36 protein-coding genes, 6 tRNA genes and 2 pseudogenes (1 of these 44 only partly in view) are annotated in these 43,606 nt (G+C 45.2%); 34 read left to right on the forward strand and 10 right to left on the reverse strand.

What is annotated here, in order from left to right; translation table 11 throughout:
- From QME20_RS05045 to QME20_RS05085, 9 genes are all read left to right on the forward strand, one after another.
- A protein-coding gene (locus QME20_RS05045) for a chemotaxis protein CheW (protein WP_281715545.1) crosses the window boundary here: on the forward strand, positions 1 to 27 show its 3' portion. Its footprint begins 780 nt before the window's first position; only the last 27 of its 807 coding nucleotides appear in the window; the start codon falls outside the window, past its left edge; it ends in the stop codon at positions 25 to 27.
- A 17-nt stretch (positions 28 to 44) separates the two neighbouring features.
- Positions 45 to 536 carry a chemotaxis protein CheW gene (locus QME20_RS05050; protein WP_014948654.1) on the forward strand — a complete coding sequence of 164 codons (492 nt, stop codon included), beginning with the start codon at positions 45 to 47 and terminating at the stop codon, positions 534 to 536.
- A gap of 59 nt (positions 537 to 595) precedes the next feature.
- Positions 596 to 1,030: a DUF2802 domain-containing protein gene (locus tag QME20_RS05055; protein ID WP_014948655.1), complete on the forward strand. Its 435-nt coding sequence runs from the start codon at positions 596 to 598 to the stop codon at positions 1,028 to 1,030.
- Positions 1,031 to 1,141: 111 nt separating this feature from the next.
- Complete coding sequence (gene metA, locus QME20_RS05060; RefSeq protein WP_039224879.1) at positions 1,142 to 2,080, forward strand: homoserine O-succinyltransferase; 939 nt, start codon at positions 1,142 to 1,144, stop codon at positions 2,078 to 2,080.
- A gap of 3 nt (positions 2,081 to 2,083) precedes the next feature.
- On the forward strand, positions 2,084 to 3,151 hold the full coding sequence (locus QME20_RS05065; protein WP_061094485.1) for a homocysteine S-methyltransferase family protein: 1,068 nt from the start codon (positions 2,084 to 2,086) through the stop codon (positions 3,149 to 3,151).
- A 9-nt stretch (positions 3,152 to 3,160) separates the two neighbouring features.
- A complete protein-coding gene (metH, locus tag QME20_RS05070) occupies positions 3,161 to 5,785 on the forward strand; it encodes a methionine synthase (RefSeq protein WP_239218570.1) in 2,625 nt (874 codons plus the stop codon).
- A gap of 23 nt (positions 5,786 to 5,808) precedes the next feature.
- Positions 5,809 to 6,399 carry a DUF938 domain-containing protein gene (locus QME20_RS05075; RefSeq protein ID WP_061485050.1) on the forward strand — a complete coding sequence of 197 codons (591 nt, stop codon included), beginning with the start codon at positions 5,809 to 5,811 and terminating at the stop codon, positions 6,397 to 6,399.
- A gap of 79 nt (positions 6,400 to 6,478) precedes the next feature.
- Positions 6,479 to 6,763: a pyrimidine/purine nucleoside phosphorylase gene (locus QME20_RS05080; protein ID WP_039224887.1), complete on the forward strand. Its 285-nt coding sequence runs from the start codon at positions 6,479 to 6,481 to the stop codon at positions 6,761 to 6,763.
- A 488-nt stretch (positions 6,764 to 7,251) separates the two neighbouring features.
- Positions 7,252 to 9,273 carry a methyl-accepting chemotaxis protein gene (locus QME20_RS05085; protein ID WP_168463525.1) on the forward strand — a complete coding sequence of 674 codons (2,022 nt, stop codon included), beginning with the start codon at positions 7,252 to 7,254 and terminating at the stop codon, positions 9,271 to 9,273.
- A gap of 135 nt (positions 9,274 to 9,408) precedes the next feature.
- Here QME20_RS05085 and QME20_RS05090 read toward each other — a convergent pair whose 3' ends face one another.
- On the reverse strand, positions 9,409 to 10,296 hold the full coding sequence (locus QME20_RS05090) for a LysR family transcriptional regulator (RefSeq protein WP_039223024.1): 888 nt from the start codon (positions 10,294 to 10,296) through the stop codon (positions 9,409 to 9,411).
- 17 nt (positions 10,297 to 10,313) lie between these two features.
- Entirely contained in the window at positions 10,314 to 11,282 is a 969-nt protein-coding gene (locus tag QME20_RS05095; RefSeq protein ID WP_014978617.1) for a hydrogen peroxide-inducible genes activator, read from the reverse strand.
- A 158-nt stretch (positions 11,283 to 11,440) separates the two neighbouring features.
- Here QME20_RS05095 and QME20_RS05100 point away from each other — a divergent pair, with 158 nt between their 5' ends.
- The 4 genes from QME20_RS05100 (at position 11,441) to betI (ending at position 17,068) form a co-directional block, all read left to right on the forward strand.
- On the forward strand, positions 11,441 to 12,094 hold the full coding sequence (locus QME20_RS05100; RefSeq protein ID WP_014948664.1) for a carbonic anhydrase: 654 nt from the start codon (positions 11,441 to 11,443) through the stop codon (positions 12,092 to 12,094).
- An 11-nt stretch (positions 12,095 to 12,105) separates the two neighbouring features.
- Complete coding sequence (locus tag QME20_RS05105) at positions 12,106 to 13,743, forward strand: SulP family inorganic anion transporter (protein WP_049587661.1); 1,638 nt, start codon at positions 12,106 to 12,108, stop codon at positions 13,741 to 13,743.
- Positions 13,744 to 13,995: 252 nt separating this feature from the next.
- Positions 13,996 to 16,419, forward strand: a complete 2,424-nt coding sequence (locus QME20_RS05110) for a TonB-dependent receptor (protein WP_014948666.1) — start codon at positions 13,996 to 13,998, stop codon at positions 16,417 to 16,419.
- A 73-nt stretch (positions 16,420 to 16,492) separates the two neighbouring features.
- Positions 16,493 to 17,068 (forward strand): transcriptional regulator BetI, encoded by a 576-nt coding sequence (betI, locus tag QME20_RS05115; RefSeq protein WP_269719572.1) that lies wholly within the window; start codon positions 16,493 to 16,495, stop codon positions 17,066 to 17,068.
- A gap of 228 nt (positions 17,069 to 17,296) precedes the next feature.
- On the opposite strand, the gene QME20_RS05120 is transcribed toward betI, so the two are convergent.
- Positions 17,297 to 19,372 (reverse strand): M13 family metallopeptidase, encoded by a 2,076-nt coding sequence (locus tag QME20_RS05120; protein WP_168532398.1) that lies wholly within the window; start codon positions 19,370 to 19,372, stop codon positions 17,297 to 17,299.
- Entirely contained in the window at positions 19,362 to 20,687 is a 1,326-nt protein-coding gene (locus QME20_RS05125) for a GNAT family N-acetyltransferase (protein WP_168532396.1), read from the reverse strand. Before QME20_RS05125 ends, QME20_RS05120 begins: the two co-directional genes overlap by 11 nt.
- Positions 20,688 to 20,805: 118 nt before the next feature.
- On the opposite strand from QME20_RS05125, the gene QME20_RS05130 reads away from it, so the two are divergent.
- The 13 genes and pseudogenes from QME20_RS05130 (at position 20,806) to QME20_RS05190 (ending at position 29,832) form a co-directional block, all read left to right on the forward strand.
- Entirely contained in the window at positions 20,806 to 21,264 is a 459-nt protein-coding gene (locus tag QME20_RS05130) for a regulatory protein RecX (RefSeq protein WP_168532394.1), read from the forward strand.
- A gap of 297 nt (positions 21,265 to 21,561) precedes the next feature.
- Positions 21,562 to 24,159 (forward strand): alanine--tRNA ligase, encoded by a 2,598-nt coding sequence (alaS, locus tag QME20_RS05135; protein ID WP_014948671.1) that lies wholly within the window; start codon positions 21,562 to 21,564, stop codon positions 24,157 to 24,159.
- A 134-nt stretch (positions 24,160 to 24,293) separates the two neighbouring features.
- Positions 24,294 to 24,485 carry a carbon storage regulator CsrA gene (gene csrA, locus QME20_RS05140; protein WP_012517705.1) on the forward strand — a complete coding sequence of 64 codons (192 nt, stop codon included), beginning with the start codon at positions 24,294 to 24,296 and terminating at the stop codon, positions 24,483 to 24,485.
- A 565-nt stretch (positions 24,486 to 25,050) separates the two neighbouring features.
- Positions 25,051 to 25,142 (forward strand) — tRNA-Ser (locus tag QME20_RS05145).
- A 37-nt stretch (positions 25,143 to 25,179) separates the two neighbouring features.
- Positions 25,180 to 25,256, forward strand: a tRNA-Arg gene (locus QME20_RS05150).
- Between the two features lie 53 nt (positions 25,257 to 25,309).
- Positions 25,310 to 25,386: transfer RNA gene (locus QME20_RS05155), tRNA-Arg, on the forward strand.
- 53 nt (positions 25,387 to 25,439) lie between these two features.
- Positions 25,440 to 25,516: transfer RNA gene (locus QME20_RS05160), tRNA-Arg, on the forward strand.
- A gap of 53 nt (positions 25,517 to 25,569) precedes the next feature.
- Positions 25,570 to 25,646, forward strand: a tRNA-Arg gene (locus QME20_RS05165).
- A gap of 53 nt (positions 25,647 to 25,699) precedes the next feature.
- Positions 25,700 to 25,776: transfer RNA gene (locus QME20_RS05170), tRNA-Arg, on the forward strand.
- A 141-nt stretch (positions 25,777 to 25,917) separates the two neighbouring features.
- A pseudogene (locus tag QME20_RS05175) lies at positions 25,918 to 26,327 on the forward strand (acyl-CoA thioesterase).
- 219 nt (positions 26,328 to 26,546) lie between these two features.
- Positions 26,547 to 26,855, forward strand: coding sequence for an OadG family transporter subunit (locus tag QME20_RS05180; RefSeq protein WP_168532392.1), 309 nt, complete (start codon positions 26,547 to 26,549; stop codon positions 26,853 to 26,855).
- Positions 26,856 to 26,874: 19 nt separating this feature from the next.
- Positions 26,875 to 28,698, forward strand: coding sequence for a sodium-extruding oxaloacetate decarboxylase subunit alpha (gene oadA / locus QME20_RS05185; RefSeq protein WP_168463663.1), 1,824 nt, complete (start codon positions 26,875 to 26,877; stop codon positions 28,696 to 28,698).
- 3 nt (positions 28,699 to 28,701) lie between these two features.
- Positions 28,702 to 29,832: a sodium ion-translocating decarboxylase subunit beta gene (locus tag QME20_RS05190; RefSeq protein ID WP_014948675.1), complete on the forward strand. Its 1,131-nt coding sequence runs from the start codon at positions 28,702 to 28,704 to the stop codon at positions 29,830 to 29,832.
- A gap of 171 nt (positions 29,833 to 30,003) precedes the next feature.
- Here QME20_RS05190 and QME20_RS05195 read toward each other — a convergent pair whose 3' ends face one another.
- The 6 genes from QME20_RS05195 to pspF are packed head-to-tail and all read right to left on the reverse strand — an operon-like array spanning position 30,004 to position 36,600.
- Positions 30,004 to 30,810, reverse strand: coding sequence for an ATP-binding cassette domain-containing protein (locus QME20_RS05195; RefSeq protein ID WP_014948676.1), 807 nt, complete (start codon positions 30,808 to 30,810; stop codon positions 30,004 to 30,006).
- On the reverse strand, positions 30,810 to 31,805 hold the full coding sequence (locus QME20_RS05200; protein ID WP_014978627.1) for an oligopeptide/dipeptide ABC transporter ATP-binding protein: 996 nt from the start codon (positions 31,803 to 31,805) through the stop codon (positions 30,810 to 30,812). Before QME20_RS05200 ends, QME20_RS05195 begins: the two co-directional genes overlap by 1 nt.
- 1 nt (position 31,806) lies before the next feature.
- Positions 31,807 to 32,700: an ABC transporter permease subunit gene (locus QME20_RS05205; RefSeq protein WP_014948678.1), complete on the reverse strand. Its 894-nt coding sequence runs from the start codon at positions 32,698 to 32,700 to the stop codon at positions 31,807 to 31,809.
- On the reverse strand, positions 32,687 to 33,655 hold the full coding sequence (locus QME20_RS05210; protein WP_080752378.1) for an ABC transporter permease: 969 nt from the start codon (positions 33,653 to 33,655) through the stop codon (positions 32,687 to 32,689). The genes QME20_RS05205 and QME20_RS05210 overlap by 14 nt, the downstream gene beginning before the upstream one ends.
- 59 nt (positions 33,656 to 33,714) lie before the next feature.
- Entirely contained in the window at positions 33,715 to 35,475 is a 1,761-nt protein-coding gene (locus QME20_RS05215; RefSeq protein ID WP_168532388.1) for an ABC transporter substrate-binding protein, read from the reverse strand.
- Between the two features lie 3 nt (positions 35,476 to 35,478).
- Complete coding sequence (gene pspF, locus QME20_RS05220; protein ID WP_039226406.1) at positions 35,479 to 36,600, reverse strand: phage shock protein operon transcriptional activator; 1,122 nt, start codon at positions 36,598 to 36,600, stop codon at positions 35,479 to 35,481.
- A 222-nt stretch (positions 36,601 to 36,822) separates the two neighbouring features.
- On the opposite strand from pspF, the gene pspA reads away from it, so the two are divergent.
- The 8 genes and pseudogenes from pspA to QME20_RS05260 form a co-directional block, all read left to right on the forward strand.
- A complete protein-coding gene (gene pspA, locus QME20_RS05225; RefSeq protein ID WP_014948682.1) occupies positions 36,823 to 37,506 on the forward strand; it encodes a phage shock protein PspA in 684 nt (227 codons plus the stop codon).
- A 75-nt stretch (positions 37,507 to 37,581) separates the two neighbouring features.
- Positions 37,582 to 37,821 (forward strand): envelope stress response membrane protein PspB, encoded by a 240-nt coding sequence (gene pspB / locus QME20_RS05230; protein ID WP_014948683.1) that lies wholly within the window; start codon positions 37,582 to 37,584, stop codon positions 37,819 to 37,821.
- Positions 37,818 to 38,264 (forward strand): envelope stress response membrane protein PspC, encoded by a 447-nt coding sequence (gene pspC / locus QME20_RS05235; protein ID WP_014948684.1) that lies wholly within the window; start codon positions 37,818 to 37,820, stop codon positions 38,262 to 38,264. Before pspB ends, pspC begins: the two co-directional genes overlap by 4 nt.
- A 203-nt stretch (positions 38,265 to 38,467) precedes the next feature.
- Positions 38,468 to 39,268, forward strand: coding sequence for a phenylalanine 4-monooxygenase (gene phhA, locus QME20_RS05240; protein ID WP_014948685.1), 801 nt, complete (start codon positions 38,468 to 38,470; stop codon positions 39,266 to 39,268).
- Positions 39,269 to 39,483: 215 nt separating this feature from the next.
- Complete coding sequence (gene tyrR / locus QME20_RS05245) at positions 39,484 to 41,040, forward strand: transcriptional regulator TyrR (protein ID WP_014948686.1); 1,557 nt, start codon at positions 39,484 to 39,486, stop codon at positions 41,038 to 41,040.
- A gap of 416 nt (positions 41,041 to 41,456) precedes the next feature.
- On the forward strand, positions 41,457 to 42,467 hold the full coding sequence (locus QME20_RS05250) for a fumarylacetoacetate hydrolase family protein (protein WP_014948687.1): 1,011 nt from the start codon (positions 41,457 to 41,459) through the stop codon (positions 42,465 to 42,467).
- Positions 42,468 to 42,622: 155 nt separating this feature from the next.
- Complete coding sequence (gene maiA / locus QME20_RS05255; protein WP_014975930.1) at positions 42,623 to 43,276, forward strand: maleylacetoacetate isomerase; 654 nt, start codon at positions 42,623 to 42,625, stop codon at positions 43,274 to 43,276.
- Positions 43,277 to 43,421: 145 nt separating this feature from the next.
- A pseudogene (locus tag QME20_RS05260) lies at positions 43,422 to 43,606 on the forward strand (transposase); the annotation flags it as partial.

Raw genomic sequence — 43,606 nt, forward strand, 5'->3', positions numbered from 1 at the left:
TTAGGCAGTAACGACCAGACGCCATAGTATTGGGAGCCAGGTTCATGAGCGACGAAAGAATAAATAATAACGCCACCGACAGCAACGACGAAGTCCTTCAATGGGTAACGTACCGCTTAGGTGAAGAAACTTACGGTATCAACGTGATGCAAGTTCAAGAGGTCTTGCGTTATACCGAAATAGCCCCTGTACCCGGTGCACCTGACTATGTACTTGGTATTATCAATCTGCGTGGTAACGTAGTAACGGTTATTGATACACGTGCTCGTTTCGGATTACCGCCAACAGAAATTACTGACAATACCCGTATCGTTATTATTGAGTCTGACGAGCAGGTGGTTGGTATTCTGGTGGATAGTGTCGCTGAGGTGGTTTACTTGAAATCTTCAGAGATTGACAGTGCCCCTAACGTAGGTACTGAAGAGAGTGCTAAGTTTATCCAAGGTGTAAGTAATCGCGACGGCGAACTGCTTATTCTTGTAGATCTTAATAAATTGTTAAGCGACGAAGAGTGGGATGAGCTTAGCAACATCTAAATAAATGAATAGGCGGTATTGATTATAATATTGCCTACATTTCCCCAAGGGTTATGTCCATGGATTGGCAGCTTGCTGCACCTACCTTATTAGAACTCATACTGTGTATTCTTGTAGTTATACTCATCGCCGCGATGGGTGTGCTGTATTCACACATTAAGCAGTTGCGTTCTGCATTAAGCGAAAGCGAACATGCTAACGCAGAGGCTATTGCCCGCACTGAAGCCCTTGCTAAAAATGCAAATAATCAACAAACTGAGGCGCAAGCACGCACCTTGGTGATCACTCGACACCTTCAAGAGTTAGACGAAAAGCAAACTGATATTGAAAACCAGCTTCGAGAACTCAAGCTTCAAGATCCTTCCCTACGCCTATATCAGCGTGCGGCGGACTTAGTCAAGCAAGGCGCTAGCATTGATGAAATTATTGAAGCCTGCGACATTCCTCGTGCCGAAGCTGAGATGTTGGTAATGGTGCATAAACAAAATAATTAGTATTTTTGAGCACCAGAGAAAAAAACGTTTAGACGTCTAGACGTAAAGATGTTGACATATCGCCAGTTATAGACACAATACAGATATTGTAATTTATCACTGGAGCCCTCTATGCCAATTCGTATTCCTGAGCAGTTACCCGCGCAGAATGTACTACTAGGTGAAAACATTTTTACCATGGACATGGACAGGGCTGCCAATCAGGATATTCGTCCTCTTGAAGTCGGTATTCTTAATTTAATGCCGAACAAGATAGAAACAGAGGTACAGTTACTTCGCCTGTTATCGAACACGCCACTGCAAATAAACGTGGATTTAATTCGAATTGATAATCAAGCGCCAAAGAATACCCCGCAATCGCACATGGATGCTTTCTATCACGACTTTTCAGCGGTAGCGAATAAGAAATACGATGGCCTCATTGTCACCGGTGCGCCTCTCGCGCTTATCGATTACGAGGAAGTAAAGTACTGGGAAACCATGACCACCATATTGGAGTGGGCGCAGCGTCACGTGAACTCAACCCTTTACTTATGTTGGGCTGCTCACGCCGCCATGTATCACTTTTACGGCATTACACGAGAGCTTAGAGACGAAAAGTTTTCAGGTGTCTTTAAACACAAAGTGAATGACCCGAATAATGAGCTATTAAGGGGCTTTGATCCTTCTTTTTACGCACCACATTCCCGTTATGGGCATATTAACACCTCGTTGTATAACAGCGTCGATGGACTTAGTGTTGTTGCAGAGTCTGACGATGTAGGCGCTTATATTGTGGCGTCAGAAGATAAGCGCATGGTATTTGTAACGGGTCACCCGGAATACGATCCAGATACACTTAAAGATGAGTATTTTCGAGATATTGCCGCGGGACAAACGCCAGTAATTCCAAAAAACTATTTTGAAGGGGATGATCCAGCCAAGTCTCCTATTGTACAGTGGCGCTCACACGGTAGCCTATTGTTTACAAACTGGCTGAATTATTATGTCTATCAGACCACGCCTTACGATTTAAGTCAGCTTGCTGAAAAGTCACAGCCAAAGAGGTAGCACGTGAGCCAAAGACCAAATTCTAGCGCGCAAGCAACGCTTACAGAAGCCGCTAAAAAGCGCATCCTTATATTAGATGGCGCCATGGGCACCATGATCCAGCGCCATAAGTTAGAAGAAGAAGATTATCGCGGAACACAGTTTGCCGACTGGCACTGCGATGTTAAGGGTAACAACGATTTGCTGGTTCTTACCCAGCCCGATATCATCTATCAAATTCACTGTGATTACTTTGAAGCTGGCGCGGACATTATTGAAACGAATACGTTTAATGCTACGACTATCGCTATGGCCGATTACGATATGCAGGCTCAATCCCGTGATATTAATTTAGCTGCAGCTAAATTGGCGCGTAAAGCTGCCGATGAGTTCACAGCAAAGACACCAGACAAACCCCGTTTCGTGGCAGGTGTACTTGGCCCAACAAATCGCACTGCTTCAATTTCGCCTGACGTTAACGACCCAGGCAAACGCAATGTTACTTTTGACGAACTCGTGGAAGCGTATAGCGAGTCTACCGAAGCGCTCATTGAAGGCGGTGCAGATTTAATCATGCTCGAAACCATCTTCGATACACTTAATGCGAAAGCGGCAGCCTATGCGGTAGAGTCGGTTTTTGAAAAGCTGGGTATATTGCTGCCCGTTATGGTGTCTGGCACGATTACCGATGCCTCAGGGCGCACGCTGTCTGGTCAAACCGCGGAAGCGTTTTATTATTCCATGCGACACATCAGTCCATTCTCATTCGGCTTAAACTGTGCTCTTGGACCAGACTTACTGCGCCAATACGTAGATGAAGTTGCTACTGTTAGTGAGTGCTTAATTTCAGCGCACCCTAACGCTGGTTTACCCAACGAGTTTGGTGAATACGACATGGAAGGCCCTGAAATGGCCGAGCACATCAAAGAATGGGCGCAGTCTGGGCTAGTGAATATTGTAGGTGGCTGCTGCGGCAGTACGCCGGAACACATTCGCGATATTGCTAACGCGGTCAATGGAATTGCGCCAAGAAAAGTGCCACAGTTCGAACCCAAAATGCGTTTGTCAGGCCTAGAGCCGTTTGTACACTAGGAGGGCATTATGAGCGCAGAATTTTCTACATTTATTAATATCGGTGAGCGTACCAATGTAACAGGCTCCGCTCGTTTTAAACGACTTATTCTTGAAGGTGATTATGAAACTGCACTTGATGTCGCAAGGCAACAAGTAGAGAACGGCGCGCAGATCATCGATATCAATATGGATGAGGCCATGCTTGATTCTAAGCAGGCCATGATCACCTTTTTGAACCTAATCGCCTCTGAGCCTGATATTAGCCGCGTACCTATTATGATCGATTCGTCTAAATGGGATGTTATCGAAGCAGGACTTAAGTGTGTACAGGGCAAAGCGATTGTTAACTCTATTAGCTTAAAAGAAGGGGAAGAGCTCTTCTTAAACCAAGCCAAGCTAATAAAGCGTTATGGTGCAGCAACCGTAGTGATGGCGTTTGACGAGACCGGCCAGGCCGATACACAAGCTCGAAAAGTAGAAATTTGTCAGCGTAGCTACAAGCTGCTGACAGAAGAAGTCGGCTTTCCACCTGAAGATATTATTTTTGACCCTAACATTTTCGCAGTAGCGACGGGTATTGAAGAGCACGATAACTACGCGGTTGATTTTATTGAAGCGACCCGCGAGATACGTAAAACCTGTCCGTACTCACATATTTCTGGTGGCCTTTCTAATATTTCATTCTCGTTCAGAGGGAACAATCCGGTTCGCGAAGCTATGCACTCGGTATTCCTATATCACGCTATTCGAGCCGGTATGGATATGGCTATTGTGAATGCAGGTCAGCTAGAGGTATATGACGAAATACCCGCTGAATTGCGCGATGCGGTTGAAGACGTGATTTTAAACCGCAGAAGTGATGCTACTGAACGCTTACTCGATATTGCACCGAACTATCAAGGAGACGGTAAAGCGGCCGCAAAGGAAGATTTATCCTGGCGCGAGCAAGAAGTGAATAAGCGCTTAGAGCATGCGCTTGTTAAAGGCATTACCGATTACATCATTGAAGATACTGAAGAAGCGCGTCAACAAGCTGAGCGTCCGTTACATGTTATTGAAGGGCCGTTAATGGACGGCATGAACGTAGTAGGGGATTTGTTCGGCGAAGGAAAAATGTTTCTTCCTCAGGTAGTAAAGTCGGCCCGTGTAATGAAAAAGGCGGTAGCCCATTTACAGCCATACATTGAAGAAGAAAAGTCAGACGATGCGAAAAGCAACGGTAAAATTCTTCTCGCTACGGTAAAAGGTGACGTTCACGATATCGGTAAAAATATCGTAGGCGTGGTACTTCAGTGCAATAACTTTGAAGTGATTGATCTTGGCGTAATGGTGCCAGCGGCGACAATCTTACAAACCGCTAAAGATGAAAACGTTGATATGATAGGCCTGTCGGGCCTTATTACACCTTCACTAGATGAAATGGTTCACGTTGCCAAAGAAATGGAGCGTCAGGGCTTTGATATCCCGCTGCTTATTGGCGGGGCGACGACGTCTAAAGCGCACACTGCGGTAAAAATTGAACAAAATTATCATGCACCTGTGGCTTATGTTCCAAACGCAAGTAGAGCAGTAGGCGTGTGCCAGCGTCTTTTAAACAAAGCGTCTCGCGATATTTACGCGCAGGAACTGGCAAAAGAATACGATACGGTACGCGAACAGCACGCCCGTAAGAAGCCGCGCAGCAAGCCGGTGACGTTAGAACAGGCCAGAGAAAACGCTTTTAGGCCAGATTTTACGACTTTGCCAGTAAAACCTGCGAGCCTGGGTGTAACACCGGTAACCGCCGATTTGGCTAACCTGCGTAACTACATCGACTGGACACCTTTCTTCTTAACTTGGTCGTTAGCAGGCAAGTACCCACGTATACTTGAAGATGAGGTGGTGGGAGAGCAAGCACAGTCACTGTTTAACGACGCCAACGCCATGCTGGATAAAATTATCGAAGAGAACAGCCTTCAGGCGAAAGGCGTTATCGGCTTGTTTCCTGCCAATCGCGTTAATGACGATGTTGAAGTTTATACCGATGAGTCGAGAAACCAGATTCAAGGTGTTGCCCATCACTTGCGTCAGCAAACCCTAAAAGACAAATTCGCTAATTATTGTTTAGCAGACTTTGTAGCTGAAAAGTCGAGTGGCATAAATGATTATGTGGGCGCTTTTGCCGTCACCGGCGGTATAGGTGAAGACGAGCTTGCTGATAGCTATATTCAGACTGGCGATGACTACAACGGTATTATGGTTAAAGCGGTGGCAGACAGGCTTGCCGAAGCGTTTGCGGAATATCTGCACAAGCAAGTGCGTAAGCACTATTGGGGCTACGCCGCTAACGAATCACTGAGTAACGAAGAACTTATCCGCGAAAAATATCAGGGCATTAGACCGGCACCAGGCTACGCTGCGTGTCCAGAACACACCGAAAAGCAGCTTATTTGGGATTTATTGTCAGCAGAGCAGCATACAGGTATGAAGCTTACGGAAAGTTACGCCATGTGGCCGGGGGCGTCAGTATCGGGTTGGTATTTTGCTCACCCTGATGCCAAATACTTTGCTGTCGCCAAAATTCAAGCCGACCAAGTAGAGGATTACGCCACACGTAAAGGCTGGACCTTGGAAGAAGCTGAAAAGTGGTTGGGTCCAAACTTAAGTGATTAATGCTGATTAGGCAGGTAACGTGTATGCAAATCGAAAAGCCTTTTAGTCAGGCTTGTGAGAACAACAAGCGCGCCATTTTGAGCGTGCTTGAACGTAAATTTGCCAATTGCCGACAGGTATTAGAGATAGGGAGTGGAACAGGTCAGCACGCCGTATTTTTGGCTGAGCATTTGCCCCATCTTATTTGGCACACAAGCGACCAACCACACTATCACGAAGGCATTGCCGCGTGGCTGAGTGATTCAAATACGGGGAATGTGAAACCTCCCATAGCATTTACCGTTGGGCAAGATGACTTTCCCAACCTCGACATAGACGGGATTTTTACGGCAAACACCGCGCATATCATGCAAAAAGAAGAGGCGAAGCTACTCATGGAATCAGTAGCGTTGCACTTACCCAAAGGGGGCGTATTCTGTCAGTATGGCCCTTTTACACATAGTGGTAAGTTTACTTCTGAAAGTAACCAAGCCTTCCATACTTCGCTTTTAGCGCGTGGTTATGGTGGCTACCGCGATATCAATGAGCTTACTGCTTGGGCAGGCGAGTTAAGCTTGCAAGAAATAATCGACATGCCCGCCAATAACCATATGCTTATTTGGCAAAAACGCTAAAGAAGTATCAAGGCTGCAGCACTTTGCTTTAAAAACAGTTAAAGCAAAGAAAGTCAGCACTCACATCAAAGGAGTAACTATGAGCTTTAAAGTAAACCATTATTTCGACAATAAAGTGAGCTCGATTGGGTTTGAATCTGCAAACGGCCCCTGCACCTCGGGCGTGATGTCGCCGGGTGAATATACATTTTCTACATCACAAAAAGAGCTAATGAAAGTGGTTGAAGGTGAGCTAGTTGTGAAGCTTCCGGGAAGTGACGAATGGCAATCTTTTGCTACAGGCAGCAGCTTTAATGTACCCGCCGATGCTTCTTTTGACGTAAAAGTGTCTACGCCTACCGCTTATCTTTGCTTTTACAGCTAATTCTTAAAAGCGTTTAATTCACTCTGTATTTGAACTTTCGTAGAATTGACTTTCAGAGGTTGTAAAATTTCTCTGTATATCTCAAAGTATTAGAAGTGCAAGCGAGCTTGGCTCACTTGCGCTTTTATACTAATAAAACTAAACCTGAAATGTGTGCGAATTATCAGGGCCTGTTGACCTTTGATGTACGAATTTTGGTCTAAATGGAAGCCTTTTAATCGCGAAACAGTCCTGCAAGCCTAGTGGGCTAAGTTAAAGGGCTGTGACAAAGAGTAAAAGGCTTCCATAACGACCCCTTCGGGCAGCGCCTTTGTGCCATCTATACTGCGTTGAATGTTTTCGACTTAGAACCACGAAACCGTCAAACATCCGCCTTGTCTAGATGGCACAAAGACCGCTGCAAAAATGTACAACAAAGGTCAAGAGGCCCTAGTGCTGGAATACACTTTTCACACGTTGTGGCGTTTAGTAAACAATGAGAAGTACAAATGAAATCCATATCACTCCAAAAAAAGTTCATGCTTATCGTTGGCGGTAGCATAGCTTTGATGTTACTCATTACGGCGTTTTTCTTAGTCAATACCGTTGCAGATAACACCCGCAGTCGCGTAGAAAAAGAGCTTAAATCCTTAGTTGCACGTGAGGCTAATGACGTTGAAGGCTTCTTCGCAACCTATGGCGGCGTTGCTAGAGCATTCCTAAGTAGTCCTTTTCTACAAGATTTTTTTACGCGCCATAACACGCGAGGGGCGCCCGAAAGCCAACTGACTCAATCCAAAGATATCTATGCCACATTTGAGGGCATCAGCAGTCAAGATCCCATTATTAAATCGGCGTTCTTTGGTTCAGCTAAGACGGGTGAATACTTCTATGAAGAGGGCCGAGTCGGCGTCGACACTTCGGGTCCTGATGCTGGCAATCCTAACGCCGGTTACTTTGCAACTAAGCGTCCGTGGTTTACTACTGCCGTAGAAAAAGGAAAGCTATATGTAACGCCTCCTGCTGTCGATTCCCAAGATGGAAGCGTATCTGCAGTAGTACAAACCCCGATATACAAAAATGGAGCGTTACTAGGCGTTGGCGGTGTCGATATTCTTATTAGCACGGTGGGTAAGGTCATAGATGCCATTCGTTATGAAGAACAAGGCACGGCGTTTTTACTCGATGAAAACCAAAACATTGTTTACTTTCCAAAACAGAGCAAAGCGTTGCCACTAAGCTCCTCTATTCGCAACTTTGACAGCGTGTTTGATAGCACTGAAGGGTTTGGCAAGTTGGCAAGTAATATAGCGGCTAATGAATCTGGTATTGTGCACGTAACCTGGAAGGGGGAAGACTATGTTGCGGTTTTTGAGCACGCTCAGTTAACTAACCCACAAATGAATTGGTCGCTGGGCATTCTTATCCCTGCAAGCATCATTGATAGCCCTATAAATAATGCAATTACTACGGCAATTATCGTCGCCTTTGTGATTATTGGATTAATAGCGCTTATTACTTATTTTGCGAGTGCTAAAGTCACTCAACCTTTGGTCGAAATGCGCAACGCAATGGCGGAAATAGCGCATGGCGACGGCGACTTAACCAAGCGTCTGGAAGTTAAGAGCAACGACGAAATCGGTGCGCTTGCCATAGAGTTTAATACCTTTACCGATAAACTAAGATCATTGCTAAAAGATACTGCCGCTAACACTAAGGCTGTTTCTGATGCAGCGGATCACCTTCGAGATGTGAGTCACGCGACTAGCAAGGAAATTAACCAAGAGCGTAGTCAGGTGGACAATGTGTCTACGGCAGTCACGCAGATGGCTGCTACCGTCGTTGAAATTTCAAAAAATGCGGCACAGTCCAGTGACGCCGCGACTAAAGCAGATGAATTGGTACAAGCCGGCAGTGAGCAAGTGCAAGATGCCATGAGGGAAATTCGCGCGCTGGCTGACGCCATCAGTCAGGGTGTTGAAGTAGTGGGCGGATTGAGCAAAGAGTCAGATAGCATCGGTGCTGTAGTCGATGTAATTAACAGCATTGCTGAACAAACTAATTTACTGGCATTAAACGCAGCCATTGAAGCGGCGAGAGCCGGTGAACAGGGGCGCGGCTTTGCCGTTGTTGCAGATGAAGTTCGCTCATTAGCAAGTCGTACACAAGAATCGACGACTGATATACGAAAAATGGTAGAGCGATTGCAGGCAATGTCTGAGCAGACCAACAGTGTTATGCAGGAAGGACAAACCCGTTCTCAATCTGGTGTCGATAAGACAGAGAAAGTGGTCGAAACGCTTAAAGACATTACCCAGTCTATAGGTTTGGTTCACGAGCAAAGTACTCACATAGCACTGGCGACCGAGCAGCAAACGGAGGTGGCGCAAGATATTAATAAGTCGCTCGTAGCTATCACTGGTTTAAGTGATAAAACTAGTCAGCATGCAGAAGAGTTAGCTGTGGAAGCTACGCAGTTAAGTGCCGTTTCTGGTGACTTAAAAGAATTGGTGGGGCAGTTTAGAATTTAGCGCCATTCATACTGTTAACCGCGCATAATGCGCAATAGTCTTTAATTAGAGCGTTTTCGCTTGCCAACATTGTTGGCAAGCGAGTTGTTCTATTCCTTAGTTTGACATAAGTTTCCGAAATAAAGTTTGGAAAACCTATGGCTTGTGCGTTTGCGAAAGGGCAATGAAATCATCTACAAACCCCAATACGTCCTGCGCTTTTCTATGACCCAAGTACAGCGTTTTTGATACGCCTTGTTCACCAAGCGACCGACAAGTCAGGAGATCGCTTTCTTTTGATTCATCAATTAACCATTTAGGTAAAGCAGTAACACCACGTCCCGCTGCTACCATTTGTAAGATGATCTCTGTGGTTTCAATCGTTTTATGTTGCCTCACTGTGCAATTGGCAGGAGTAAGAAAATGCGTGAATACGTCCAGTCGACTGAGTTCTACGGGGTAGGTGATAAGGGTCTCATTGCTTAAGTCTTTAGGTGTGACAAATGGTTTCTCTGCCAAAGGGTGGTGCTTATCCATTACCAACACTTGTTCATATTCGAACACTGGCGTGTAGGTAATGGTTTCAAGTGAAAGAGGGTCTGGCGTGAGCAATATATCAATATCGTACCCGTGAAGCGCTTGTAAACCGCCAAAAGAGAACGCGCGGCGTACATCTACATCAACATCTGGAAAGGCTTTCAAAAAAGGCGCCACTACCTTGAGCAACCATTCAAAACACGGGTAGCACTCCATCCCAATACGTAATATGCCCTGTTTACCATCGGCGAATCTGCGTAATTGGGCTTCAGTATGCTCAAACTGGGGTAAAACTCGGTGAGCTAAGCCCAATACACTCTGACCCGCCTGAGTCAGCGTGAGTCTTCTGCCGTCTTTTTTCCAAAGCGGTACGTCAAAATGGGCTTCCAACTTTTTCATTGCGTGGCTTAACGCTGACTGGGTTAGAAAAAGCGATTTTGCCGCTTCTGTCATCGTGCCTTCAGCATCTATCGCTCTTACTATTCGTAAATGTTGTCTATCAATCATAATAAATTACAACCAGTTTAACGTTTTGGAAGAGGGCTTGGAGCAGCACTGACTATAGTCACGGCGTCCGACAGGCGAGTTTCAATTATCTCTTTTATGATAATTGATATTTCTCTAAAGGTCTTTCGTCCAGGCGCAGTGTTTCTCCACGCTAATGAGTGCTGACGCTCAATAGGCATATCGGCAATTTCACACACGTGTAACGCTTCAGGCTTGTGCAACTCAGAATGAATATAAAGCCCTGGTAGGAACGCTACACCCATGCCCATTACCACCATTTGACGCAAAGTATCGAGGCTGGTGCCCTCATAATCACGCTGTAAATCTGCCCCAATCTCATCGCAAATGCGCTGCACTTGATGATGAAAGTGATGTCGGTCTTCGAGTGTTAACACTTTCTCGCCGCTTATTTCTTCTGGCTTAACATAGGCTTTTCCTGACAATTTGTGATCAGAAGGCGTGACGAATTTTAAAGGCTCTTTGAAGAGTGGTTGCGTGATCAATTGAGAGTTTTCGCCCGAAAGTGGGGAAAGAATTAGGTCATATTCACCACGCAGTAGACCGTGTTGCAATGCGTTAGGGGCGCCTTCTCGAACATAGAAGCGCAAGCCGGGCTTCCGTTTGTGCAGATCTGGTAGCACAAAGGGAAGTAAATAAGGCCCTAGTGTTGGCGGTATCCCTAACCGGTAGGTTACAACTTCACCCTCGGACAAGTCTCGTGCAATTTCGCTGAACCGTTGAGAGGCCTGCAGCACCTCTTCCGCTGCATCAAGCAAGGCTTTACCTTGGGGAGATAACAGCGTTCCCGTGCGTGATCGTTCAAAAAGCGTTAGCCCTAAGAGGTTTTCTAGCGCACTGATCTGACTGGTCAGAGTAGGCTGACTAATTCCCAGTATTCCCGCTGCTTGCCTGAAGCTTAGGTATTTAGCCACTGCAACAAAATAGCGGATTTGGTTAATTGACGGGGTCTTTCCGTTGAACTGCATGGTGAAAATGGCTCTCTCTTACTATGCTTATAGGTAGTGTTACGTAAGCAGTGATAGTATTTAGCTATCGCGAGTTAGTATATTAAACTATTAATCTATCAGGTGAAACTGGCGTAATTACATAATCATTACAATTACTAAAAAATTGGGAGTTATATATGGATCACGTTATCTCAGGTGTTGCCAAATTCCAGAAAGAAGTTTACCCAAACAAAAAAGCTACGTTTCAAAAACTAGCTACTGGGCAGAACCCTGAAGTGCTTTTCATTACGTGCTCTGATTCACGTATCGACCCGAACTTAGTAACACAAACTGATCCGGGTGAACTATTTATCTGCCGTAATGCGGGCAACATCGTACCTCCTCACAGCAACCAAACTGGTGGCATGACAGCGTCTATTGAGTTTGCAGTTGCTGCACTGGGCGTTTCTCACATTGTTATTTGTGGCCATACTGACTGTGGTGCAATGAAAGGCGCCATCAACCCTGAAGGCTTAAGTGCGCTTCCGCATGTAAAAGAGTGGCTAGGTCATTGCCGTGTTGCAACTGAAGTTGTTAAAGAGCGCTGTGGCCATTCAGACCTTTCTATTGACGATCTAGAAGCGGTAACGAAAGAGAACGTTGTTCAGCAAATTCAGCACCTTCGTACTCACCCTGCTGTTGCTGCAAAAATTGCAACAGGTCAGGTTAAGCTTCACGGATGGGTATATAACATTGGTTCAGGTGAAGTGCTTTACTACAACACTGAGTCTGGTGAATTTGATGTAATGGACGAGTCTACTGCCGAAGCACAACTTGCTCGCGGTGAATAAGGTCTATAACGATGGTAAAAATTAACCTTTCAAACCTACGAGGCGATTTTACCGGCGGTTTAACAGCCGGTATCGTTGCTTTACCACTGGCGCTTGCACTTGGTGTCGCGTCAGGCTTAGGTCCAATGGCGGGTCTGTACGGTGCTATTGCGGTTGGCTTTTTTGCCGCACTTTTCGGTGGTACACCAGCACAGATTTCTGGTCCAACGGGGCCTATGGTTGTTGTTCTTGCAGGCTTGTTCGCAAGTCTATCGGGCGACACCAGCCTTATATTCACAGCGGTGATATTGGCCGGTATATTCCAGATTGTTTTTGGTGTCCTTGGTATTGGTCAATACATTCGCCTAGTGCCTTACCCGGTAATATCGGGCTTTATGTCGGGCATCGGTGCAATCATCATTATTCTTCAAATCGGCCGCTTACTGGGCCATGAGCCTCCAGGTGGAACAATCGGCGCATTGACATACTTGCCAACCGCGCTTGCCGATATTGATTTTGCAACCTTGGCGTTAGGCCTTGGTACCTTGGTTATTGCCTACAAATGGCCACCGCAACTAGGCAAGTATGTGCCTGGTGCACTGGCTGCACTTATCATTGGCACGCTTGTAAGTTTAGCGTTGTCTGTGCCAATTCTTGGTGATATCCCGACGGGTTTACCTAGCCTTCACCTTCCAGTATTTGACCAAAGCAAAGCACTGCTTATTCTTGAAGCCGCGTTTATTCTAGCTGTACTGGGAGCCATCGATAGTCTACTTACATCTCTTGTTGCTGATAACATGACGCGTACCCGTCACGATAGTAACAAAGAGCTAATCGGCCAAGGTATTGGTAATACATTTGCTGGTCTTATCGGCGGTATCGCAGGTGCAGGCGCAACGATGCGTACTGTTGTAAATATCCGTAGCGGTGGTAAGTACAACATTTCAGGTATGGTACACGCACTAGTTCTTCTAGCAATTGTGTTAGGTCTTAGCCCGCTAGCAGCGCAAATTCCTCACGCAGTTCTTGCTGGTATCTTGGTTAAAGTTGGCTTAGATATCATCGACTGGAGTTACTTGAAGCGCGCTCACAAAGGCCCCCGTTGGGACTTCGGCCTCATGATTATGGTGCTTGCGCTAACGGTATTTGTAGATCTGATCACAGCAGTTGGTGTTGGCGTGGTATTCGCAGCATTAGCTTACGTTAAGCAAATCGCACAGCTGCAAATTGAAGAGCTTAAGAAAATCCCTGAGTCGTTAAACGACCCTAAAGAAAATGAGCTATTGGAATCTCTTAAAGACAAAGTATCAATCTTTAGTTTTGGCGGGCCACTAAGCTTTGGTGCGGCTGCCGATTTGGGCCACCACGTTCGTGAGCGTGTGAAACCGGGTTCTAAAGTCACCATTTTAGATTTCTCGCGCGTTCCACTTATGGATGTTTCTGCTGCGATGGCAGTTGATACAGTTACCTCAGATGCACTAGCGGCAGGTCGTCAGCTGGTTATTTGTGGTGCTAATGCAGAAGTCAATAAGGTGCTTGAGGGCGTAAACGAAGCGCACCCAGGGATCCCCAACTTTGACACGCTACACGACGCCTTGCTTTACGCAGAAAAGCAAGTAGCCGGGACTGAAAGCAAAAACACCCGTTTTCAAGCCGCAACGCAGTCGTGAAGTAATATCAAGGTAAGATAAACCTTTCCCTTTTGGCCCTCCTTAGTGAGGGCTTTTTGGGTCTGTTTGGCAAAGATTTCTTTGCTAAATTTCTGGGGCAGTTTATAGCTGATGCGTGTTTACTTGGATGTCATTGAATAAACAAACATGGAAAATGTTTTATTAATTGATTGTTCAATTAAACTTAACGCTACTGTAACAATTCCTCCCTAGAGTAGTGAGTAAACATTACACAACTACTTTGGGAAACACATGAAAACACACAATAAACTCTCGTTAGCTGTACTTGCAGCACTTTCGTCTATGACTACACCTACAGTGGCGTGGGCAGAGGAAGCAGAGCGTGCTGACGAAGAGCGCATAGAAGAAATTACCGTTGTTGGGCGAAGCGTTTCTTACGCGAATAACGCAACAAGCGACGATATGTTTAAACAACAGGCTAATCTTAGCAGTGTGTTAGCCGCGGTTGATAACCTGCCGGGTGTGCTTATTAACGAAGGTGATACCTTTGGGGCTGATGACTGGTCAACGTCTATTGTTATTCGTGGCTTTCAAGTAAACCTAAATGAGCAGCAAATTGGCATGACAGTAGATGGCATCGCTAACGGTAACTCGAATTACGGTGGTGGCGCGAAAGCGAATCGCTATATTGATACCGAAAACGTAAAAGGTGTTGAAGTTTCTCAGGGTACGGCGGATATCGCTTCCCGTTCACACGAAGCCTTGGGCGGCACACTGAATTTCACCACCATTAACCCGTCTGCGGAGCAGGGCTTAATAACCAGTGTAACTGCGGGTTCATTTGATGCGTCAAAATACTATGTACGCTACGAAACAGGCGAAATCTTTAAAGATACTTACGCGTGGATAAGCCTTTCAAGTCAAGAAAGTTCTGACTTTATGCAGCAGGCAGCAGAGAACACCCGTGATCATTTAGCCATGAAGTTTATCTCTACCGTTAACGACGTGTCTCTTACAGGTTACCTGTCTTACGACGATACCCACGAAGATAACTACCAGCGCATATACGGGCTGGCGCAATATGAGCAAAATCCAGATTGGGACCAGTTAACTGACGAGTGGACAGGCGTGCCTTATCAAGATCAGGCGTATCGTCGAGGTTGGTCTACCCTACGCGAAAACCTTTTCGCTTATTTACAGGCTGACTTTACTATTGGCCAGGTCGATTTTATGACTAACGTGTATTATCACGACAATGAAGGACGCGGCGAATGGGTTCCACCCTATATTGTTGATATCACTGATGACGGAGCAGAAGGGCACTCAGAGCTTATTGTTGGAAATACAGTATTCGGTGGAGAGGAGCTGGGACAAATCTACTTTGTTGATAGACAAGGCAACCAGCTAAGCCCTATTGAGGGGTGTCAAAGCTCACTGACCTTCCCTTATGGTGGTGCAGGTGCAGAATATGACCCAGGCTGTCATGCGCAAGGCGCTATTCCCGTGGGCTCATATCGTCACACCCATTATGATAAAGAGCGTTTTGGCATTAATGCTGATGCTGTGTGGTACACCAAAATTGGTGATTTTGATAATACCGTACGTTTTGGTATTTGGTGGGAAGACTATGAGCGTGGCGAGTCTCGCGATTGGCATAAAATTACCAACTCGTCTATTAGCGTCGATTATGACAACGTGCCTTACTGGGTGCAGTACGATAGAACCTTCCCAGTTGATACCTTGATGTACTATGTGGAAGATGAGCTTGATCTAGGCTTTGCCCGCATTCGCGCTGGTGCCAAGAAGTTTAACGTAGATATCGAGAAAACGGACAACTTTGATTCAGCCAACAACTTAGCGGTGAATACTGACTCAGATACCTTATTCTCTGCCGGTATCGTTGCACCTTTACCCATTGAAGGAGTGGAAGTTTTCGCAGGTTACGGTGAGAACTTTGCGGCAATCAAAGATGCACAACTAGAGCGCAACGATACTGACCTTCGCTTTATAAAGCCAGAAACCGCTGACAACATTGACGTAGGTTTCCGCTACTCTTCACCTGGTTTCAATGCCAGCGTGACCTACTACAATATTGAGTTTAACGACCGTATTCAATTTACCAGTAACGAAACCTCAGAGGGTATAGACTTTCTTGAAGCAGCCGCGGGTGGATACAAAAACGTGGGCGGTATTGAGTCTAGCGGTTTTGAAATTTCAGCAGACATTATGTTAACCGAAGAGTTTTCGTTGTTCACTTCTATTACCTTAAGCGAGTCAGAATATGTTGCGACGGTAGGTAGTTCAGGTACGCAATACGATACACTTGACGATGCGCTGGCAGCCATCGCTGACCCTGAAAACCCTGAAGTGTCACTGGTAGCTATTGAAGGTAATACGGTTATCGGTACGCCTGACACTATGGCGGTAATTAGTCTTGATTGGGCACGCGATAACTACTTTGCAGGCCTGTCTACCAAGTACGTTGATAGCCGCTACCTGGATATTGATAATGCGGCACAAGTTGATGACTATATCGTTAGCGACTTCTATATTGGCGGCTTTATCGAAAACATTGGTTCAGGTGCTGAAGAGCTAGAAGTGCGTTTAACAGTAAACAACCTGTTTGATGAAGACTATGCGTCTACCATTGCACCAGGTGCATTTTGGATTGGCGCACCTCGCGCTGTTGCAGTCAACGCACGCTTAACCTTTTAATCGTGATATCATGCCTGCGGCGGCATTGTGCTGTCGCAGGTTATTTTTTAGATTTAAGGTTTGGAGTTGTAGCATGCCCAAGGTGGGAATGGAGCCAGTTCGCAAGAAGCAATTAATAGAAGCAACGCTAGAAGTGATGGCAGAAGTTGGCTATCACGGTACAACGATTAGCTTAATTAGTAGAAGAGCTGGGCTTTCTTCAGGGATAATCAGTCACTATTTTGGTGACAAGCAAGGTTTAATTGAAGCAACGATGCGCCACCTTCTCGATGCGCTAAAAATCACGCAGCGTATTGACGATCCCCTAGAGCGGATAGATTTCATTATTGAAAATAACTTTTCACAAACGCAAGGGGCGAGTTCCGCCACCAATACCTGGTTTAACTTCTGGGCGTTGTCACTACACAACGAAGGCTTGCATCGTTTGCAGTGTATTAACCACAAACGCTTAGAGCGTAATTTAGCGTTTAGTTACCGCAAGCTACTTAAACCTGAGCAGGTCAAAAACGCCGCTGCGTCTACCGCTGCATTAATTGATGGGTATTGGCTTCGTTATTCCATGGGCAGTGTGGGTAACGGTGATTTTTCAGAAGCTGTAGCCCGTTGTAAGCAATACGTTCGCGATTTAGTTGCCCAATACGGAAGATAAATAAGCAAACGGAAGTTAAACAAGTACTCGCGGCTGGCGTATAAGTACCACTGATCGAATACTGATTAGAGAAATAAAAAGGGCGGTTCGAGATAAGTCGAACCGCCCTTTTTAATTATCTACACTTTCTAAATGAGCTATGCGGACTGGTATTAGCTGGCGCCAGATACAAATCTCTATCCGGCGCGAGAAGCTAGCATGTGCTCACTAAGTGCTAAACTCAATGAGCTACCAAATTCTAACGCGTTCTTCAGGCGCAAGATAAAGTGCATCACCTGGTTTCACGTCAAACGCTTCATACCATGCATCATGGTTTCTTGGAGCTTGTGCACGATAACGACCTGGCGCGTGTGTACCTGCGCGAAGTTGATTCAACATGCTTTCTTCAGTGCGTTTTTCTTTCCACACTTGTGCCCATGCAAGGAAGAAACGCTGATCGCCTGTTAGGCCGTCAATTACCGGCGCTTCTTTGCCGTTAAGGCTAAGTTTGTAGGCGTGGTAAGCCATGGCTAGACCACCCACGTCACCAATGTTTTCACCCAAGCTGTTGCGACCATTTACGAAGTTACCTTCGATAGGCTCGTACTGGCTGTATTGCTCGGCTAGCATATCCGCTTTTTCTTCAAACGCTGCGCGGTCAGCATCGGTCCACCAGTTGCGCTGAATACCGTTTGCATCTGACTTCGAGCCTTGATCGTCAAAACCATGTCCCATTTCGTGACCAATTACCGCACCGATTGCACCGTAGTTAACTGCTGCGTCGGCGTTTGGATCAAAGAATGGTGGTTGCAAAATAGCCGCTGGGAATACAATTTCGTTGAACGAGCTATTGTAGTAGGCGTTAACGCGCTGCGGTGTCATACCCCAGCGATTGCGATCCGTTTTCTCTAGCTCACGTTCTACCGATTGGTCTTGGAAGAATGTGCGTAGGTTTCGAACATTGCCTACTAAGTCTTTGTCGCTGATGGTTACGCCGTCGAAAGACTGCCATTCGTCTGGGTAGCCAATTTTAGGGTTAAATGCCATTAGCTTTTCTTTGGCATTTACCTTGGTTTCTTCGCTCATCCAGTCTAGGTTTTCAATACGCTCACCTAGTGCTGTACGCAAGTTTTCAACCAGCTCTGCCATCTGCTCTTTTGAGCTTTCTGGGAAGTATTCGTTTACGTAAATCTTGCCTATAGCAAAACCAAGTGACTCAGTACCAGACATTTGGCTCACTGCGCGTTTCCAACGAGGACGAGGCTCTTGCTGGCCGCTTAGTGTACGACCAAAGAAGTCAAAGTTGGCTAGGTAGATATCTTCAGAAAGGAAATCCGCATTGTTTGAAATAGTGTGATATTTCAAATACGACTTCCAATCAGCGAGATCAGCTTCGTTAATAATTTTAATAACGTCTTTCACTGGCTCAGGCTGTGTAATATTTAGCTCAGGTACCTTATAACCGGTTTGAGCAAAATACGTATCCCAATCAAAGCCAGGGTACTCGTCAGACAGCTTGCTACGTTCAATCTGGTTAAGAGTAAGATCGCGGTCACGGCGTTTTTCGCGAGGCCACTGAATTTCTGCAATTTGTGTTTCAAGGGCAAGAATGTTTGCTGCTTTTTCGGCTGCGTTTTCTTCGCCTGCAAAATTAAGCATTTGCTCGATGTGTGCTACGTAAGCTTCACGAATCTTAACAAAACGTTCGCTATCGCTCAGGTAGTAATCGCGATCAGGAAGACCCAAACCACCTACGCCAACACTTAACTGGTATTCGTTCGGGTCAAGACGGTTGTACCACATGCCACCGTAAATTGGTGTGCTTGAACCTACCAACCAGCTATTACCAAACGCTTTGGTTAGGTCAGTTCTATTCTCAATGCTATCAATAGAGGTTAGTACGTCTTTAATCGGCTCAATACCTTTTTCGTTGATGGTATCGGTATCCATGTAAGCAACGAAAAAGTCGTGAACAAGCTTCTCTTCTGCATTCAGCGAAGACTTTTCCATTAGCCCATCAATGATGTTTTTAACTTGCTCTTCACTACGCTCTGCAAGACCCGTAAACGCGCCGTAGCGAGTTTTGTCAGCGGGCAGCTCGTAGTTGTCGTACCATGTACCGCTCGCGTACATGAAGAAGTCATCACCAGGTTTTACCGCTTCATTGCGAGCGGTTAAGTCTACGCCAAAAGAGCCTAGTTCCGCTTCGCCCTTCATTTCTGGCGCTTCAACATTGCTAGTTTGTTCTTGGGCTTTTTCAGGCTGACCGCAACCAGCAAGTCCCAAAGATGCCGCAATCGCTACGGCAAGAAGTTTATATTTCATCGTTTTTCTCGTTGTGATTATAAGTGTCGTCGTTAGATGCAGTGACACTCGTTGTTTTTAAAGTAGGCATAAATTCCTTGTTAAACGGTAAAGCATTCCGTGCCTGATTAAAATAGCTTGCGATATGTGGCGTTTCTCGCTGTAAAAAGTCTGCTACAGCAGTGTGAAACGACGGATGTTGTAATTTGTGATGAGAACGGCAATAAATGGGCTCGAAGCCTCGAAGTATTTTATGTTCACCTTGGGTGCCGGGATTAAAAAGCGATAGCTTTTTCTCAATGGCAAATTCAATGCCTTCAAAATAACAGCAGGCAAAATGTAGCCCGTCTATTTCTTTCTGTGCTCCCCAGTATCTTCCATACAGTCCTGTCTCATCGTAGAAAAAGAGGGCGCTGGCTACTGCTACCTCATTCTCTACTGCCGTAACTATAAGCATGTTCTCGCTCATGCTCTCGACAAGCTGTTCAAAGAACGCATCATTCAAATATCCCACGTGACCGCTTCGTTTTAAATAGGTTGCTTTGTAACACTTTGTGAAAAACTGCAGTGTCTCTGGACTAATCTCATTGCCGGTATGATGGGTAAAGCGGACGCCTTGCTCGTTCAGTTTACGTCGACTTTTCTTGATATCTTTTCTTTTGCGGGAGGTAAGCGCGTTAAGAAAATCGTCGAAATCACCATAACCGTAGTTATGCCACTGAAACTGAACTGCGTATCGGGTCAGGTAGTGGTTGGGAATACTGGGTTGAACTTTGAATTGGTCATTAGGCAAATCATCGGTTAACTCACTAGCCTCAGACTCGCCTTTACCAATGAGTTGAGCCGAGGTGCTTTCATTGGGAAATAGCCAATGAAAAGAAGATAAAGCCTCACCAAATACGGACTCTACATACGCTGTCAGTGTATTTTCCAGTTCACTTAAAAGCGCCGGAGTAAGCACAATTTGCCCATCAGAAAGTAGTCTAGAACCTGTTACGGGGGTGAAGGGGATGGCCGATATCCACTTAGGATAATAGTCGAGACCGTGCTGTGCATAAGCATTAGCCCACGCGTGGTCGAACACGTATTCACCGTAGCTATGAGTTTTCAGGTAGCCAGGAATAACAAGATTTGCAGCCTCATGCTTACCTCTCGCTATAGCGATATGGCAAGGCTGCCACCCAGATTCATTGCTGCACGAGCCGCTGCGTTCTAGCGCATGTAAAAATTCATAAGAAACAAAGGGACCCGCTTCTTTCGCGAGGTATTGCCAGCGCTCTTTAGAGAACTGTTCAATCGAATCTATTATTGTTATGCGATAGTTGGATGCTGTCATGCAGTTTACATCATGTAGAGGTTAAGTGCGTAAAACGTTAGATAGTCGCAATCTACGAGTAATTAACGCTAAAATAACGCGGTTTCTACGTTTAATACAGAAGAGTAATTTTACAAAAATGTCAGAGTTCGACCGAAAAATCATTACCGACGCGATTACTCGCATGCTGGCACGACGAGAGCATAGCTTAAACGAAATTATGCGAAAGTTGCAGCAGAAGGGAATAGCGAGTGATGCTTTCATGCCTATTCTGGGGGAATTCAAAGATGCTGATATCCAAAGCGATGCTAGATTTGCAGAAAGCCGAGCTCGCGCACTGTACTTAAAAGGGAAGGGACCCCGCGCGATTAAATTAGACTTACAGCAATACGGTGTTGATGAAAGTACTGCAGAACACGCAATGAGAGAGATTGACGCTGACTGGTTTGAAAGTGCTAAAAAAGTAAAAGAGAAAAAGTTTGGCGACTTTTATGAAACCGAATTCGCGTTGAGACAAAAGCAGAAACAATTTCTTCAATATCGTGGCTTTTACCAAGATCACATTGAATATGCGGTAAGCGCAAACGAATCTAGCTAAAACGGCTGATTTATGCTCATGTTTACCGACAAATAGATGCCGTTGGCGATTCGTTTTATGAATACTGGCTATTTTCGTCTGCTTAAAGTGAAATTTGGGCCTATCTTCTCCCCGTTACACTTAACAAAATTGCGTTATCCATGGTATTGTTGCGCAAATTTGTGTGCATTTTAATTATCCAGAGAATTATAGCGAGGATAAGCGTATTGCGTATTCGCAAACTGCCCCGATTATAAAGCTCATTAGAACAGGCAAATCACACGTTTCAAAAATAGAATAAAGGAAGTTAGGTTTTCAATGACATTATCAACTGCTGACTTACGTAACAAGTTTATCGATTATTTTAAAAGCCATGGCCACCAAGCGGTGGCGAGCTCGTCACTGGTTCCGGCAGATGATCCCACACTTCTTTTTACTAACGCGGGCATGAACCAGTTTAAAGACTGTTTTTTAGGTGCGGAAAAACGCAGCTATACCCGTGCGGTATCGTCACAGCGCTGCGTTCGCGCAGGTGGTAAGCATAACGACCTTGAGAACGTAGGTTACACTGCGCGTCACCATACCTTTTTTGAAATGCTGGGTAATTTCAGCTTTGGCGATTATTTCAAAAAAGAAGCGATAGAGTTTGCGTGGAATTTCCTTACCAAAGAAATTGGTTTGCCAAAAGAAAAGCTCTTAGTCACCGTTTATTCTGAAGATGACGAAGCTTTCGACATCTGGGAAAACCATATTGGTGTTCCAAAAGAAAAGATTATTCGCATTAGTACGTCAGATAACTTCTGGTCTATGGGCGATACCGGTCCATGTGGTCCTTGTTCTGAAATCTTTTACGATCACGGTGCGCACATTTGGGGAGGTCCTCCGGGAACACCAGAAGAAGACGGCGACCGCTTTATCGAAATTTGGAACCTGGTATTTATGCAGTTTAACAAACAAGCTGACGGTACCATGGAGCCACTCCCTAAGCCTTCAATCGATACCGGTATGGGCCTAGAACGTATTTCCGCTATCTTGCAGAACGTGCACAGCAACTACGAGATCGACCTTTTCCAAAACTTGATCAAATCAGCAGCATCAATTGTTGGAAGCGAAGATTTAGAAAATAAATCGCTACGGGTCATCGCCGATCACATTCGTTCGTGCAGCTTCTTAATTTGCGATGGCGTTATGCCATCAAATGAAGGGCGCGGATACGTATTACGTCGCATTATTCGTCGCGCTGTCCGCCACGGCTATCAACTTGGCGCAAACGATATTTTCTTCTATAAGCTTGTAGCATCACTTGCCAAAGAAATGGGTGAAGCGTATCCAGAACTTGTAGACCAGCTACCGGTAATTGAAAAAGTACTACGTGTTGAAGAAGAGCAGTTTAGCAAAACGTTAGCCCGTGGTATGGCTATCCTAAACGATACACTAGAAACTCTAGAAGGCGACACAGTGCCGGGTGACGTAGTGTTCAAGCTTTACGACACCTATGGTTTCCCTACTGACTTAACCAATGATGTAGCGCGTGAGCACGACCTTAAGATTGACGAAGAAGGTTTTGAAGCTGCTATGCAAGCACAACGTGCCCGTGCACAGCAGGCTAGCAACTTTGGTGCAGACTACAATAGTAAACTCGCCATTGACCACACAACCTCATTTACTGGGTACACCGATGTAGAAGGCCAGGCGAATGTGGTTGAACTTATTGCCGACAATGCGTTTGTTGAGAAGCTTGAAGACGGTCAAGAAGGCGTTGTGGTATTAGACAGCACACCGTTCTACGCTGAAAGCGGTGGTCAGGCAGGTGACAAAGGTGTGCTTCGCGTGGCAAACGGTGAATTCATCGTTACTGACACCCAAAAAATGGGTAATGCGTTTGCACACAAAGGTATTGCTAAAGGTTCGGTATCTAAAGGTGATACGGCAACCGCAGCGATTGATGCAGCAAATCGTGAAGCCATTAAAAAGAACCACAGCGCAACGCATTTACTTCATGCAGCACTGCGTGAAATTTTAGGTGAGCACGTAACTCAGAAAGGTTCATTGGTTGAAGCGCCGCGCATGCGTTTTGACTTCTCGCATTTTGAGGCAGTAACGGCTGAGCAACTTGCTGAGATTGAAAGACGAGTTAACCAAGAAATACGTGCAAACCACACGTTAGCAACTGAACTAATGGATTTGGATGAAGCCAAAGCATCAGGCGCAATGGCGCTATTTGGTGAAAAGTACGACGAAAAAGTTCGCGTGGTAACCATGGGGCCATTCTCTGTTGAGCTATGTGGTGGTACTCACGTTACACGTACTGGTGATATTGGCTTGTTTAAAATTACCAGTGAAGCGGGTATTGCATCGGGCGTTCGACGTATCGAAGCAGTTACTGGCGAGCATGCACTTGAAGTCGTGCAAACCCAACAAGCGACACTGTCTTCATTGTCTGCGTTATTGAAAACAGACAGCCAAAATGTACTTGATCGCGTAGTTTCTCTACAAAATCAGACTAAAGAACTAGAAAAAGCACTCAATTCTGCGAAACAAAAATTGGCGAGTCAGCAAGGTGCTGATATGCTTAGTAATGCAGTAGAGATAAATGGCGTTAAAGTTCTTATTGCGAATTTGGAAGGTGTTGAAGCGAAGTCATTGCGTTCAATGATGGATGACATTAAAAACCGAATTGGTGAAGGGATCGTAGTATTAGGTGTGGCTAATGACGCGAAAGTGAATCTTATTGCTGGCGTTACTAAAAACCTCACTAGTAAAGTTAAAGCGGGCGAGCTAGTTAACTTTGTTGCATCACAAGTAGGTGGCAAAGGGGGCGGTCGTCCAGATATGGCACAGGCAGGCGGTGACCAGCCTGAAAACTTGGGCCAGGCGCTAGATTCGGTTAACGCTTGGTTACAAGATAAGCTATAATTATTTTTGTGTATAACAGTGAGTTTTTGAAGTGACGCAGAAACATGGAATCACTGTCGCTTCCATCGGGTCGTGCCGATGGGTTGGCAAATCTTAATGGATGATGTTCAGTATTAAGGAACAGGAGCAAGCGAATGCTTATTTTGACTCGTCGAGTTGGTGAAACGCTTATGGTTGGTGACGATGTAACCGTTACCGTACTAGGTGTAAAAGGGAATCAGGTACGTATCGGTGTGAATGCACCAAAAGAAGTTTCTGTGCACCGTGAAGAGATATACATGCGCATTCAAGCAGAAAAAGGCGGTCAGCCAGGCTCTGCAGAATAATTGCATTATACGCTTCATTGGAAAAGGTCAGCTTACGCTGGCCTTTTTTGTTTTAAGTGACTAAATCTTATCGGGCTTTAGCGCAAGTCTATTGTTTCTGTTCTATTTCGCCAGAAATGACGTTGTGATGTCTCGCGCTAACGACCAAGTTAAGTCTCTGGGTCGTGCACAGCTTTTTTCTAGCACAATGCCTTCTGGGTGGACGATTTTTAAATAGAGACATATACCGCTTTATTTGAGATTTTGGAGTGTTTTTAAATAACTTAAGTAAGTAATACGAATCAGCGTACTTGGTTATGAACAAATAAATTCAAAACTTTTTGATATTATTTTTGAAAAATTGACTAAATTATTAAGGCGGGTCAGTTAAAACTGCAATGAAGCTGCGCATATTCAAATGCAAATTAACGAGCATCGTTAAATAAAATTCGGTTTAATTGCTTGTATTGCGAACAAATTACTGGTTTTTTGCTCGAATCGTTTAAAATGGCAGCGGGTGAACAATTTCTTTATAAAAAAGGTTTGACTCAGGCCAATGAATCCGTAAAATGCACCCCGCAGTCAAGGAGAGGTGGGTGAGTGGCTGAAACCAGTTCCCTGCTAAGGAACCATACGCATATACGCGTATCGAGGGTTCGAATCCCTCCCTCTCCGCCATTATTCGTTGGCAGTGACGGCCAACAACAAGTTTTGCGCGTGTGTAGCTCAGCTGGATAGAGTACCTGGCTACGAACCAGGCGGTCGGAGGTTCGAATCCTTCCACACGCGCCACTTATTTTAAAGCGTCACCTTTTGAGGTAGAATTCAAAAGTACACAAGTTTACGCGTGTGTAGCTCAGCTGGATAGAGTACCTGGCTACGAACCAGGCGGTCGGAGGTTCGAATCCTTCCACACGCGCCACTTATTTTAAAGCGTCACCTTTTGAGGTAGAATTCAAAAGTACACAAGTTTACGCGTGTGTAGCTCAGCTGGATAGAGTACCTGGCTACGAACCAGGCGGTCGGAGGTTCGAATCCTTCCACACGCGCCACTTATTTTAAAGCGTCACCTTTTGAGGTAGAATTCAAAAGTACACAAGTTTACGCGTGTGTAGCTCAGCTGGATAGAGTACCTGGCTACGAACCAGGCGGTCGGAGGTTCGAATCCTTCCACACGCGCCACTTATTTTAAAGCGTCACCTTTTGAGGTAGAATTCAAAAGTACACAAGTTTACGCGTGTGTAGCTCAGCTGGATAGAGTACCTGGCTACGAACCAGGCGGTCGGAGGTTCGAATCCTTCCACACGCGCCATATTGAAAAACCCACCTTTTTAGGTGGGTTTTTTCATTTTTACTCCTTTTATTTTTGTTCTCTCCACTTTCGTCTAAGCGCGCTGTTTAAAATTTAAGCTAAACTTAATGTGTTTAACAGCAGTAAAGCGCGAGGTACGCTATGGCACATCCATCTACTACTTTTCGATTTTTAGCAGAACCTACCGACGTAAACTTTGGCGGTAACGTTCACGGTGGCATGCTCTCTATAACAGCTTAATGAAATGGATTGACCAAGCAGCCTATGCCTGTGCCGCGCAGTGGTCGAAATGCTATTGCGTTACAGTTTCATCGAACGGTATTCGCTTTATAAAGCCAATAAAGGTAGGTCAACTCGTAGAAATAACCGCATCGTTGGTACACACTGGAGCGTCAAGTATGCATATCTATGTTGTGGTTAAATCGGGCGACGCCACGGAAAACACTACGTCTGTCGCAAATCGCTGTTTTATAACTTTTATGGCGGTGCATGCGAAAGATTTCGCTAAACAGCTAGACAGTGACTTTACGGAAAATATAGGCTTTCATTAAGGTGTGAGTATAAATGAACGTAAACGTAGATTGCTGGCATCGGCAACGCTTATGCTAATTCCTAAAATATGCTTTTGTTGCAAATTTATTAAGAAATAATGCATTAAGTTTCATTTTGGCGGGTTTTATTCATTTTAAAGTGTTTTTTTATGCTGCTTTGTTGTGTTTTGAAAAACCACGTGATACTTATTCAGGTACAAAATAACAACAGGATTGAATATGAATTCGGGATCCGTCGCTAGCCTGCTCTTTGAAGCGGGTTCTCTTATGCTTATAGGAATGATATTTGTTTTCTCATTCTTAGGGCTTCTTATTGTGGGTATTCATCTCATTGCCCGATTTTGTGAAGCTTTTCCCGGTGAAATAGCAGAGCCTTCAGCTCATTTAAAAGGGCCTTCAGCTAATTTAAAAGGGCCTTCAGCTAATTTGAGTCGAAACAATCAAGCGGTACAACCAGGAATAGACGGAAACTTTATCGCGGCTATTTCTGCCGCAATTCATACCCATCGCCAAAATTCTAAAAAATAAAGTCTAATCAGGAGTTACCATGTCTAAGCCTCTGGCCCTTACCGAGCTGGTTCTGCGTGATGCCCACCAATCCCTTCTTGCTACGCGCATGCGTATTGAAGATATGCTTCCCATAGCGGAAAAACTAGATAAAGCTGGCTTTTGGTCAGTTGAATCTTGGGGTGGTGCTACATTTGATGCCTGTATTCGTTATTTAGGGGAAGACCCTTGGGAGCGCATCAGAAAGCTAAAAGCAGCCATGCCTAACACGAAACAGCAAATGCTGTTGCGTGGTCAAAACCTATTGGGTTACCGCCATTATGCTGACGATGTTGTCACTCGCTTTGTAGAGCGTGCTCACGAAAGTGGCGTAGATGTATTTAGAATTTTTGATGCCATGAATGACATTAGAAATTTGAAAACCGCAATAAAAGCGACCATAGACAGTGGCGCTCACGCGCAAGGGACAATTTCTTATACGGTAAGCCCTGTGCACAATCTTAAGCTTTGGCTCGAAATGGCGAAACAGCTTGAAGACCTAGGGGTTCATTCTATCTGCGTAAAAGATATGGCTGGGCTTTTAAAACCGTACGAGTGCGAGGCATTGATTACCGGATTAAAAGAAACGGTTGATGTACCTATTGCCATGCAGTGCCATGCCACAACAGGGTTGAGTACGGCGACGTATCAAAAAGCTATCGATGCCGGCATTGATATGCTGGACACGGCTATTTCTTCAATGAGCATGACTTATGGTCATAGTGCAACTGAGACCATGGTTTCTATCGTAGAAGGTACAGAGCGCGATACGGGTATTGCACTACCCGAACTAGAAGAAATTGCCAGTTACTTCAGAGAGGTAAGAAAGAAATACAGCAAGTTCGAAGGCAGTCTCAAAGGGGTAGATGCACGTATTCTTTTGGCTCAAGTACCGGGCGGAATGCTAACCAACATGGAAAGTCAGCTTAAAGAGCAGGGCGCTGAAGATAAATTCGAAGAAGTGTTAAAAGAAATTCCACGGGTAAGGGAAGATCTTGGGTTCATTCCTCTTGTTACGCCAACCTCACAAATCGTGGGCACGCAGTCAGTGCTTAACGTACTCACCGGCGAGCGTTACAAAAGCATTACAAAAGAAACCGCAGGCGTTCTTAAAGGTGAATATGGCGCTACCGCAGCACCAGTAAACAAGGAGTTGCAGGCGCGTGTGCTTGATGGCGCAGAGCCCGTGACATGTCGCCCTGCTGACAATATTGCACCAGAGCTGGATACACTGAGTAAAGAGCTTGATGAACTGGCTGAGAAAAAGCAACTCTCGCTGTCAGACGATAAAATTGATGATGTTTTGACTTATGCCTTATTCCCGCAGATAGGCCTAAAGTTTATCGAAAACCGCGGCAACCCTGATGCGTTTGAACCTGCACCTAGCGCGCAAGAGTCGCAAAGCTCGAGTGCGCCGCCTAAGCCTGCTGAAGCCAAGTCAAGCTCACAAGGGGCTACCGCGAGTGAAACTTACGACGTAAACGTAGATGGAAGAGTGTATCGCGTAGAAGTGGCACCTTCAGGTACGCTGACGAGCGTTACACCTGCTAGTGGCTCTCAGACGCAAGCACAGCCTCAAACTAAGAATGCTGCGCCATCAGACTCTAACTCTTCTCAGTCTATTGATGCACCGCTTGCAGGTAACGTATTTAAAGTTTTGGTGAGAAACGGCGACAGCGTGTCAGAAGGCGATGTGGTGATGATCCTTGAAGCCATGAAAATGGAGACAGAGATCCGCTCCGCATACACCGGTACGGTCACCGACATTACTGTTAGTGAAGGCGATGCCGTAACCAGTGGTCAACCGTTAATCTTATTGGGGTAGTACATGGATAAGTTAATGGTACTTTGGGATAGTACCGCGCTTGCGCACTTTGAAGCCGGCCAGCTTATAATGATGGCGGTGGGTTTCGGCTTGTTGTACTTGGCCATTGTTAAAAAGTTTGAGCCATTGCTTTTACTGCCCATTGGTTTTGGTGCATTGCTTACTAATATCCCTATTGCTGGTTTTTCAGAAGCGGGTGGGTTGCTGCACTACATATACAAAATCGGCATAGATACAGGGGTATTTCCTCTGCTCATCTTTATGGGCGTAGGCGCAATGACTGATTTCAGTGCGCTTATTGCTAACCCTAAAATGTTGTTACTTGGCGCAGCTGCGCAGTTCGGTATTTTTGCTACCTTGTTTGGCGCGATAGCGTTAAACCTTATACCTGGCTTTGAGTTTACGTTAAAAGACGCGAGTGCCATTGCTATCATAGGTGGCGCGGATGGGCCTACTGCCATTTTCCTCGCCTCACGGCTTGCGCCTGATTTGCTTGGTGCGATTGCAGTCGCTGCATACTCTTATATGGCGTTGGTACCTATTATCCAGCCACCTATCATGAAAGCGCTGACCACAAAAGAAGAGCGCGAGATAAAAATGGGTCAACTACGACCTGTGTCAAAGCGAGAGAAGATTATTTTCCCGCTTGCTGTGCTGTTTATGACTATCTTGTTTTTACCGGCCGCTACGCCGCTTGTCGGCATGTTTTGCTTCGGTAACTTAATGAAAGAGTGTGGCGTGGTAGACAGATTGAGCAAAACAGCCCAAAACGAGCTCATCAATACGGTCACTATTTTCCTTGGTTTAGCAGTAGGATCAAAGTTATCAGCGGAAGCATTCCTTACGGTCGAGACTTTAGGTATTTTGGGGCTTGGGGCTATCGCGTTTGGTATAGGCACTGCCGCAGGCGTACTCATGGCCAAGCTAATGAGTAAGCTGTCTGGTGGCAGTATAAATCCACTGATTGGCGCAGCTGGCGTCTCTGCTGTACCAATGGCAGCCAGAGTGGTGAACAAAGTTGGGCTAGAAGCTAACCCTCATAACTTCTTACTTATGCATGCAATGGGGCCTAACGTGGCTGGCGTGCTAGGTAGTGCGGTTGCCGCAGGTATTCTATTGGCTCTGGTTGGTTAGAAAGCACAAATGCATTGCTGTACAAGGGGCAATTTATTTGCCCCTTTTTTATTGCATGGCGTTTGTTCAAATAAAGGCTTTCTAGGGTTTTCTTTTTGTGACGAGTAGAGCGTGCCAGTTCGGTACGTAAGTGCGCTTCTCAAAGAAAACAGCACCCAAACGATAAGCTCTTTATTCTCGAATTGTGTTTTGTGGCACCAGAGATTGGTATGCGGTAACGAGTTTCTTAGTGCGCGTATGCTGGGGCCACCTAAAGATAGTTTCGGTCTTGCCTTCTTCTACAATTTCACCGCCTTCCATCACAATAATCCTGTCTGCAATGTGTCGTACAATACCCAAGTTGTGACTAATAAAGATAAACGCCAAGCCAAGTTCTTGCTGAAGCTTCAATATAAGATTCACCGTTTGCGAACGAATGGAAGGGTCTAACGCTGCAAAGGGTTCATCAGCCACTAACACTTTGGGCTTTAACACAATGGCTCTGGCTAGCGCTACGCGCTGCTGCTGTCCATCAGAAAGCATATGTCGATAAAAGTAATAGTGTTCGCGCAAGAGGCCTACCTTCACCAACATATCTTCTATAATTGGTTTGCGTTCTGCTTCGCTTAGGCCTGTATTCAAACGCAATGGCTCATCCAAAATTTTTCCCACAGGAACCGATGGATTCATCGACTCGGAGCTATGCTGCAAGATCATACGAATGTCGTGGGTACGTTTTTGCTGGCTATCTTTAGACTGATATTTGGCTAAATATTTGTGTGTGTTAATTTCAATTTCACCTGCATCAGCAGGCAGTGCACCTACCAAGAGCTTAGCCAACAGGGATTTACCTGAGCGGTTTTCACCAATAATTGCAATGGTTTCACCGCGCTTTACGCTTAAGTTCACTGGACCAAGTTGAAAAACTTCAGGACGTTTTAGCCAACGTTTCCTCTCGTTATGAATAAACGTGAGATCTTTCACCTGCATGATATCCATTACAGCTTCTCCATATGTAGAGGGAAGTGACAGCTGTAATTGTGATCGTGAATTTTACGCACGGCTGGCGTTTGTACACAGGCGCGCTGTGCACGAGGGCAGCGTGGACCTAATCGACAACCAATAGGCAAATGCTGTAGAGTGGGAATTGAGCCACCAAGCGTGGGTAGCAGCGATTTCGGTGGTAAATCTTTTCTGAAGCTTGGCGCGCTGTCTAGTAATGCTTTTGTGTAAGGGTGCAGAGGGCGCTTCTTAATGTGCTTCATTCTACCTGATTCTACAGTCTGCCCTGCATACAACACCGTCATAGAGTGAGACATACTTGCAATTGCCAGTAGGTCGTGACTAACAAACAAGATCGAGAGCGAGCGGGTCTGATTCAAACGCGTGAAGAGCTTCAGAATTTGTGTTTTTGTTGTAGGTTCCATTCCCCGAGTTGGGTCATCGGCGATGAGCAATTTAGGCTGTGAAACCAGGGCCATCGCAATCATGAATTTTTGACCAATGTCAGCCGGTATTTGATGAGGAAAAGCGCTTAAATAATGCTTGTGGTGCTTTATTCCTACTTTGTGAACGGTGCTTATTGCGATCTTTTTGCGGTGTTGTGCTCGTTGCCAGAACCAGCTCCCTTCAACAAATTCATCGGGAATGCTCTCTTCCAACTGCTCGCCAAGCGTTGCCGATGGGTCTAAACTTGCCTGTGGGTTTTGGAATACGACCGCTATTTCTCGGCGCATTACCTCACGACGCTGCTGCACAGACATACTCAGCAGGTTTTCACCATTCCAACTCATGCGGTCAGCCGTTAAATTCCATTGGCTAGGAAGGGCTCCGCAAATGGCGGACACGATCAAGCTTTTGCCTGAGCCAGATTCTCCTACCAGTGCGCGAATTTCCCCGCTGCTAACCGACAGGTTAACCTTGTCCAACGCTTTAATTGCGCCATCGCTGCTCTGCATTTCCAAGGTGAGGTTTTTAATATCAAGCATTGGCATATTAATGACTCACTCTTTTTCTAAGTGCTGAACGCAAACCGTCGCCCACAATATTGATAGATAGCACCATGAAGAATATTGCCATGCCGGGGACGGCAACGTTCCACGGTGCTAGATAAGCAACATCTAGCCCATCAGCTAGAATAACGCCAAGTTCAGGAAGCGGTGACTGTGCGCCTAAATTCAGAAAACCAAGTGCAGATATGTCGATAACGGCAATAGAAAGTGCAAGCGTGCCCTGTACAACCAGCATTTCGGTCATGTTGGGTAGTATAGAATGAACAAAAAGTTGCCATCTACTGGCACCGTCCAATTTAGACGCCACTATATATTCTTTTTTCATTTCGGCGCGCACAAAACTTCTTGTGTGGTGCACAAACTGTGGAATAAGTGCAAGGGTAATTGCCCACATGCTGTTAACCAGACCGGTACCCAATATTGCAACGATAATAATCGCAATAAGTAGCGTGGGAATGGCCATAAGTGCATCGAGTAAGTGGTTGACGATACTTGAACGAACACCTCGCAGCATGCCAGCAAAGGTCCCAAGGCTAACGCCGACTAACATGGCAAGCACAACAGTAATGAATGCGGAGCCTAGTGTGATGCGACACCCATAAATTATGCGGGTAAATAGGTCTCTACCCAACGCATCAGTACCGAAAATGTGCGATATAGAGCCATTAGCTAACCAGCTAGGCGGTATTAACAGTCCGTCGATATTTTGTTCCACGGCATCATAGGGAGTGATGATTGGTGCGAACAGCGCGCAAACAACAAACAACGCCAGCATAATCAGGCCAAGCATGGCGATGTGGCTCGCTTTAAATGATGCCCAAGTCCGTTGCCACGGCGACGGATGGAATTCTTCGTCGTATAAACTAAACTGTGGCACGTTCGTATTTCTCTCTGCTTGGGTCAATCATTCGGTTAAACAAATCAACGAGAATCGTGAGTGTAATTACTACCGTGGATACTGCCATCATACCAATTCTAAGGGCAGGGTAATCTCGCTGATAAATAGCTTGAATCAGCCAATTACCGATCCCCGGCCAAGAAAACAAGGTTTCGACAATCATCGCGTTCGTTATTAATGTCGTAATTTGTATCGCCATTAGCGGTAAAATGGGCAGTAACGCGTTGCGCAGAATATGACGAAAGAATATCTGCCAACTTGAAAGGCCTCTAGATATTGCTGCAGCGATATAGGGGCGGTGTTTCACGTCTATAACAGAACGTCTTGTTATACGTATCATCGAAGCGGTGGCGATAGCACCAATGGCAAACGTAGGTAATGCTAAGTGCGATAACGCATCCTTGAAGGCTAAGGTCTTGTTTTCTACGTCAGACAATAATATATCAATGAGAATAAAGCCTGACACGGGTTCGATGTTATAAAGCAAACTGATACGACCCGACAGCGGTGCAGCGTCTAGCTGCAAACTGAAAACCAATATAAGCAGGAGCGCAAACCAAAAAACAGGAAAAGAATAGGTTGTTATACTTGCACTATTTATTAGGTGATCCGACGTTGAATAGCTGCGAATCCCTGCATAATAACCAAGCGGTATTCCAATGAATAAGGCCATCAACATGGCATAGGTTGCCAGTTCTATTGTGGCTGGCATCGCAATACCTACCTCTTCTCTTAACGGCAGGCCTGACGTAAAGCTGTATCCCCAGTCACCAGTGAGCAAATTGCCTACATAATAGAAAAACTGGAAAATATAGGGCTGATCTAGTTTAAATTGCCGCTCCAATGCCGCGCGTTGAATTTCATTTTGCGGCACGAGTCCTGTTAGGTTTTCAAGTGTATCGCCTGGAAAAAGGTAGGCGAGTGAAAACGACATAATCGCTAACACCAAAAGCGTTAATATAAATAAAGTGCAGTATCTTACGAGGATCTGGATCACAGTGCTTTTTTTACTCCACCAAAGCGTACACCGCCAAAGGGATTAATGGTCATTCCTTCTAGTTCATTCCTGTATGCCTGATAGCGATAGGCATGTGCGATGGGAACAAGAGGAAGGCGTTCGTATAATAATCGGTTAACTTGCCGGTATATGGCTGTGCGTTCTTCAATATCATCTGTCTGAAGAGCGTCGTTGAGTAACTTATCATAGTCTTCACTGCACCACATGGCACGATTTGTACCAGAGGGTATAGCGCCACAGCTCAATAGCGGACGATAGAAGTTATCTGGGTCTCCGTTGTCGGCAGACCAACCAATTAATACCGAGTCGTGCAGGCCTTCCTGAAGATGGCGTCTGAAGGTAGTCCAATCGTAACTGACAATGGTTGCTTCTACGCCTACATCACGCAAATAACGCTGAATGAGCTCGGCCATCTTTGTTGCGTTAGGATTGTAAGAGCGTTCAACAGGCATAGCCCATATCGTCATAGAAAAGCCGGCCTTAACTCCGGCGTCAGCTAATAATTTGCGCGCTAGAACTGGATTGTAGGCGGTATCGTCTGCGTCATTTTGAAACGCCCAGCTTGCCGCAGGCAGCAGGGTCTTAGCTCTAGTAGCACTGTCAAAATACACCGCTTCTAGCAATGTGTTCTTATCGATTGCGGCCGCTAGCGCACGTCTTACATCTGGGTTATCAAAAGGAGGGCGTTGAGTGTTAAACGCCCAAAATCCAATGTTTAGTCCTGGTTTTTCCGCTAGCGTCAGATCTTCTTTTGCCCGAATCACTTCAAGTTCAGTCTGTGCAGGAAAAGCGGTAGCGTCACATTCACCTGTCATTAATTTAGCCAGTCTCAGTGAGCTTCTTGGCGTAATGTCAAATATAAGCTGCTCTACAACAGGGCGCGTTTCGTCACCGTTTTGTGCTGTACCATCTTGAACAGTATCTTCGCCACCTTGGCCATTTTCAACTTCTTGGTTGGCACTCTCTACAGTATTGTTATCGCTTAGGACTTCATCACTCGTAGGCGCATCTTCCATTTGGTCACGCCAATAGTTGTCGTGGCGCAGGAACTTAATGAAATGATCTTTGCGATAGCTATCGAATTTAAAGGGGCCAGTACCTACTGGAAGCTCATCGATTTTGCCTGGCGTGCCGGTCTGTGCCAGCTGGTTAGCATATTCTTCTGATAAGATAACGGCGAAATCGGTTGCTAGATTTGCCAAAAATGAGCTATCCCTGCGCTTAAGTGTAATTTCAACGCGGTAGCCGTTTACGCGCTCTACCGACGCGATATTTTGTGCAAGGCCTATGCTTTCGAAGTAGGGATAGCGCCCACCAGATACGTAATGGTATGGATGGGAGCGTAGGCGCCATCTGTCTATACTGAAGATAACATCGTCGGCGCTAAAGTTTCGTGTTGGCGTGAAGTAGCGCGTATTGTGAAACCATACATCCTTTCTCAGTTGAAAAGCGTAGGTAAGACCGTCATCACTCACTAACCAACTACTCGCCAAACTAGGCACGATGCGGCCAGACTCAGGGTCGAAATCAAGCAATCTGTCGTAGAGTTGGTGTGAAGATGCATCTGACGTTGTACTTGATGTATCTAGCTGCGGATTGAAGGTAACTGGATTGCTTTCAGAGCAGTATATAATACCCGTATTGTAAAACGCTTGTTTGTTCTGCTTAGCACAGGATGCAACAAGAAGCGCTGTACATATACATAATGACAAACGCTTTACCAAACCATGGGACATGCTTTACGCCTCGACGCTTTCCGCGGAAGAATCTAGTAAGTTATATTTTTTGAGATAGCCTCGCAGCTGATGATACGTCAGGCTCAATTTTTCAGCAGTCTTCTTCTGATTAAACTGACTGTCAGCAAGTGCCTGTTTTATCATATCTATCTCATGTTGTTGAGAACGTTCTTTCAAATCTATGGGATATTCAACAATTTCTGGCTTTTTCACTGGTGCCAGTGGCGTAATGTCTGCACTTTCAATGCGTTCATTGGTGGCAGCGGCCTCTGAAGGGGACTGAGTAACGGGTGAGTCGGACGTATTCACTCTGTCATTGGTCTTCACTCTACCTTTCGGGCGATAAGCTGACTCAAAGGGGTCAAGAACGATTTCATGTACGGGCAGATGAGGATTATTTGTTCGATACACTGCACGTTCGACCACGTTCTTTAGTTCACGTATATTTCCTGGCCAATCGTAGTCAAGAAGGGTCCGCTTTGCCTTCTCTGTAAAGCCGCTGAATAATTCCATTTCCATTTCACGGGCCATATTAATAGCAAAGTTTTCTGCCAACATCATGATATCTTCCCTACGCTCGCGTAGCGGAGGAATGGTAATTACGTCAAAGGCAAGTCGGTCGAGTAAGTCTGCACGAAATTCACCTGCATCGGCAAGCGCGGGCAAGTCTTCGTTTGTAGCTGCAATAAGGCGTACGTCAGTTTTTACTGACTTGCTTCCGCCAACGCGCTCAAATTCGCCATATTCGACAACGCGCAGTAGCTTCTCCTGAATAAGGCCAGAAGTATTAGCCAGTTCATCAAGAAATAAGGTGCCGTTGTGGGCCACTTCAAAGCGACCTTCGCGGCGTTTTGAGGCACCGGTGAACGCACCTGCTTCATAACCGAATAATTCACTCTCCAATAGGCTTTCACTTAAGGCAGCACAATTAAGCTTAATATAGTTCTGATCCCAGCGCTTAGATAAGAAGTGAAGTCGCGCGGCAATAAGCTCTTTACCTGTGCCTCGCTCACCTATTACCAGCACAGGTTTATCTAGCGGTGCAATTTGTGAAATTTGCTCTAAAACTTCTAGAAAACTATTCGCTTGGCCAAGTAAATTGTCTTGCTGTCGATACCTACTCATTAAATACCTCAAAAGTTAGTCATTTCGACCAATTAATAGTGTAGAACAAAACATATTGAGAAACGAGTATTATTTGAACTTATAAAAAGTGTATGAAAAATAGCAGGTTAGCACAGTTGTAAAGTTGGCAAGCATATTGAATACAACTAATACCAAGAGTAACCTATTTATCAAGTGTGGTGTTTTTTAAACACTTACCATTTTTAGCAAGAGGTAATTATTATGGGTATCTTCTCGCGTTTTACAGATATTGTGAATTCGAATATTAATGCGCTTTTAGATAAAGCGGAAGATCCTGAGAAAATGGTTAGATTAATCATTCAGGAAATGGAAGACACATTGGTTGAGGTGCGCTCAGCATCAGCAAAGACCTTAGCCAACAAAAAAGAAATTGTTAATCAAATTGCAAAGTATGAAAGCGATGCAAGCGACTGGGAAGCCAAAGCTGAGCTTGCTTTGAGCAAAGACAGAGAAGATTTGGCGCGTGCTGCGCTGCAGGAAAAGAAGAAGTCTGCAGAAGCTGCTGAAGCGTTAAGTAAAGAGCTGGCTATTGTTGATGAGCAAATCAGCAAACTTCAGGATGAAATTGGTCAGCTTCAAGAAAAGCTAGCGGATGCGAAGAGTCGCCAAAAAGCGATTATTATGCGCCAGAAAACTGCAAGCTCTCGTCTTGAAGTGAAAAAGACGCTGGATAGCACTAAAGTAGATAATGCGATGGGACGCTTTGAGCAATATGAGCGTAAAATCGATGACCTTGAGTCGCAGGTTGAAGCTTACGATCTAGGTAAGAAAACGTTACAGGATGAGTTTGCTGAACTAGAGGCCAGTGACAAAGTTGAAGACGAACTTGCTGCGCTTAAAGCGAAAGTAAAAGGTGCAAACACAAGCACCGAAAAATCAGAATAATAAGAATAGGGTGTACCCTCCTGATGTGAAATCGGAAGGAGGGTAATTACATCAGAGTTTGTAGGAGAGATTGAGATGGATGAAGGTACGATTGCAATGTTGGTGATGCCCCTTGTGGTGTTTTCAATATTCGTTGCTCCAATTTGGCTAATATTACACTATCGAAGCAAGAAGCAAGTGAATCAGGGATTGAGTGCAGAAGAGCACGCATCTTTGCAAGACTTAGCCGAGAAAGCCGAGAAAATGAGCGAACGCATTGAAACTCTAGAGGCCATTTTAGACAGCGAGGCACCTGAGTGGAGGAATAGAGCATGAGAAACGGTAAGCAGCTCTATCGCAACCCAGAAAATGCAAGAATTGCAGGCGTGTGCTCGGGTGTAGCTGAATATTTCGGCTTAGAAACTTGGTTAGTAAGGATTTTAGTTGTAACAGGTTTCTTCTTGTTAGCCGGACCTTTCATCTTTGTTGCATACATTGCAGCTTGGTTCATTCTCGATAAAAAACCTGTTGGGTTAAAAAATGCGCCAACGCAACCTGTTTTCTCAAAAGGTAAGGGATGGACAAATCCCAACGGTGGTCAGGTAAAAAGCCCAAAAGTGGAAGTGAAAACGAAAGTTTGGCAGGCGGGCGAGCCACCAAAACAAGCGTTTCACGATATTCGCAATCGTTTTGAAAAAGCAGAAGTTCGACTTCGTAAAATGGAAACTTATGTAACGTCTCGCGAATATCAACTCAATAAAGAAATTAGCCGCCTTTAATTGGCGATGGCGCACCAAGCAAACTTGAATGAAGCCGCTCGTAATGAGCGGTTTTTTGTTATATAAAACAATGCGTTTACTTGGTTTTGTAAAATTCCTGTTACAGCAAAATCGAGTCGCTCGTAAGGGCTTACACTTTTCGACGTCGCGAATTTCATTAGACTGATAGACAAGTTTTTCAACTCTTATTGGTTACAGAAGTTATGCCAAAATCAACGCAATACCAGTCGAGACAATCTGACGAGAATGGCATTATCCATTGGTCAGACGAAGAGAACCAAATTTGGTCTGAACTCTATGCGAGACAAATTCCGCTGGTGAAAGAAAGAGCGTGCCAAGAATACTTGGACGGGCTTGATTTGTTGAAGTTAAATGAAAAGGAAATCCCTCAGCTACCCGACATCAACAAAGTACTGATGGAGAAAACGGGTTGGCAAACAGCTGAAGTGCCTGCGTTAATTAATTTTGGCGAATTTTTCAGATTACTGGCGAATAAGCAATTTCCTGTTGCCACTTTTATACGCACCAGAGAAGAATTCGATTATTTGCAGGAGCCGGATATTTTCCATGAAGTTTTCGGTCATTGTCCGCTACTAACCAATCCCGCATTTGCTCATTTTACTCACACTTACGGAAAGTTGGGCCTTGCTGCCAGCAAAGAAGACCGAGTTTATCTTGCTCGTCTTTATTGGTTCACCGTAGAGTTTGGATTGGTGAGAGCCAAAGATGAATTGAAGATATACGGTGGAGGCATCTTATCTTCTCCTGGCGAGACAATATATGCGTTAGACAGCGACACACCTCTGCGTAACCCGCTCACTGCTATTGATGCATTAAGAACACCTTATCGCATCGATATTATGCAGCCTCTTTATTATATCTTACCGGAATTCGACCATCTGTTTGAATTAGCGGAAATGGATATTATGGCACTCGTAGAAGAAGCGAAGTCTTTAGGGCTATTTTCCCCACTTTTCCCACCTAAAGAGAAAAAAGCCAGCTAACACTATTGTTAATTAAATGTGTTTTATATAGGATGCCGCTCACTGAAGCGGCATCTTTTTTATTTGGTATGTGCGGCCTTTTAATCATGCTCTCTGCGCGTTCTTAAATGTGTGATTCATCGCAAATTTAACCATCTGTAACATTTATCTTGTTATCTTTTTGTAAAAGTATGGTATTCTGTACATATATGTTTACAAAATAGCTATAACACCCTATGCGTCTAGAAATAAGCTGTCAGGACCGTCTTGGTATCACTCAAGATGTTTTAGATATTCTCGTTACTAAAGAAATAGATTTACGCGGTATTGAAATTGACCCTGCGGGAAAAATTTTCCTTAATTTTCCCAATATCGAATTTGCAGATTTTCAACACCTCATGCCTCAAATTCGCCGCATCGATGGTATCGACGATGTGAAGACGACGCTTTTCATGCCAGGAGAGCGTGAAAAAAATCAGCTTTCCGCTATTTTAAGAACGTTGCCCGACCCTGTGTTTTCTATCGATGCGAAAGGAAATATCTTGCTATGCAATGAAGCGGTGTGCGCGGGGCTAGAAATTCCGAGTAGCGAAATAGAAGGCATTGAAATTGGCGAAGTTGTGAAAGGCTTTAACTTTACCAAATGGATGGACGGTAAATCGCCTGGCCCTCAGTCTTCGAAAGTGAAGTTTATTCAACAGGATTACCTAGCCGATATGCTGCCTATTACCGTACCTGACGGCGAGCAGAATATGATCATGGCAGGTGCTGTGGTGATATTAAAATCAGAGATGCGACTAGGGCAACAATTTACCGCGTTCCATCAGTCTCCCACTGATAGCTTTGACCGCTTTGTCACTCAATCTCCGTTTATGAAGCGAGTCGTTCATGAAGCCAAGCGAATAGCTGATTTGGATGCACCTATTTTAATTTTTGGTGAAACAGGCACAGGCAAGGAAATGATTGCCAGAGCCTGTCACCAGTCTAGCCGTCGCAGTGAAGGAGCATTTTTAGCTTTAAACTGCGCGTCTTTACCTGACAGCGTGGCAGAAACCGAATTATTCGGTTACGCAGCGGGGGCATTCAATCAGCCTAATGCAAAAGTGGGGCTATTAGAGCAAGCAAAAGGCGGTACGCTTCTTCTCGATGAAATCGCTGATATGTCTTCTCAGCTTCAAGCTAAACTGCTCCGCGTTCTAGAAGACGGCGAATTTAGAAGAGTAGGGGATTCAGAGCCAGTTAAGGTAGACGTGCGATTTATATGCACCACCTGTCGTGACTTAGGCCAGCTTGTAGAAGAAGGACGATTTAGAAAAGAACTGTACTACCGCTTAAACGTACTAAGTTTGGTTATGCCTTCTTTAAAAGACAGAAGGCAGGATATCGTTCCTCTAGCCGAGTCTTTCATCGTTCAACACAGTACCAAGTTAGGTCGCCGTCCTGCGAAACTTAGTAAATCCTGTGTTGATTTTCTGCAGCAGTACCCGTGGCCGGGCAATGTGAGACAGCTACAGAATGCGTTGTATCGCGCGTTATCACTCCTTGACGGTAAGGAGATTACCAAGGAAGACATCCAGCTTCCAAGTTGTGCGCCAAGCGTCACTTATATTGACGAAAACTTTGACGGCACATTAGACGAAGAAGTGAAGAAGTTTGAAAAGGACTTGCTCAAGCGGTTATATCCTTCCTACCCAAGTACCCGTCAATTGGCTAAAAAACTGGGGTTAAGTCATACGGCAATTGCAAATAAGTTACGTGAATACGGCATTAACAAGGCAACGGTAAAGCTTTAATTATATGGGAGCATTGACCTTTGCCATAGGGTGAGGGTTAATGTGACCAAGTATATTTGACGTCGTTTAGCAAAGTAAAAATGGCAAATGGTCTACGCCAATTTTTATATCGTTAATGCGTTTTTGTGCCTCAGAGCAATATCAATTCATCTGTTACGATAAATTTACATCGCCCACGGAGCAAGCGGGCAGCGCTATACCTGCTCAACAGAGGCTTACTAGCGTACATCCTTTCTTACAGCCAAATAAAACTTCGTCAACAGATCACTTCTCAACGCACACCAACTAGTGGCATAACTATAATCATGGAATTGTGTGTGATGCTGCCGCGTAAAAAGATATAGGTCTTTTATTCAGAACGTATTAATAAAAGACAAGAGCGCCAAGCTGATGAATAATTTTTCGAGGAAAGAACAATGAAACTAGCAACCTATAAGAATGAAACCCGAGATGGCTGCCTAATGGTAGTGTCGAAGGACCTTTCTCGAGCATGCAGTGCACAGGACATTGCGAAAACGATGCAAGACGCACTGGATAATTGGAAAGAGATTGCCCCTCAGCTACAGATGAAATACCAAGCGCTAAATGATAATGCGTGTGACAGCGTGCCGTTTGACGCATCTCGCTGTGAGTCGCCTCTGCCTAGAGCTTACCAATGGGCTGATGGAAGTGCTTACGTGAACCATGTGGAATTGGTGCGAAAGGCGCGTAATGCAGAAATGCCGGAAAGCTTTTGGACTGACCCATTGATGTATCAAGGTGGTTCCGATGACTTTATTGGACCCGAAGATGACATCATACTTCCAAGTGATGATTGGGGAATCGATTTTGAAGGTGAAGTCGCTGTTGTTACCGATGATGTTCCTATGGCGTGTACGCCTGAACAAGCTTCAGAGCGCATTCGACTTATTATGTTAGTTAACGACGTGTCACTTAGAGGGTTAATCCCAGGCGAACTGGCGAAGGGGTTTGGCTTCTTCCAATCAAAACCTGCGTCTAGCTTTTCTCCGGTTGCTGTAACACCAGATGAATTAGGTGATGCGTGGAAAGATAGCAAAGTGCACTTGCCTTTGCGTTCAACCTACAATGGTGAACTATTCGGTAAGCCTGAAGCGGGTCAGGACATGACGTTTGATTTTGGTCAGCTAGTCGCGCATGCCGCCAAGAGCAGAAACCTAGGTGCAGGTGCTATCATCGGCTCGGGTACAGTGTCTAATAAACAGGGTACAGATCATGGCTCTGCCATCGCTGAAGGCGGTGTGGGTTATTCATGTATTGCAGAAGTGCGCATGATTGAGACTATTCGAGACGGCAAACCTTCTACTCCTTTCATGCAGTTTGGCGATCGTATACGCATAGAAATGCTAGATAAAGAAGGTCACTCTGTTTTTGGCGCCATTGAACAGCAAGTTAAGCCGCTTAGCTAAAATTTTAAAATGAAAAGTAGTGTGGGGTAATAACGCGGTTTACTCAGTAGGCACGTTGTTGTTTTCCCCACTATCATTATAAGAGGGTGTAGAGCGTTTAGATTCATCAAAGCCCTGCACTCCTACCAAAAACGTTTAATAGGTGTGGTAGTACCATGAGTATAAAACTTTACGGCTATTGGCGTTCGACCGCCTCTTACCGCGTGCGGATTGCGCTGAATTTGAAAGGGGTTGAGTACGAGTATGTACCTGTCCATCTTGTAAACAACGGTGGCGAGCAGCATAGTAGCGAATATACGCGTCTCAATCCTGCGCACCTTGTCCCTACTTTGGTTGACGAAGACGAAGATATTATTCTGAATCAATCGCTATCAATCATCGAATATCTTGATGAACGGTATGAAGGCGAACACCAGCTGGTTCCTGAACATCGAACAGAGAGAGCCAGAGTCAGAGCGCTAGCACAAGATATCGCGTGTGATATTCAGCCTTTGGGTAATCTACGTGTACTGAATGCGCTAAAAGGGAATTTTGAGGCGTCACAAGATGATGTGGCGAAGTGGGCATCCCACTGGATAACGCTGGGGTTCGACGGCATTGAAAAGCGTCTTCAGACCCAAGCTGGAAAGTTCTGCTTTGATTTCGATGTTACGCTGGCTGACATTTGCTTAGTACCCCAAGTGTATAATGCGCAACGTTTTAACGTCGATATGAGTCGCTACCCTTTAATTAGTAAGATAGCGAAGAACTGTAACGAGTTAGATGCTTTTGAGCGGGCTAAGCCCGAAAATCAAATAGACGCCACTTAGACTGACGGGGTAGAGTAGAAATGTACTCTGACCCTGAGGTATCCCCACAAATAATATTGCGATATCAATAAGATAAAAAAGATAGGAACATTCATGACGTTTGGTGATCAGATCAATCGCCAAACTTCACTGAGGCCAAACAGTCATGAATGCCCTATCTATTGTGAACAAAGTCGTATCGCTTGTCAGCTATAAAATGCATAAAACTCGTCGGAATGCAGTAACGGCGTGCGTTAAGAGCCTGCTCAACGGTAGCGCTGCAACCGTAACCAGCATAGGTCGAGGAATTAAGACTAAAGCCTTTGAGAAACACCGGATTAAACGTGCCGA

The organism is Alteromonas sp. CyTr2, from assembly GCF_947311905.1.
Classification (GTDB): domain Bacteria; phylum Pseudomonadota; class Gammaproteobacteria; order Enterobacterales; family Alteromonadaceae; genus Alteromonas; species Alteromonas macleodii.

Excerpts from the sequence above, each read along its gene's own strand:
- QME20_RS05085 (WP_168463525.1), top strand. The coding sequence starts at position 7,252 with ATGAAATCCATATCACTCCAAAAAAAGTTCATGCTTATCGTTGGCGGT.
- alaS (WP_014948671.1), top strand. The coding sequence starts at position 21,562 with ATGACATTATCAACTGCTGACTTACGTAACAAGTTTATCGATTATTTT.
- QME20_RS05210 (WP_080752378.1), bottom strand. The coding sequence starts at position 33,655 with ATGTCGTTTTCACTCGCCTACCTTTTTCCAGGCGATACACTTGAAAAC.
- metA (WP_039224879.1), top strand. The coding sequence starts at position 1,142 with ATGCCAATTCGTATTCCTGAGCAGTTACCCGCGCAGAATGTACTACTA.
- QME20_RS05215 (WP_168532388.1), bottom strand. The coding sequence starts at position 35,475 with ATGTCCCATGGTTTGGTAAAGCGTTTGTCATTATGTATATGTACAGCG.
- QME20_RS05090 (WP_039223024.1), bottom strand. The coding sequence starts at position 10,296 with ATGATTGATAGACAACATTTACGAATAGTAAGAGCGATAGATGCTGAA.
- QME20_RS05190 (WP_014948675.1), top strand. The coding sequence starts at position 28,702 with ATGGATAAGTTAATGGTACTTTGGGATAGTACCGCGCTTGCGCACTTT.
- pspA (WP_014948682.1), top strand. The coding sequence starts at position 36,823 with ATGGGTATCTTCTCGCGTTTTACAGATATTGTGAATTCGAATATTAAT.
- QME20_RS05050 (WP_014948654.1), top strand. The coding sequence starts at position 45 with ATGAGCGACGAAAGAATAAATAATAACGCCACCGACAGCAACGACGAA.
- csrA (WP_012517705.1), top strand. The coding sequence starts at position 24,294 with ATGCTTATTTTGACTCGTCGAGTTGGTGAAACGCTTATGGTTGGTGAC.
- tyrR (WP_014948686.1), top strand. The coding sequence starts at position 39,484 with ATGCGTCTAGAAATAAGCTGTCAGGACCGTCTTGGTATCACTCAAGAT.
- pspB (WP_014948683.1), top strand. The coding sequence starts at position 37,582 with ATGGATGAAGGTACGATTGCAATGTTGGTGATGCCCCTTGTGGTGTTT.
- betI (WP_269719572.1), top strand. The coding sequence starts at position 16,493 with ATGCCCAAGGTGGGAATGGAGCCAGTTCGCAAGAAGCAATTAATAGAA.
- QME20_RS05180 (WP_168532392.1), top strand. The coding sequence starts at position 26,547 with ATGAATTCGGGATCCGTCGCTAGCCTGCTCTTTGAAGCGGGTTCTCTT.
- maiA (WP_014975930.1), top strand. The coding sequence starts at position 42,623 with ATGAGTATAAAACTTTACGGCTATTGGCGTTCGACCGCCTCTTACCGC.
- QME20_RS05200 (WP_014978627.1), bottom strand. The coding sequence starts at position 31,805 with ATGCCAATGCTTGATATTAAAAACCTCACCTTGGAAATGCAGAGCAGC.
- oadA (WP_168463663.1), top strand. The coding sequence starts at position 26,875 with ATGTCTAAGCCTCTGGCCCTTACCGAGCTGGTTCTGCGTGATGCCCAC.
- QME20_RS05095 (WP_014978617.1), bottom strand. The coding sequence starts at position 11,282 with ATGCAGTTCAACGGAAAGACCCCGTCAATTAACCAAATCCGCTATTTT.
- QME20_RS05195 (WP_014948676.1), bottom strand. The coding sequence starts at position 30,810 with ATGGATATCATGCAGGTGAAAGATCTCACGTTTATTCATAACGAGAGG.
- QME20_RS05055 (WP_014948655.1), top strand. The coding sequence starts at position 596 with ATGGATTGGCAGCTTGCTGCACCTACCTTATTAGAACTCATACTGTGT.
- metH (WP_239218570.1), top strand. The coding sequence starts at position 3,161 with ATGAGCGCAGAATTTTCTACATTTATTAATATCGGTGAGCGTACCAAT.
- phhA (WP_014948685.1), top strand. The coding sequence starts at position 38,468 with ATGCCAAAATCAACGCAATACCAGTCGAGACAATCTGACGAGAATGGC.
- QME20_RS05110 (WP_014948666.1), top strand. The coding sequence starts at position 13,996 with ATGAAAACACACAATAAACTCTCGTTAGCTGTACTTGCAGCACTTTCG.
- pspF (WP_039226406.1), bottom strand. The coding sequence starts at position 36,600 with ATGAGTAGGTATCGACAGCAAGACAATTTACTTGGCCAAGCGAATAGT.
- QME20_RS05080 (WP_039224887.1), top strand. The coding sequence starts at position 6,479 with ATGAGCTTTAAAGTAAACCATTATTTCGACAATAAAGTGAGCTCGATT.
- QME20_RS05120 (WP_168532398.1), bottom strand. The coding sequence starts at position 19,372 with ATGAAATATAAACTTCTTGCCGTAGCGATTGCGGCATCTTTGGGACTT.
- pspC (WP_014948684.1), top strand. The coding sequence starts at position 37,818 with ATGAGAAACGGTAAGCAGCTCTATCGCAACCCAGAAAATGCAAGAATT.
- QME20_RS05105 (WP_049587661.1), top strand. The coding sequence starts at position 12,106 with ATGGTAAAAATTAACCTTTCAAACCTACGAGGCGATTTTACCGGCGGT.
- QME20_RS05075 (WP_061485050.1), top strand. The coding sequence starts at position 5,809 with ATGCAAATCGAAAAGCCTTTTAGTCAGGCTTGTGAGAACAACAAGCGC.
- QME20_RS05125 (WP_168532396.1), bottom strand. The coding sequence starts at position 20,687 with ATGACAGCATCCAACTATCGCATAACAATAATAGATTCGATTGAACAG.
- QME20_RS05250 (WP_014948687.1), top strand. The coding sequence starts at position 41,457 with ATGAAACTAGCAACCTATAAGAATGAAACCCGAGATGGCTGCCTAATG.
- QME20_RS05130 (WP_168532394.1), top strand. The coding sequence starts at position 20,806 with ATGTCAGAGTTCGACCGAAAAATCATTACCGACGCGATTACTCGCATG.
- QME20_RS05100 (WP_014948664.1), top strand. The coding sequence starts at position 11,441 with ATGGATCACGTTATCTCAGGTGTTGCCAAATTCCAGAAAGAAGTTTAC.